Annotated in this window: 53 protein-coding genes (2 of these 53 only partly in view); 26 read left to right on the forward strand and 27 right to left on the reverse strand. The window is 60.5% G+C overall.

Annotated elements, in window-relative coordinates; all coding sequences use genetic code 11:
- Positions 1–487, reverse strand: partial view of a sensor histidine kinase gene (locus HCG46_RS05865; RefSeq protein ID WP_168685104.1) — the start only. The gene continues 911 nt to the left of window position 1, outside the view; the window shows 487 of its 1,398 coding nt (coding positions 1–487); the start codon lies at positions 485–487; its stop codon lies beyond the left edge, outside the window.
- Positions 480–1,151 carry a response regulator transcription factor gene (locus tag HCG46_RS05870; RefSeq protein WP_023003141.1) on the reverse strand — a complete coding sequence of 224 codons (672 nt, stop codon included), beginning with the start codon at positions 1,149–1,151 and terminating at the stop codon, positions 480–482. The genes HCG46_RS05865 and HCG46_RS05870 overlap by 8 nt, the downstream gene beginning before the upstream one ends.
- A gap of 192 nt (positions 1,152–1,343) precedes the next feature.
- Here HCG46_RS05870 and HCG46_RS05875 point away from each other — a divergent pair, with 192 nt between their 5' ends.
- The 3 genes from HCG46_RS05875 to HCG46_RS05885 all read left to right on the forward strand — a co-directional run bounded on the left by HCG46_RS05875 (position 1,344) and on the right by HCG46_RS05885 (position 4,590).
- Positions 1,344–2,333, forward strand: coding sequence for a tripartite tricarboxylate transporter substrate-binding protein (locus HCG46_RS05875; protein ID WP_023003140.1), 990 nt, complete (start codon positions 1,344–1,346; stop codon positions 2,331–2,333).
- Positions 2,334–2,604: 271 nt separating this feature from the next.
- Entirely contained in the window at positions 2,605–3,036 is a 432-nt protein-coding gene (locus HCG46_RS05880; protein ID WP_023003139.1) for a tripartite tricarboxylate transporter TctB family protein, read from the forward strand.
- A 12-nt stretch (positions 3,037–3,048) separates the two neighbouring features.
- Positions 3,049–4,590: a tripartite tricarboxylate transporter permease gene (locus tag HCG46_RS05885; RefSeq protein ID WP_168685106.1), complete on the forward strand. Its 1,542-nt coding sequence runs from the start codon at positions 3,049–3,051 to the stop codon at positions 4,588–4,590.
- Positions 4,591–4,764: 174 nt separating this feature from the next.
- Here the strand turns inward: HCG46_RS05885 and HCG46_RS05890 are convergent, their stop codons facing one another.
- Both HCG46_RS05890 and HCG46_RS05895 read right to left on the reverse strand, forming a co-directional pair.
- Positions 4,765–6,339: an ABC transporter substrate-binding protein gene (locus HCG46_RS05890; protein WP_077291908.1), complete on the reverse strand. Its 1,575-nt coding sequence runs from the start codon at positions 6,337–6,339 to the stop codon at positions 4,765–4,767.
- Positions 6,340–6,529: 190 nt separating this feature from the next.
- Positions 6,530–7,285, reverse strand: a complete 756-nt coding sequence (locus HCG46_RS05895) for a class II aldolase and adducin N-terminal domain-containing protein (RefSeq protein ID WP_168685108.1) — start codon at positions 7,283–7,285, stop codon at positions 6,530–6,532.
- A 130-nt stretch (positions 7,286–7,415) separates the two neighbouring features.
- On the opposite strand from HCG46_RS05895, the gene HCG46_RS05900 reads away from it, so the two are divergent.
- Entirely contained in the window at positions 7,416–8,294 is an 879-nt protein-coding gene (locus HCG46_RS05900; protein ID WP_152509700.1) for a LysR family transcriptional regulator, read from the forward strand.
- Between the two features lie 436 nt (positions 8,295–8,730).
- A complete protein-coding gene (locus tag HCG46_RS05905) occupies positions 8,731–9,693 on the forward strand; it encodes a hypothetical protein (RefSeq protein ID WP_055656214.1) in 963 nt (320 codons plus the stop codon).
- A 143-nt stretch (positions 9,694–9,836) separates the two neighbouring features.
- On the opposite strand, the gene HCG46_RS05910 is transcribed toward HCG46_RS05905, so the two are convergent.
- From HCG46_RS05910 to HCG46_RS05925, 4 genes are all read right to left on the reverse strand, one after another.
- Entirely contained in the window at positions 9,837–10,199 is a 363-nt protein-coding gene (locus tag HCG46_RS05910; RefSeq protein ID WP_168685110.1) for a Tsi3 family protein, read from the reverse strand.
- Between the two features lie 77 nt (positions 10,200–10,276).
- Positions 10,277–11,548: a hypothetical protein gene (locus HCG46_RS05915; protein WP_168685112.1), complete on the reverse strand. Its 1,272-nt coding sequence runs from the start codon at positions 11,546–11,548 to the stop codon at positions 10,277–10,279.
- A gap of 222 nt (positions 11,549–11,770) precedes the next feature.
- On the reverse strand, positions 11,771–12,472 hold the full coding sequence (locus tag HCG46_RS05920) for a UTRA domain-containing protein (protein ID WP_023003131.1): 702 nt from the start codon (positions 12,470–12,472) through the stop codon (positions 11,771–11,773).
- Between the two features lie 26 nt (positions 12,473–12,498).
- Positions 12,499–13,878 carry a formimidoylglutamate deiminase gene (locus HCG46_RS05925; protein WP_168685114.1) on the reverse strand — a complete coding sequence of 460 codons (1,380 nt, stop codon included), beginning with the start codon at positions 13,876–13,878 and terminating at the stop codon, positions 12,499–12,501.
- A 74-nt stretch (positions 13,879–13,952) separates the two neighbouring features.
- On the opposite strand from HCG46_RS05925, the gene hutI reads away from it, so the two are divergent.
- The 10 genes from hutI to HCG46_RS05975 all read left to right on the forward strand — a co-directional run bounded on the left by hutI (position 13,953) and on the right by HCG46_RS05975 (position 25,461).
- Positions 13,953–15,164, forward strand: coding sequence for an imidazolonepropionase (gene hutI / locus HCG46_RS05930; protein ID WP_168685621.1), 1,212 nt, complete (start codon positions 13,953–13,955; stop codon positions 15,162–15,164).
- Complete coding sequence (hutH, locus tag HCG46_RS05935; protein WP_168685116.1) at positions 15,161–16,717, forward strand: histidine ammonia-lyase; 1,557 nt, start codon at positions 15,161–15,163, stop codon at positions 16,715–16,717. The genes hutI and hutH overlap by 4 nt, the downstream gene beginning before the upstream one ends.
- Complete coding sequence (gene hutG / locus HCG46_RS05940; protein WP_055656223.1) at positions 16,704–17,531, forward strand: N-formylglutamate deformylase; 828 nt, start codon at positions 16,704–16,706, stop codon at positions 17,529–17,531. The genes hutH and hutG overlap by 14 nt, the downstream gene beginning before the upstream one ends.
- Positions 17,524–19,206, forward strand: a complete 1,683-nt coding sequence (hutU, locus tag HCG46_RS05945) for a urocanate hydratase (protein ID WP_055656225.1) — start codon at positions 17,524–17,526, stop codon at positions 19,204–19,206. Before hutG ends, hutU begins: the two co-directional genes overlap by 8 nt.
- Positions 19,207–19,348: 142 nt before the next feature.
- On the forward strand, positions 19,349–20,446 hold the full coding sequence (locus HCG46_RS05950) for a TRAP transporter substrate-binding protein (RefSeq protein ID WP_023003125.1): 1,098 nt from the start codon (positions 19,349–19,351) through the stop codon (positions 20,444–20,446).
- A 451-nt stretch (positions 20,447–20,897) separates the two neighbouring features.
- Positions 20,898–21,401 carry a TRAP transporter small permease subunit gene (locus tag HCG46_RS05955; RefSeq protein ID WP_062491410.1) on the forward strand — a complete coding sequence of 168 codons (504 nt, stop codon included), beginning with the start codon at positions 20,898–20,900 and terminating at the stop codon, positions 21,399–21,401.
- Positions 21,398–22,948 (forward strand): TRAP transporter large permease subunit, encoded by a 1,551-nt coding sequence (locus HCG46_RS05960; protein WP_168685118.1) that lies wholly within the window; start codon positions 21,398–21,400, stop codon positions 22,946–22,948. The genes HCG46_RS05955 and HCG46_RS05960 overlap by 4 nt, the downstream gene beginning before the upstream one ends.
- Positions 22,949–23,103: 155 nt before the next feature.
- On the forward strand, positions 23,104–23,811 hold the full coding sequence (locus HCG46_RS05965; RefSeq protein WP_055656232.1) for an ABC transporter permease: 708 nt from the start codon (positions 23,104–23,106) through the stop codon (positions 23,809–23,811).
- Entirely contained in the window at positions 23,804–24,628 is an 825-nt protein-coding gene (locus HCG46_RS05970) for an ATP-binding cassette domain-containing protein (protein WP_209009318.1), read from the forward strand. Before HCG46_RS05965 ends, HCG46_RS05970 begins: the two co-directional genes overlap by 8 nt.
- Complete coding sequence (locus HCG46_RS05975) at positions 24,625–25,461, forward strand: substrate-binding domain-containing protein (RefSeq protein ID WP_023003120.1); 837 nt, start codon at positions 24,625–24,627, stop codon at positions 25,459–25,461. Before HCG46_RS05970 ends, HCG46_RS05975 begins: the two co-directional genes overlap by 4 nt.
- 270 nt (positions 25,462–25,731) lie before the next feature.
- Here the strand turns inward: HCG46_RS05975 and HCG46_RS28535 are convergent, their stop codons facing one another.
- The 9 genes from HCG46_RS28535 to HCG46_RS06015 all read right to left on the reverse strand — a co-directional run bounded on the left by HCG46_RS28535 (position 25,732) and on the right by HCG46_RS06015 (position 34,375).
- Positions 25,732–25,860 (reverse strand): hypothetical protein, encoded by a 129-nt coding sequence (locus HCG46_RS28535; RefSeq protein ID WP_023003119.1) that lies wholly within the window; start codon positions 25,858–25,860, stop codon positions 25,732–25,734.
- Entirely contained in the window at positions 25,857–27,212 is a 1,356-nt protein-coding gene (locus HCG46_RS05980; protein ID WP_209009320.1) for a c-type cytochrome, read from the reverse strand. Before HCG46_RS05980 ends, HCG46_RS28535 begins: the two co-directional genes overlap by 4 nt.
- Positions 27,213–27,224: 12 nt before the next feature.
- The gene (locus HCG46_RS05985) at positions 27,225–28,451 is read right to left on the reverse strand and encodes a formate dehydrogenase subunit gamma (protein WP_055656237.1); all 1,227 of its coding nucleotides are present in this window, start codon (positions 28,449–28,451) and stop codon (positions 27,225–27,227) included.
- Positions 28,452–28,589: 138 nt separating this feature from the next.
- Positions 28,590–29,183, reverse strand: coding sequence for a formate dehydrogenase FDH3 subunit beta (gene fdh3B / locus HCG46_RS05990; protein WP_006937368.1), 594 nt, complete (start codon positions 29,181–29,183; stop codon positions 28,590–28,592).
- A 12-nt stretch (positions 29,184–29,195) separates the two neighbouring features.
- The gene (locus tag HCG46_RS05995) at positions 29,196–32,099 is read right to left on the reverse strand and encodes a formate dehydrogenase subunit alpha (protein ID WP_023003116.1); all 2,904 of its coding nucleotides are present in this window, start codon (positions 32,097–32,099) and stop codon (positions 29,196–29,198) included.
- Positions 32,100–32,203: 104 nt separating this feature from the next.
- The gene (locus tag HCG46_RS06000) at positions 32,204–32,404 is read right to left on the reverse strand and encodes a hypothetical protein (protein ID WP_023003115.1); all 201 of its coding nucleotides are present in this window, start codon (positions 32,402–32,404) and stop codon (positions 32,204–32,206) included.
- Positions 32,405–32,462: 58 nt separating this feature from the next.
- Positions 32,463–33,071 (reverse strand): molecular chaperone TorD family protein, encoded by a 609-nt coding sequence (locus HCG46_RS06005; protein WP_031270327.1) that lies wholly within the window; start codon positions 33,069–33,071, stop codon positions 32,463–32,465.
- A gap of 63 nt (positions 33,072–33,134) precedes the next feature.
- The gene (locus HCG46_RS06010; RefSeq protein WP_023003113.1) at positions 33,135–33,809 is read right to left on the reverse strand and encodes a DUF3306 domain-containing protein; all 675 of its coding nucleotides are present in this window, start codon (positions 33,807–33,809) and stop codon (positions 33,135–33,137) included.
- A complete protein-coding gene (locus tag HCG46_RS06015) occupies positions 33,806–34,375 on the reverse strand; it encodes a DUF3305 domain-containing protein (RefSeq protein ID WP_208984238.1) in 570 nt (189 codons plus the stop codon). The genes HCG46_RS06010 and HCG46_RS06015 overlap by 4 nt, the downstream gene beginning before the upstream one ends.
- Before the next feature lie 206 nt (positions 34,376–34,581).
- Between HCG46_RS06015 and HCG46_RS06020 the strand changes: the two genes are divergently transcribed.
- Positions 34,582–36,546, forward strand: coding sequence for a 4Fe-4S binding protein (locus HCG46_RS06020; RefSeq protein WP_168685120.1), 1,965 nt, complete (start codon positions 34,582–34,584; stop codon positions 36,544–36,546).
- A gap of 16 nt (positions 36,547–36,562) precedes the next feature.
- Here HCG46_RS06020 and HCG46_RS06025 read toward each other — a convergent pair whose 3' ends face one another.
- Complete coding sequence (locus tag HCG46_RS06025; protein ID WP_208984239.1) at positions 36,563–37,327, reverse strand: hypothetical protein; 765 nt, start codon at positions 37,325–37,327, stop codon at positions 36,563–36,565.
- Positions 37,328–37,419: 92 nt separating this feature from the next.
- On the opposite strand from HCG46_RS06025, the gene HCG46_RS06030 reads away from it, so the two are divergent.
- The 5 genes from HCG46_RS06030 to HCG46_RS06050 all read left to right on the forward strand — a co-directional run bounded on the left by HCG46_RS06030 (position 37,420) and on the right by HCG46_RS06050 (position 41,668).
- Positions 37,420–37,614, forward strand: coding sequence for a DUF6494 family protein (locus HCG46_RS06030; protein WP_023003109.1), 195 nt, complete (start codon positions 37,420–37,422; stop codon positions 37,612–37,614).
- A 1-nt stretch (position 37,615) separates the two neighbouring features.
- On the forward strand, positions 37,616–38,725 hold the full coding sequence (locus HCG46_RS06035; RefSeq protein ID WP_152505631.1) for an Mrp/NBP35 family ATP-binding protein: 1,110 nt from the start codon (positions 37,616–37,618) through the stop codon (positions 38,723–38,725).
- Entirely contained in the window at positions 38,722–39,423 is a 702-nt protein-coding gene (locus HCG46_RS06040) for a biotin/lipoate--protein ligase family protein (protein WP_055656245.1), read from the forward strand. The genes HCG46_RS06035 and HCG46_RS06040 overlap by 4 nt, the downstream gene beginning before the upstream one ends.
- 4 nt (positions 39,424–39,427) lie before the next feature.
- Positions 39,428–39,904 (forward strand): DUF6505 family protein, encoded by a 477-nt coding sequence (locus tag HCG46_RS06045; RefSeq protein WP_168685122.1) that lies wholly within the window; start codon positions 39,428–39,430, stop codon positions 39,902–39,904.
- Between the two features lie 186 nt (positions 39,905–40,090).
- Positions 40,091–41,668, forward strand: a complete 1,578-nt coding sequence (locus HCG46_RS06050; protein ID WP_168685124.1) for a serine hydrolase — start codon at positions 40,091–40,093, stop codon at positions 41,666–41,668.
- A gap of 22 nt (positions 41,669–41,690) precedes the next feature.
- On the opposite strand, the gene HCG46_RS06055 is transcribed toward HCG46_RS06050, so the two are convergent.
- Positions 41,691–42,569 (reverse strand): PhzF family phenazine biosynthesis isomerase, encoded by an 879-nt coding sequence (locus tag HCG46_RS06055; protein WP_168685126.1) that lies wholly within the window; start codon positions 42,567–42,569, stop codon positions 41,691–41,693.
- A 232-nt stretch (positions 42,570–42,801) separates the two neighbouring features.
- Between HCG46_RS06055 and HCG46_RS06060 the strand changes: the two genes are divergently transcribed.
- A complete protein-coding gene (locus HCG46_RS06060) occupies positions 42,802–43,320 on the forward strand; it encodes a hypothetical protein (protein WP_023003103.1) in 519 nt (172 codons plus the stop codon).
- Between the two features lie 94 nt (positions 43,321–43,414).
- On the opposite strand, the gene HCG46_RS06065 is transcribed toward HCG46_RS06060, so the two are convergent.
- The gene (locus HCG46_RS06065) at positions 43,415–44,488 is read right to left on the reverse strand and encodes a dienelactone hydrolase (protein ID WP_168685128.1); all 1,074 of its coding nucleotides are present in this window, start codon (positions 44,486–44,488) and stop codon (positions 43,415–43,417) included.
- A gap of 134 nt (positions 44,489–44,622) precedes the next feature.
- On the opposite strand from HCG46_RS06065, the gene HCG46_RS06070 reads away from it, so the two are divergent.
- Positions 44,623–45,660: an AraC family transcriptional regulator gene (locus HCG46_RS06070; protein ID WP_353621811.1), complete on the forward strand. Its 1,038-nt coding sequence runs from the start codon at positions 44,623–44,625 to the stop codon at positions 45,658–45,660.
- Positions 45,661–45,935: 275 nt separating this feature from the next.
- Here the strand turns inward: HCG46_RS06070 and HCG46_RS06075 are convergent, their stop codons facing one another.
- From HCG46_RS06075 to HCG46_RS06105, 7 genes are all read right to left on the reverse strand, one after another.
- A complete protein-coding gene (locus tag HCG46_RS06075) occupies positions 45,936–47,099 on the reverse strand; it encodes an iron-containing alcohol dehydrogenase (protein WP_152505626.1) in 1,164 nt (387 codons plus the stop codon).
- 311 nt (positions 47,100–47,410) lie between these two features.
- Positions 47,411–48,799, reverse strand: coding sequence for an aldehyde dehydrogenase family protein (locus tag HCG46_RS06080; RefSeq protein ID WP_075281939.1), 1,389 nt, complete (start codon positions 48,797–48,799; stop codon positions 47,411–47,413).
- Positions 48,800–49,024: 225 nt separating this feature from the next.
- On the reverse strand, positions 49,025–50,392 hold the full coding sequence (locus tag HCG46_RS06085) for a glutamine synthetase family protein (RefSeq protein WP_168685132.1): 1,368 nt from the start codon (positions 50,390–50,392) through the stop codon (positions 49,025–49,027).
- Positions 50,393–50,515: 123 nt separating this feature from the next.
- Complete coding sequence (locus HCG46_RS06090; protein WP_023003097.1) at positions 50,516–51,565, reverse strand: TRAP transporter substrate-binding protein; 1,050 nt, start codon at positions 51,563–51,565, stop codon at positions 50,516–50,518.
- Between the two features lie 118 nt (positions 51,566–51,683).
- The gene (locus tag HCG46_RS06095) at positions 51,684–53,024 is read right to left on the reverse strand and encodes a TRAP transporter large permease subunit (protein ID WP_023003096.1); all 1,341 of its coding nucleotides are present in this window, start codon (positions 53,022–53,024) and stop codon (positions 51,684–51,686) included.
- Positions 53,024–53,620 carry a TRAP transporter small permease subunit gene (locus tag HCG46_RS06100; RefSeq protein ID WP_023003095.1) on the reverse strand — a complete coding sequence of 199 codons (597 nt, stop codon included), beginning with the start codon at positions 53,618–53,620 and terminating at the stop codon, positions 53,024–53,026. The genes HCG46_RS06095 and HCG46_RS06100 overlap by 1 nt, the downstream gene beginning before the upstream one ends.
- Positions 53,613–54,410 carry an N-formylglutamate amidohydrolase gene (locus tag HCG46_RS06105; RefSeq protein ID WP_209009322.1) on the reverse strand — a complete coding sequence of 266 codons (798 nt, stop codon included), beginning with the start codon at positions 54,408–54,410 and terminating at the stop codon, positions 53,613–53,615. The genes HCG46_RS06100 and HCG46_RS06105 overlap by 8 nt, the downstream gene beginning before the upstream one ends.
- Before the next feature lie 148 nt (positions 54,411–54,558).
- On the opposite strand from HCG46_RS06105, the gene HCG46_RS06110 reads away from it, so the two are divergent.
- The 3 genes from HCG46_RS06110 to HCG46_RS06120 form a co-directional block, all read left to right on the forward strand.
- A complete protein-coding gene (locus HCG46_RS06110) occupies positions 54,559–55,428 on the forward strand; it encodes a MurR/RpiR family transcriptional regulator (RefSeq protein ID WP_023003093.1) in 870 nt (289 codons plus the stop codon).
- A gap of 208 nt (positions 55,429–55,636) precedes the next feature.
- Positions 55,637–56,095, forward strand: coding sequence for an NUDIX domain-containing protein (locus HCG46_RS06115; protein ID WP_075281942.1), 459 nt, complete (start codon positions 55,637–55,639; stop codon positions 56,093–56,095).
- Positions 56,088–57,162, forward strand: the 5' portion of a protein-coding gene (locus HCG46_RS06120) for a phosphotransferase (protein WP_168685134.1). Its footprint extends 560 nt past the window's final position; the window shows 1,075 of its 1,635 coding nt (coding positions 1–1,075); its start codon is at positions 56,088–56,090; the stop codon falls past the right edge of the window. Before HCG46_RS06115 ends, HCG46_RS06120 begins: the two co-directional genes overlap by 8 nt.

The raw sequence follows: 57,162 nt of genomic DNA on the forward strand, positions 1-57,162 counted from the left end.
TGTCGTTACGCGCCCGCAGGGTCTGGCCGACAACCACCTTGATCGTGCCGTTGAGCGTACGCTCGGCAAACCGGCGCGAGACCACCGCAAAACGGGCTGGCTCTCCAAAGAACGAACCGTCGAAAAACCCTTCCCGGAAATCGCGCCGACCTGTCGGCAGGGTGATTTCATCATAGCCGGTCAGCGTCGCACCCTCCGGGCCGATAATGCGATAGCCGATCCTGTCGTCGGGGGCGAGCGCCAGCAACTCGAACGCCGAAACCGGCAACTCGATGACGGGCCTGTCGTCCTGAACGGTGATCGACGAAGCAATGCCTGTCGCCGCGCCCAGGAGCAACCGGTCGTAGGCGCTTCTGGCCGCTTCCCGGCCATAGGCGAATGCCGCGATGGAAACGATCACCCCGCCGAAGATCAGCAGAAAGGCAATCCCGAAGGCAACACGTGCGGTGAGCGAGGTCGACGCCAGCCTGCGGATGAGATCAGTCATCGACTTCCAGCTTGTAACCAAGCCCTCTCTGGGTCTCGATCCTGACAGATCCGCCCGAGAGTTTCTTGCGCAGCCGCGCAACATAAAGCTCCAGCGCGTTCATGCTGACGTCGGTGTCCTGGAAACTGAATACCCCTTCGAACAGACGTTCCTTGCTGACGGTCTTGCCGCGATTGCGGACCAGGATCTCCAGCAGCGAGAATTCGCGCCGGGTCAGATTGATCGGGCTGTCGCCCTGACGCACGACCCGCGCGGAAGCATTGAACGTAAGGCTGCCAAGCGTCAGTTCCTCGGCTTTGTCGCCTTGTTCGCGGCGATAGAGTGCGCGGATGCGGGCTTCAAGTTCGCGGTGGTCGAACGGCTTGACCAGGTAATCATCCGCCCCGGAATTGAGCGAGGATACTCTGTCGTCGACGGAAAATTCCGCCGTCAGCATCAGCACCGGCGTGCGCTCGCCCCGAGACCTGATCTCTTTCAGCAGCTCGGTGCCCAGGCCATCCGGCAAATTGATATCAAGAACAATCACGTCGTAATGCTGAACGTTGACGCAGGCCCTCGCCTCTTCCAGCGACTTTGCCAGATCGCAGGCAATGCCAGACCGGTCCAGCCGGATCATGATCGCCTCCGCCATATCAAACGTGTCTTCAACGAGCAAAAGACGCAAAGATTCGTTCCTCCCGCCTCCAGTCTTGCCCCGCAATTTCGCTGCTTGCAAGCAATGTGCCCCCTGGTGACAGGTTGATGACAGGGTTTGGCGCTAGGCTCTCCTCACGTCCGTTGGGAGGACCCGCCTTAACGCGGCACAACGGATACCAGGGGCTCACCAAAAGCCTTGCACATGTGGAGGAAACACAACATGGCATTCAAAACGACCCGCCTTCTGCTGGCGGCCGCATTCCTTGGCGCATCCGCTTTCGGCGCAACAGCTGCCGATTTCACGCCGGAAAACCCGGAGTGCATCGCACCGGCCAACCCGGGTGGTGGCTGGGACTTCACCTGCCGCCAGGTCGGCAAGACCCTTCAGGACCTGAAGCTTCTCGACAAGACCATGCAGGTTGTGAACCTGGCTGGTGGCGGCGGCGGCGTGGCCTATGCTGAAGTCGTCAACAAGCGCGGCGACGACAACGACCTGATCGTTGCAGCTTCCTCGGCAACCGCAACCCGCCTTGCCCAGGGTGCCTTCCCGGGCAACACCATGGACCAGGTTCGCTGGGTGGCTTCCGTTGGCGCTGACTACGGCGTGATCGCCGTTGCGGCCGACAGCCCGATCAACACCCTGCCGGAACTTCTCGACCAGATGAAATCCGACCCGACGTCCGTATCCGTTGCCGGCGGTTCCGCTGTTGGTGGCTGGGATCACCTGAAGGTTCTGATCGCTGCAAACGCTTACGGCATCGAAGACGTCCGCACCGTGAAATACATCGCTTTCGACGGTGGTGGTGAAGCCGTGACCCAGCTTCTGGCCGGTTCCGTCCAGGCTTTCACCGGTGACATTTCCGAAGCCAAGGGCTTTGTCGACAGTGGCGACATCAAGGTGATCGCTGTTCTGGCACCTGAGCGTCTGTCCGGCGAATTCGCCGACTTCCCGACGGCAAAAGAACAGGGTGTCGACGCGATCGGCGCAAACTGGCGCGGTTTCTACGCACCGGGCAACATGTCCGACGACGCCTATAACGCATGGGTGTCCAAGATCTCCGATCTGTACGCAAGTGAAGAATGGAAAGGCATCATGGCTGCAAACGGTCTGGCTCCGCTCGACCTGCAGGGTGCCGAGTTCCAGGAATTCGTTGCCAACTCGGTTCAGCAGATCCAGAACATCTCCAAAGAAATCGGCATCATCAAATAAGAATGCCGTCAGTCCGACTGGAGGGGGCGCAGTCCATGTGCCCCCTTCTTTTTCAGGACGCGTCCGAACGCGGGCAATATCCGGTTTTCCGCACGCAGCTTTGAGACTGACAGCGTAACGCCGGAAGTATGTCTGCCTGATCATTGTCCGCCCGATTGGGCAAAGTGGATTGTCGGCGGACACAGTGGCACACTTCGGGTGCCAACAAACAACAGAACACATAAGGGGCGGCCGCCGGACTTGGGGAGGAGCCGCTATTAGGAAGGTATCCATGAGCGACCGCATCTTTGGCGCGGTCGGGCTACTTCTCGCGCTGGGATATGCCTGGGCCGCTCTTGTCATCGAAGAAAGCTTTCTGTCCGACGCCGTCGGCCCGAAGGCGTTCCCCCTGATCATCGCATCCGTGTTGGGTCTGTCGTCGCTGGCGATTTTCCTGAAACCCGACGTCGCCCCGGAATGGCCGTCGCTGCCGCGTCTTCTTGAAGTCGCCATGGCAGTGCTGGCGATGATCCTCTACGCGATACTCCTGCCGGAAGCCGGCTTCATCATCGCGACAGCCATTGCCGCTGCCTATCTGACCTGGCGCCTCGGCTCTTCACCGATCGGCTCGCTTATCACCGGCTGCCTGACTTCGCTCGGCATCTATGCGGTCTTCCACCTCGTTCTTGGCCTGTCCCTGGCCAAGGGCCCGTTCGGCTTTTAACGGAGCATCGCCATGGAAACTCTCTCTTCACTGGCCGACGGCTTCATCATCGCGCTGACCTGGCAGAACCTGCTGCTGGCCCTGCTCGGCTGTTTTCTCGGCACCATCATGGGCGCCCTGCCGGGCCTCGGCCCGTCCAATGGCGTCGCTATCCTCATCCCGCTTGCCTTCACGCTCGGTCTTGGCGCTACGCCGTCATTGATCCTGCTGACGTCGGTCTATTACGGCGCCATGTACGGCGGGCGTATCTCGTCGATCCTCTTGAACATTCCCGGTGACGAACCGGCGATGATGACCTGTCTCGACGGTTACCCGATGGCCCAGCAGGGCCGCGCAGGCGAGGCCCTCTCGCTGTCGGGCGTTGCCTCCTTCGTTGGTGCCTTCCTGGCCACCTGGGGCCTGATCCTGCTGGCACCGCAGCTGGTCAAGATCGCGCTTCTGTTCGGTCCGGCGGAATATTTCGCCCTGTTCACCCTGGCCTTCGCCACGCTGGGCGGCGTTGCCTCGACCAACCAGGCCAAGACCGCCTTCGCAGCCGCGCTCGGCATTGGCCTTGCCACCGTCGGTGTCGACACCCAGACAGGCGTGCCGCGCTTCACCTTCGGCGAAGTGCACCTCTACGACGGAATCGACTTCCTGGTTGCCATCGTCGGCCTGTTTGCACTGTCCGAGGTCTTCCTGTTCCTGGAACACCGTCACGGCAATGCCGACGCCAACTCCAGCAAGATTTCCGTCGGCCGGCTGATGCCCAGCTTCTCGCTGCTGAAGTCCTGCACCCCGACCATGCTGCGCACCAGTCTGCTCGGCTTCATTGCCGGCGTTCTGCCTGGTGCCGGCGCGTCGCTCGGCTCGTTCATCTCCTATACGTTCGAGAAGAAACTGGTCGACAAGGAAGGCACCTTCGGCAAGGGCGACCCGCGCGGTGTCGCCGCGCCTGAAGCCGGCAACAACGCCGCCGCGGGTGGTGCGCTGGTGCCGATGCTCGCCCTCGGCGTTCCCGGTTCCGGGACCACGGCCGTGCTGCTGGCGGTTCTGCTGGCGCTCAACATCACCCCGGGCCCGCTGCTGTTCACTCAGCAGCCGGATGTGGTCTGGGGTCTGATCGCGGCCCTGTTCATTGCCAACTTCATGCTGCTGGCCATGAACATCCCGATGATCGGTCTCTTCACCCGCGTCCTGTTGATCCCGCCGCGAATCCTCATGCCCATCGTCGCCATGGTCAGCTTCGTCGGCATCTACGGCATCTCCGGCTCCTCCTTCGATCTTCTGGTCATGGTCGGCTTCGGTGTGCTGGGCTGGGTGCTGCGCAAGCTGGACGTGCCGCTGGTCCCGATCATCCTTGGCACGCTGCTCGGCAACGCCATGGAAAACAACCTGCGCCGCGCAATCACCATCAGCAACGGCGACTGGTTCACCCTGATCGACAGCCCGCTTTCGCTGACCCTGTGGAGCATGGCCATCATCGGCTTCGTCCTGCCGATCATCTTCGGCAAGGTCCTGAAGGCCCGCATGCGTCACATGAAGAAGGACGAAGAGGGCTCGGTCATCGACTGATCGCTGCCAACACCGCAAGAAACGAAAACGCCCTCTCCTTCCGGATGAGGGCGTTTTTTGTTTGCGGACGTCTCACCGCCGCCATTCCCGATTATCCGAAGCGAAGCTGCCACCCAGCGGGGAACCAACATGCAAGGCGCCAGTCAAAAATGCTTCAGACTTGAGAAGACGAACTCAGCTAAACCACCAGCGCTCCGTAGCGCGCAGACCGTCGAGCGGCCAGTTTGCGGCGACTTTTTCCGGATGACTGACCTTGTCGCTGAGTGCCATCACGTAGCTTGCGAACATGGGGATGATGGTGCCGCCATCGGTCCTGACGATGTTCTGCATCTCGCGATACATATCCGCGCGCTTTGCTTCGTCGAGTTCGGACCGCGCTTCGCTCAGAAGCCGGTTGAAGCGCTCGTTGTCCCAATAGGTATCGTTCCACGGCGCCCCGGCAGCGTAGGCGAGCGTGAAGGTCGCGTCCTCGGTCGGGCGTCCGGTCCAGTAGACCGCGCAGAACGGCTTCTTCATCCAGACATCGGACCAGTAACCGTCATTGGGCTCGCGCACCGGCTGAATGTTGATACCGGCCGCCTCTGCTTTGCTTGAATAGAGCACTGCTGCATCGACAGCGCCGCCAAAAGCAGCGTCGGAGGCGGAGAGTTGCAGATCCAGTGAGCTGAGGCCCGCCTGTTTCAGATAATATTTCGCCTTGTCCGGATCATAACTGGTCTGCTCAAGATCAGCTGCGTAAAAGCGGTTGGCCGGGCTGATCGGGTGGTCGTTGCCAACCGAGCCATAGCCAAAGAGGATCTTGTCGACGAGTTCCTGCCGGTCGATGGCGTATTTCAAGGCCATGCGGACATTGTTGTCGTTGAAGGGCGCTGCCCGTGTGTCCATGGCGAACGTATAGTGCTGACCACCGGTCGCCGAGACGATCTGGACACCCGGAGCGCGCTGGAACAGATGCACCGTTTTCAGATCCACCTGGTCCACGACGTCGACATTTCCGGTCATCAGTGCAGCCTGCCGCGCTGCCGGATCAACAATGGCCATCAGGACAACCGCATCGAAATGGGCACGGTCCGATTTCCAGTAATTCGGATTGCGCGTGAGCTCGGCGATGTAGCCGGGTTTGAAGTTGGTGACTTTGTACGGACCGCACCCGTCACCGCTGGTGGGATCGATCTTGCCATCCGAAGACTTCAGGATCGGCATATGGTAGTCGCTCACCACATAAGGGAAATCGGCGTTGCCTGCATCCAGTGTGAAAACGACGGTATCGCCGTCGCTGGCAATGTCGGTAACCGGTGCAAGGAAGGGCTTGGCAGCCGAACTGCTGTCCGCGCCGCGGTGATAGTTGATCGAGGCGACGACATCATCAGGTGTCACGGTACCGCCGCTGTGGAACTCGACACCGCTGCGGATCTTGAACGTCCAGACCTTTGCATCGGGAGATGACGTCCAGCTTTCCGCCACTTCCCCGACGAGGGATCCGTCCGAGGCGATCTCCACCAGGTAGCCGTTGCGGGCAAAGGCGAAGACCTGCGAATAGGTGTTGTCCCAAACTGCCGGATCGTACGTGTCGTTGGTATTGCCCGAGGCAATCCCGAAGCGGATCGTTCCGCCTTTTTTGGGCTGGGCAACGGCCGGCCCGATACCAAGAGACGATACGAGAGCCGTGGCGCCAAGCGCAGCAGTTCCCCCGAGAACGCTTCGCCGCGAGACTGCCAGTCGGTTTTGCGGCGTAAAGGCCTCTCCCATTCCATGGTTCTCCTTGATGAGCGTGATAGGTTTCAGTTCAACTTGTTGGCCGGTGCGGACGGCCAGTCGCGATAACCGGAATTTCGGCAAATTCCGCCCGCCCGGCCCGGCGGTGTCACCATCGGGCCTTGCATGATCTTGTTTCGAGTGTCCGCTGCCTTGCGTCCGCAGCCTCGGGCCGTGCCGGTGCCTAGCTGGCGTAGTTCGAGCCTTCGTCGTCCAGAATGGCTTTCAATTCGGCGAAGTGGTCGTGCCCAAGGCCCGGATAATTTTCAATTTCCTGCGCGGTCTTCTCGGCAATCTCAGGGCTGAGAACGCGCAGTGGTTTTCCGGTCTGCAGTGCCCGGATGTAGGTCTCCGCAGCACGTTCGAAATGATAAAGGCGGTCAAAGGCTTCCGCGACAGTGCTGGCGACGACCAGAACGCCGTGGTTGCCCATGATCAGCACCTTGAACTTCGGGTCGCGAAGCAACATCGCGCAGCGTTCGCCTTCTTCCTCGAAAGCAAGTCCGCCATAGTTCTCGTCAATTGCAAAGCGGCCATAAAAAGTCGCGGTGTTCTGGTCGATCGGCGGCAGAGTGCTGTCGGCAAGGCAGGCCAGAACCGTGGCATGGACCGAATGCACATGCATGACGCAGCGCGCATGTGGGCATTGCCGGTGGATGGCGCCATGCAATCCCCAGGCAGTCGGGTCCGGAGCGTTTGGATGTTCCAGCGTTTGCGGGTCATTTGCATCCAGCAAAATCAGGTCGGATGCCCTGATCCGGCTGAAATGCCGCTGGCGGGGGTTCACCAGAAAAGCCGTGCCTTCGTCATTGACGGCAAGGCTGAAATGATTGGCGACAGCTTCGTGCATTCCAAGACGCTCGGTCCAGCGGAATGCTGCCGCCAGGTCGATCCGCTCCGCCCAGTGGGTGATGTTCGAATGTTCTGCAACACGCAGCATGCACTGTCTCCCTCGCTTTCTCTTTGACGCTAGGGAGCGCTTTCAACATTGACAAACAATATATTCGATGGCGTTGCATTAATAAAATTAATACGCATTATGTCAGTTGATGAATGAGTGAGGTGCACGCATGAAGACGGTTGGATTGCCTCCGCTGGCCTGGTTGCGGGCATTCGAGGCAACTGCGCGCCATCTCAGCTTCACCCGAGCCTCGCAGGAATTGAACCTGACCCAGTCCGCGGTCAGCCAGCATGTACGCAGCCTCGAGACCTTGCTCGGTTGCAATCTGTTTGTGCGCAAGACGCGTGCCCTGGAACTGACGCTCGAAGGGGAAACCTATCTGCCGAGCCTGCGTGAAGCCTTCGACCTGATCACCAGGAGCACGCAGCTTGTCACCGGCAGTGACCTGGGGCGCAATCTGACGCTTCAGTGCAATCTGGCCTTTTCCGTCTATTGGCTGGCCCCGCGCCTTCGCCGGCTTTACGAAGAATTTCCCTGGCTGACGCTCAACATAGTGACATCGATCTGGGACACCGAAAAGCGCGCGGCCGATGCCTCCCTGGAAATCCGCTTCGCCCGTCCGGAGGACATGCCGACCGCCGCCATTCGGCTTGCAGAGGAAAAATGCTATCCGGTCTGCTCACCCGACCTGCCTCAAGAAGAGCGCTCACTGGAGAGCGGCAGGCTGTTCGACTGCGCGGGCATCACCGGCTCCTGGTCCGGTTGGATGAACTCGCAAGGCAGGTCCTTTGCAAGGGAAGCCGAAGTCAATCTGGCGTCGACCTATGTAATCGCGATTTCGGCAGCCTTGAACGGTGCGGGCCTCGTCCTCGCACACGACACGCTCGTCGGTGACCTCCTCCGAAGCGGTGACCTTGTTCGTCCCTTTGAACATCAGGCGCCCCTGAGTGAAGCCTACTTCGTCCGGACCCCGCCACCTTACGCGGAAACGCCTGCCTCCAAGGTGTTTTTGGACTGGATCCAGAAAGAGCGGGCTTCTGCGCGCTGATCTGCAATCCAGCCTGCCAGCAAAGCAAAGGCGCTTTCACAAGAGCGCAATAGTCTGAGTTTTTGAAAACGGCCACGCGCCCAAGGCAAGTGGATATCTGGGTTCCGGATCTTACCGCATAGCCACGCCGCGGGCCGCCAGGAATACCGGTGGAGGGGGCATCATACCCTCCCCCTGAGCCCTCAAAAACGGCCAAAACCTCTCCCCCAAGCCCAAAACCGCCGCCTTCAAGTCAAGTGACATGCAGCACAAGTGCGACCCGCAGGACGCGTGATATCCAGCCTCTCAACGAGAACTCAAGTGATACCGAAAAAGAGGTGTAAATCTGATGCACGTTCAAATCAGAAAACCGAAGAACCCCATCCCCAGGAACTACTTTCCCCACAACCGTGTGGAACAAAAGCGCGACGGCGTCTGGGTGAGGTGCGGGGTCGTTATGCCTGTCGGCGCCGGCGACAGCTGGGAGACGATCGGCAAGTTCTGCGACGGCATCCCTGCCGAAGAAGTGGCCTATGCCAACTTCGAGACCTACGACCCCGCCGAGATCAACTGGTACCTGAGAGAATATGTCGGCTGCCACAAGCCTGGCCCTCGTGGGTTCAACTTCATGTTCGATGGCGCCAAGCCTGGTCTTATCCTTGCTCCGTTCCGGGATGCGCTGATCGGCGATGTGGTGGAACGCGCGCACAGGCAGGAGGAGCGCCGTCAGCGCCGCACCATCCTCGATCGACGATGGGACAACCGCAATATCGACATTCCGGAGGGTGAAAAACTCGTCGTCCAGGCACGCGAAATGATTTACCGGCGCGTCCAGAACCACGTCCCGAACTCGCAGGATTTCGATCTGCAAAAGGAATTGACGGGATTTCTCGTGGGCGAGGCGATTGACGGTGGCGGTGGCCTCCTGACGCCGCACAAGGCGCTCTTGAAGACCTTGCTCAAGCCCCTCAAGGAACTCCATCCGGAAAACGAGCGGGTTCGAAAGCTGCGCAAGAAGTATTATGAAGGGTTCGCAAACGGCGTGGCGGCGGCGCTCTTTCCAGGGCACGACTACGCGCTTCACGACAAGGTCCCGGGAGAGAGGTTCTTCTACAATGCCGGTCTCGAGCATGGTCGCCAGATGAGCGGTCTGCAACGTTACCAGTTCGTGATGGGTCTGATGGAACGCGCACGCCGTTATGGTCTGCGGGGAGGCAACCCTATCTATCAGCAGAAAGCCAACTTCTCGAAGGGTTTTGGCGGACGCGCCGTTGCGTTCTATCTCGCACGGGAATTGTCTTCCAGCCGTTTGCTGGAACGCAATATCCACGAGACACCGCTCAAGGAAGACATTGTGGATGCAGTAAAGGACACCCTCACGGACAAAGCCAAGGAAGCTGTCGGTATCCCGTCCTTCTAAGACGGGCTACTGCTGGCCTTAGGCGACTGCTCAGGACGTGCAGAAGGCGGCGCCGATCAAAAAGCGAGCACAGAAATATTCATCTTGTGCGTGTTGAGGGGTGCGCAGCGCCCCTCCCTCACTTCCTACGGAGACCCTGTCGGTTACTTCTCGGCCGCCAGGCTTTCCCAAACCTGCCACGCCTCGTCGAACGCCGGAGTTCCGCCTTCCGACTGGATATAGGCGCGGACATAGGCCTGACGGTCTGCAAATTGTTTGGGAATGGTGAGGGTATATTCCGGGCCGCCCATGCCGCCTTCGACTGTCGTCAAGATGTGCGGGGCGGGATCGGTCCCTTCGGTGTCGACCCCGCCGGCGACCGGCTGCGGCGCGGTAGTCCAAATGGTGATTTCATCGACTTCGCGCAGAGCCTGTTCCGGCAAAAGCAGAATGTGATCGGCACCTGTTTCGACCTTGCGTCCTTCGGGTACGCCAAACTGCAGGCCGTCGACAACTTCAGTCTTCATCTCAATCACTCTTTGCTGCTCGTCATTGCAGGACGCCAGAATAAACGGAACCAGAAAGGGAAATATTTTCAGCCACTTCACCATGATATCTTGGCGCCTGACATGTCGAAATGAGCTTCACCGACAAAGCTTCCCCAACCGGTCACCCTGTCGTCCCACGGCCGTGAGGTGTATTCGGACCCAAGCGCCGCAACGTTGTCCGCAGGCCAGTTCCTGGCATGCTGCGCATAGGCGGCAAAATTGATGCCGGGAAACGCAGCGGCGGTTCTTGGCAAGTCCGTTTTTGTCTTTTTGCCGACGAGATTGGCAACATACCTGATGTATTTCGCAACAGCGAAGATATTGAACTCGTCGCACGTCAGAAGCGTCGCGATCTGCGCGCCGTCGAGACCTTGCCTCCGTTTGTGTTCCAGCAGCCCGGAGAACAGATCCGTACGCGCGACAGTGTCGTCACGCACCTGACCAAGGCCTACAGAGGTTGTGCGCCTTGAGACCGAATGCGTCGCCGCGGTGTAGTCGAGCATGTCCTCGTTTTGAGATTGATCACGCTGTTCCGCCAAGACGATCGCTCCTATGACTTCCGGCGTCAGATTATAGGTTTTTGCAGCAGCGTTCATCACGGCTCCCCGGGACGGGCGACCGTTCAGGTAAATCGGCTCAAACAATGTGGAGATCGGCAAACTCGTAATGCGCGCGGCCTGCCGAAGACGTTCACTGGCGGAACTGGGAACAGTCAGACCATTCCAGAGCGGATTGGAGTAGCTGCGCGACACGGGACCGGATGCGCCAGGATCACCTTGCGGATTTGTCTTCTGCTCATAAAGGATGCGTGCCTGGTCAAACGCAGAAACGCGGTGATTGAAGATGTCGCGTCCCGTTGCACCGCTGCCTGAGAAAGACGCGGATGCACTTGAGGGAATAGTCGCACTGGTGATGGGTTTCTTGGTGCTGATCGAAAGCAAGCCGTACTTGCGCATGCTGTCGGCAAGATCGTTTGCAAGCCCGAACACCTTTGCCGGATTGCCAAATTGCGCGTTGAGGATTGCTGCATCCCGGTCGAAAAAGAAGAAACCAGCCAGGTTGTTTTCGATACTGGAAACTGAGACAGGCCCGGCTTTCGCTGCCATCAGCATTACCGCGTCGTAAAGCGAAGGAGCACTTTGCTGATTGAAGTACCTTGTAAAAAAATCTCTCAGAACTTTCCCGGTCTGAAATTGCGTGATTGTTGCGTCGAACCTCGTGTCACGTTCAAGAAGTTCCAGAGCTTTTGCCCGCTCCCCGTCGGTAACCCATCGGAAGACATCTCCCAGTTCCAGGAGTTTGATGACCTCATCGCCTACAACGGTCATGATTTTCTTCAACCCCTCTATTGCTCGGGCTGGTCAGGACAGAAATTGTTTTCCAATCCGAAAATTAAAATAAATCAACTAGTTAACAAACTTTCAGAATTCAACCCTAATTGATTGCCGACGCAGTTACAACTCTAAGGGGCGCAATCGCAATGAGCGGGGCCATGCCCGGCCGGTATTTGAACAACCTTGCTGGAGAGGTCGGAAAACGCCCCTCCCCGTTCAGATCTCCGTCCGCATCCGGTAGCCCGGGGCGAAGATCAGGCGGACGTGGGTGATCGGCAGGGGGCCGGTCCAGGTGATGCGTTCCATGGCGAAGAGGGCTGCGCCCGTGGAAGCATCCAGTTTGCGCGAGAGGGTCTTGTCGGCATTGACGGCGAAGAAGGAAATATCGCCGTGGCTGTAGGGCGCGTTGTGCACCAGCCACTCGTTGGCGCTGACGTCCTCGAACGTCATGTCACGCGCCGCCGGAGCCGCTTCCAGGTTGATGTAGCGTTCCTCGAAGGCATAGGGCCGGTCGTCGGCAAAGTGCAGCGTCTTTAAAAACAGGACATCCGCGCCGAGCGTCACCTGGAACGCGCCGTGCAACATGGGTGGCAGGGGCCGGAGATCCTTTTCCAGAAGGCTGTGCCGGTAGGTGCGGCCAAGCGCTTCGACTTCCTCGCGCAGGATCGGAATGGTGAGCGTCGCGCGCTGAGGCGGGTTGAGCGCAACACGCGTTCCCGCCCGGCGCTTGCGCACCACAAGCCCGCTTTCGGCAAGGTCCCGGAGAGCACGGTTGACGGTGGTGCGGGCGCAGCCGAACTCTTCCGCAAGATCGGCCTCATGGGGGATCTGCTCCCCCGGCTGCCAGATCCGGTCATGGATCCGCCGAAGGAGTTCTTCGCGAATGCCCGTCCAGGAATTTGTGTCCGCAAGCGCCAAGTCGTCTTACCCGTTCAAGTCGTTCTTCACAGTCTGGCGCGCAACGAGGCCATGGTGGCCCGGTATTTCGCGCGGATCGCGTTGCCTTTTACATGGTTTCCGCCGGAAACAACATGCCGGCCGGCGGACCAGACCTCAGCGACCATCCGGTCGTCACCGGCAAAGATCCAGGCATCGAGAATTTCGTCGCCTTCCCGGCCTTCCAGGTCGATGGCGATGCCATCCAGTGCGACGAGATCGGCAAGCGACCCTTCCGATATCCTGCCCGCTGCACGCCCCGCCGCCTGAGCACCACCGGCCACGACGCCGTCGAAGAGGACCCGACCGGTGGACTTTTCCTTCGTTGCAACAGAAGCCCGGCAGGTATCGCGCAGGCGCTGGGAATATTCCAGCGTGCGCAGCTCTTCGGAGAGCGCGATGCGGATGTTGGAATCCGAGCCGACGCCGAAGCGGCCGCCCGCGGCCAGGTAATCGACGCCGTCGAAGATCCCGTCGCCGAGGCTGGATTCGGTGATCGGACAAAGCCCCGCGACGGCCCCGGTCGCAGCAAGACCGGCGGTCTCCTGCGAGGTCATCTGCGTGCAGTGGATCAGGCACCAGTTTTCTGAAACCGCGTGGTTGGCAAGCAGCCATTCCACCGGGCGCTGCCCCGTGGCCGCCAGAACCTCGTCCACTTCCGGGATCTGCTCGGCAAGATGCATGTGCAGCGGGTTGCCGCCGGCAAGGGCAACGGCCTTCTTCAGACTGTCGGCATCAACCGCCCTCAGTGAATGCGGGGCAACGCCGATAACCGCATCATCCGGCAGGGACTTGAGCGCCTGGGACGCAAGCTCGTGCAGTTTCTGGAAACGGTCGAAGTCGTTGCCAAAGCGAATCTGTCCGGCAGCCAATGGGCGCCCGTCACAGCCGCCGAATTGGTAATGAACCGGCAGATGCGTGAGGCCGATGCCTGTATCGGAAGCAGCCGCCATGATGCGGTCCGACATTTCCGCCAGGTTGGCGTAGGGCGCACCGCCCGGCTGGTGATGCAGATAGTGGAACTCGCCAACGGCGGCATAACCCGCCTCCAGCATTTCCATCTGCACGAAGGCGGCAATCGCCTCCACGTCTTCCGGCGTCAGGGCGTCCAGAAAGCGGAACATGATCTGGCGCCAGGTCCAGAAACTGTCGCGGCTTTCGCTACCGCGCCGCTCGCTCATGCCCGCCATGGCCCGCTGGAAGGCGTGGCTGTGCAGGTTGACCGGGGCCGGCAGAAGAATGCCGACGCGTTCGCCGATTGGCTGCGCATCTCTTTCAACCGAGGCGATCCGGCCGTCCGGACCGATCGAGACAGCGACATTTTCCGCCCAGCCGTCGGCCAGAAGCGCCTTTTCCGCAAAAACCGTCGCGCCAGAAACTGTCGACATGCCGTCTTTTCCTCCGTTGACACGTTAATATGTGCATGCATATTATCTTATATCGCAATCTAATCAAGCCGGAGATGGACGTGCTGAAACGCCTCCTCACAAACGCCAAGCTGGCAACGCTCACCGCCAACGGAGAGCCGTACGGCCTGATTGAGGACGGTGCGCTGGTGATCGAAGGTGGCCGGATCGCCTGGATCGGCAAGGCCGCAGACCTGCCGTCTCATTATGCGTCGCTCAGCGCGGATGATATCGGCGGACGGCTGGTGACCCCGGGCCTGATCGACTGTCATACCCATGTTGTTTTCGGCGGCGACCGGGCGCGTGAATTCGAAATGCGCCTTCAAGGTGCAACGTACGAGGAAGTTGCCCGTGCCGGTGGCGGCATCGTTTCCACGGTCAAGGCAACGCGCGCAGCCAGCGAAAAGCAGCTGCTGGAAGCAGCCCTGCCGCGTGTCGATGCCCTGATCGCCGAGGGCGTCACCGCCATCGAGATCAAGTCCGGCTATGGCCTCGACCGGGAAACGGAGCTGCGCATGCTGCGCACCGCCCGCAAGATCGGCAAGCTGCGACCGATCACCGTCAAGACCAGCTTCCTGGGCGCCCATGCCATTCCGGCCGAATACAAGGACAAGGCCGACCTCTATCTGGAAAAGGTCTGCCTGCCGACGCTGGAAGCGGCTCATGCCGAGGGACTGGTGGATGCCGTGGACGGTTTTTGCGAAGGCATCGCCTTTTCGCCGGAACAGATCGGCAAGGTGTTTGACAAGGCCAAGCAAATTGGTCTGCCGGTGAAGCTGCATGCAGAGCAACTGTCCAACCTGAACGGCGCGGCCCTGGCCGCATCCTATGGAGCTCTTTCCGCCGACCATCTGGAATACCTGGATGAAGCCGGCGTCAAGGCGATGGCCGAAAGCGGGTCTGTTGCCGTGCTTTTGCCGGGCGCTTTCTACACCTTGCGCGAAACGCAGTTCCCGCCGCTTGATCTTTTGCGCAAGCACAATGTGCCCGTCGCGCTGGCAACGGACTGCAATCCGGGTTCATCCCCCCTCGCCTCGTTGCTCCTGACCATGAACATGGGCTGCACCTTGTTCCGCATGACACCGGAAGAAGCGCTGGCCGGCGTCACCCGCGAAGCGGCGAAGGCGCTTGGTCTGGACGATCAGGGCACGCTGGCGCCCGGCAAACGGGCGGATCTGGCTGTCTGGAACGTCAGCCACCCGGCGGAGCTTTCCTACCGGATCGGCTTCAATTCCCTCTTCAAACGCATTTTCGGAGGCTCTGAATGAGCGCCCTTACCCTGACACCGGGCTCCGTGACCCTGGCGGATCTGGAACGCATCTACCGGGAAGAGCTGCCAGTGCGCATCGACCGCGCAGCGGAAGCCGCGATCAACCTTGCGTCCGAACGAGTTGCCAAGGCGGCCCGGGGCAGCGAGGCCGTTTACGGCGTCAACACCGGCTTCGGCAAGCTGGCCAGCGTCAAGATCGCCCCCGAGGACACTGCAACCCTGCAGCGGAACCTGATCCTTTCCCATTGTTGCGGCGTCGGCGAACCGCTCGACAAGACCACCACCCGCCTGATGATGGTGCTGAAGCTGCTCTCGCTTGGCCGTGGCGCCTCTGGTGTCCGCTTCGAAGTGATGAAGCTGATCGAGGATTGCCTGGAAAGAAACGTCACGCCGATGGTTCCCTCGCAAGGGTCTGTCGGTGCATCCGGCGATCTTGCGCCGCTGGCCCATATGACGGCCGTTCTGATCGGCGAAGGTGAAGCTGATTTCGGCGGCACGCGCATGCCCGGTGGTGAAGCCCTTGCCAAGGCGGGCCTGACCCCGGTCGTGCTTGGCCCCAAGGAAGGCCTTGGGCTGATTAATGGCACGCAGTTTTCGACCGCCTGTGCGCTCACCGGCCTGTTCGACGCCTGGCGTCTGGCCGAAGCGACCCTGATGACTGCCAGCCTTTCCACCGACGCCATCATGGGCTCGACCGCACCGCTCCTGCCGGAAATCCACGAGCTGCGCGGCCATCGCGGCCAGATCGAAGTGGCAAGGGCCATGCGCGCAATCATGGACGGCTCGGAAATCCGCGAAAGCCACCGCGAGGGCGACACCCGCGTGCAGGACCCTTACTGCATCCGCTGCCAGCCGCAGGTTGCCGGTGCCTGTGTCGATCTGCTCCGCATGGCGGCCCGCACGCTCGAAATCGAAGCCAATGCGGCAACCGACAATCCGCTGGTACTGATCGATGCCGACCGGATCGTTTCCGGTGGCAATTTCCATGCCGAACCGGTTGCCTTTGCTGCCGACCAGATTGCACTGGCCATTGCCGAACTCGGTGCGATTTCCCAGCGCCGTGTCGCGCTCATGGTCGACCCGACGCTTTCCTTCGACCTGCCGCCGTTCCTCGCCAAGGATCCGGGCCTGAACTCGGGCATGATGATCGCGGAAGTGACGACCGCCGCCCTGATGAGCGAGAACAAGCATCTCGCCAATCCGTGCTCGACCGATTCCACGCCGACCAGTGCCAACCAGGAAGACCATGTTTCCATGGCCGCCCACGGTGCTCGTCGTCTTGCCCGCATGAACGCCAACCTCAGCCAGATCCTGGGTGTGGAACTTCTGTGTGCCGCCGAAGGCATCGAGCACCGCGCCCCGCTGAACACCAGCGCTTCGCTGCAGACGGTCATGGGCGCTCTTCGCGGTGTCGTCCCCTCCCTGGAAAAGGACCGCTACATGGCACCGGACCTGGAAACGGCAGCCGGCCTGATCCGCAGCCGCAAGCTGGTTTCGGCGATTTCCGCCGGCCACATGATCACGCTGGGAGATGCCCATGCAGCCGGTTGACGTCTTCCGCGGTGATGGCCCGGTCGTTCTTGGCGTGCCTCATGCAGGCACATTCGTTCCGGACGACATCAAGGCAAGGTTCAACGACACCGGCCTGAAACTGGCCGACACCGACTGGCATGTGGACCGGCTTTATTCCGATCTCCTGCCCGGTGCGACCATGGTGAAGGCGAACTTCCATCGTTATGTGATCGACGCCAATCGCGATCCGGAAGGCGTCAGCCTTTATCCGGGCCAGAACACCACAACGCTCTGCCCGACCACCGATTTCGATGGACGCCCCATCTACCAATCCGGCATGGAACCGCAGACCGGTGAAATCGAGGCCCGGCGTCTTGCCTGGCATGCTCCCTATCACGCTGCCCTTCAGGCGGAAATGGAACGGGTCCGCGCCAAACACGGCGTTGCCATTCTCTACGATTGCCACTCGATCCGCTCCGTAGTGCCGTTCCTGTTCGAAGGCACGCTGCCCGATTTCAACACGGGCACCAACAACGGCACGACCTGCGCCAGCGCCATCGAGGCTGCCGTCGTCGCCTGCACCCAGGCAGCGGAAGGTTACACGTCGATCCTAAACGGCCGCTTCAAGGGTGGTTGGACGACACGGCATTACGGCCGACCGGCCGAAGGCTTTCACGCCATTCAGATGGAGCTCGCCCAGAAGACCCATCTTGCCACCGAAGACACGCCCTTTGCCTATGACGAGGCCAAGGCCGACCGGCTTCGGACCCATCTGAAAGACATCCTGAGCGCGCTGGAAAACCTCGCGCCCTCCTTATTCCAGAACAACACCCAGGGAGCGAACAATGACTGATCGCCGCCACAACGCCCGCGACGTATTCCCGCCCACCGGCACCGAGCTCAACACCAAGTCCTGGCTGACCGAAGCCCCGCTGCGCATGCTGATGAACAACCTTCATCCGGATGTGGCGGAAAACCCGCATGAGCTGGTCGTCTATGGCGGCATCGGCCGCGCGGCACGCACCTGGGACGATTTCGACCGCATCGTCGCAAGCCTCAAGACCCTTGAGGAAGACGAGACGCTGCTGGTGCAGTCCGGCAAGCCGGTCGGTGTTTTCAAGACCCACAAGGATGCCCCACGCGTTCTGATCGCCAACTCCAACCTGGTGCCGAACTGGGCCAACTGGGACCATTTCCACGAGCTGGATAAGAAGGGCCTGGCCATGTATGGCCAGATGACCGCCGGTTCCTGGATCTACATCGGCACACAGGGCATCGTGCAGGGCACCTATGAGACCTTCATGGAAGCCGGACGCCAGCACTACGAAGGCAACCTGAAGGGCCGCTGGATCCTGACCGGTGGTCTCGGCGGCATGGGCGGTGCCCAGCCGCTTGCAGCCGTCATGGCCGGGGCCTGCTGCCTTGCGGTGGAGTGTGACGAGAAGAGCGCCGACTTCCGCCTGCGCACCCGCTACGTCGACGAAAAGACCCACTCCCTCGACGAGGCGCTGGCACTGATCGACCGCTGGACCAAGGCAGGCGAAGCCAAGTCCGTGGCGCTGATCGGCAACGCCGCCGATGTCTTCTCCGAACTGGTGAAGCGCGGCGTGAAGCCGGACATCGTCACCGACCAGACCTCCGCCCATGACCCGGTCAACGGTTACCTGCCCCAGGGCTGGACCGTCGCCGAATGGCGCGCCAAGGCCGAGACCGATCCGAAGGCGGTGGAAAAAGCCGCTCGTGCGTCCATGAAGGTGCATGTCGCCGCCATGGTCGACTTCTGGAACATGGGTGTGCCGACACTCGATTACGGCAACAACATCCGCCAGGTTGCCATGGAAGAAGGCCTGGAAAACGCCTTTGCCTTCCCGGGTTTCGTGCCCGCCTATATTCGTCCGCTGTTCTGCCGCGGCATCGGCCCGTTCCGCTGGTGCGCGCTTTCCGGCGATCCGGAAGACATCTACAAGACCGACGCCAAGGTGAAGGAACTGATCCCGGACGACCAGCACCTGCACAACTGGCTGGACATGGCGCGCGAGCGCATTTCCTTCCAGGGCCTGCCGGCCCGCATCTGCTGGGTGGGCCTTGGGCAACGCCACCGCCTCGGCCTTGCCTTCAACGAAATGGTCCGCAACGGCGAACTGAAAGCGCCGATCGTGATCGGCCGCGACCACCTCGACAGTGGTTCGGTTGCATCGCCCAACCGCGAGACCGAAGCCATGAAGGACGGCTCCGATGCCGTGTCCGACTGGCCGCTTCTGAATGCCCTGCTCAACACCGCTTCCGGCGCGACCTGGGTGTCGCTCCACCATGGCGGCGGCGTCGGCATGGGCTTTTCCCAGCACTCGGGTATGGTCATCTGCTGCGACGGCACGGAAGATGCCGATCGGCGAATCGGTCGGGTGCTCTGGAACGATCCGGCAACGGGCGTGATGCGTCACGCGGATGCCGGCTACGAGATCGCGCTGGACTGCGCGAAAGAACAGGGGCTTAACCTGCCGGCTATTCTGGGTCGTCCCGCGTCCTGATGGACGCAGAAAGATGACCCAGCAACTATAATGCAATCAACTTTCTGCTTTCATGGTCCAACATGAAAGCAGGTTGATCTTGGGGAAACAATCAAGCACGGCGGGACACTCCGATCCATTCCTTTGACTGAGGGGTAATACCATGAAAAGACGTGATTTTCTAAAAGCCGGCGCCACCGGCACAGCCGCAGTTGCGGCCTCCACCCTGGCTGCACCTGCCATTGCGCAGGATGTGCACCAGTGGCGCATGGTCACCGCATGGCCGAAAAACCTGCCGGGACCGGGCGTCGCTGCCCAGATGCTGGCGGACCGCATCACCGCATTGTCCGGTGGTCGCATCGAGGTGAAGCTCTTTGCCGCCGGCGAAATCGTTCCGGGCAACGGTGTGTTCGATGCCGTCGGCCAGGGCACTGCCGAGCTGTACCATGCTGTACCCGCCTATTGGGGTTCCAAGTCCAAGGGCATCCTGCTGTTCGGGTCGCAGCCTTTCGGTCTGACAGCTCCCGAACAAGCCGGCTGGATGATCCACGGTGGCGGCCAGGCTCTCTATGACGAAATCTATGCCCGCTTCAACCTGAAGCCGTTCCTGTGCGGCAACTCCGGACCGCAGTGGGCTGGCTGGTTCCGCAACGAGATCAACAGCGCCGACGACCTGAAAGGCCTGAAGTTCCGGTCCACCGGTCTTGCCTCCGAAATGTGTTCCAAGCTCGGCATGGCGGTTCAGGCCATGAGCGGCCCGGCCATGTTCCAGGCGCTTCAGTCCGGCGCGCTTGATGCGGGCGAGTTCATCGGTCCGTGGACAGACAGCGCGCTCGGCTACTACCAGATCGCCAAGAACTACTACTGGCCGGGTGTCGGCGAGCCGTCTTCCGCTGAAGAATGTGCCGTCAACCTGGAAGCCTACAACGCTCTGCCGGACGACCTGAAGGAAGCCGTGCAGCGTGCCTGCGCCAGCCTCTACAACGACGTTCTGACGGAATACAACACCAAGCACGCCCAGGCACTGACCCAGCTGGTCAACGATCACGGTGTGATGGTGAAGAAGCTTCCGGACGACGTCATCGTCGCAATGGGCAATGCCGCCGGTGAGGTGATCGCCGAACTGCGTGCGGACGAAGACGAGCTGGTGAAACGCATCACCGAAAGCTTCCTCGCCTACCGCAAGCTGATGCGCGAGTACATGCCCTATGCCGACAACGGCCAGATGAACGCGCGTATGCTCGACTACAACTACGACTGATCGGGTTGACGTCTCACATCGGGGAAATCTGTTTTCCCCGATGTGATGGCGTTTTATCACTCTGTCTGTCGTTGTCCCATGGCGAGCCCTGGGATCCATTTCGGTTCCTCTTCGCGTCAGAATTCGCTTCGGGGAAACGGCATGCCCTGCAGGGTCAAGTCCTATAAGGATATTGAGGTTTGGGCATCTGTTTTAAGCCGCTTGGCAAGATGGACGGCAGGGGACAAGTGGCGCCTCTATAGAAATGGAACGGCAATGCCCTCCACTTGTCATCCCCGCGTAGGCGGGGATCCAGTAGTCACCGGCGCCCATGCTTTTTACAGGGGCTGCGGCGCACTGGATCCCGGATCTGCGCTCCGCTCCGTCCGGGATGACAAGCGTCGGGATGCCCGATCTCAAGTTCAGGCAGGCAGAAAGCCTTAAGGGGCAAAAGAACCGGAAAGCTACTTTGATGGAAAAACTGGCGGGCGCGCTGGAGCGTGTCAATTCGGTAATAGGCAACACGCTGTGCTGGGCGGCGCTTCTGATGTTGCTGCTGCAATTCACGATCGTGTTGCTTCGCTATGTCTTTGGCTACAGCTTCATCTTTCTCGATGAGGGCGTGCTGTATTTCCACGCGGCGATCTTCATGCTTGGCGCCGGGTACACTTTCCTCGTCAATGCCCATGTCCGTGTCGACATCTTCTATGCCAGGAACAGCGAGCGCGCGCAGGCGTGGATCGATATCTTCGGCCATCTGTTCCTGCTGACACCGGCCCTCGTCGTGCTGATCTGGTTCTCCTGGCCGTCCGTGCGCGGCAGCTGGGCCATTCTGGAAGGGCCGATTTCCGTTGGCGGTATCCCTGCCTCCTTCCTCCTGAAATCCCTCATTCCCGCCTATTGCGTGCTGCTGCTGATCCAGGGTGTGGCCGCCTTCATCCGCGATGTTCAGAAGCTGAAAGGCGTCAGTGCATGAGCTTGCCTCTCGATCTCATCATGTTCGGCGCGCTGATCGCCTTCATTCTGCTCGGCTATCCCGTTGCCTTCACCATTGCGGGCGTTGCCACGGGCTTTGCCCTGCTCGGCTGGATGATGGGCGACTTCAACATTCAGCTCATGGGCGCCATGGGCCAGCGTTTCTTCGGTGTGCTCACCAACCCGGTCCTGACCGCGATCCCGCTGTTCGTCCTGATGGGCGTCATTCTGGAAAAGAGCCGCATCGCAGAGGATCTGCTGGAAACAATGGGCCGGCTCTTCGGCCGCATGAGAGGTGGTCTCGGTGTTTCGGTGATGCTGGTCGGCGCCCTGCTCGCCGCGTCCACAGGCATTGTCGGTGCAACGGTGGTTGCCATGGGCCTGATCGCCCTGCCCACAATGCTGCGCAATGGCTATGACCCCAAACTTGCCTCCGGCATGGTCTGTACTGCCGGAACGCTCGGCCAGATCATCCCACCGTCGACTCTGCTGATCATCCTGGCCGACGTCATGTCCAATGCCTTCCAGCAGGCGCAATACGCGCAGGGCAAGTTCACCATCGAGACGATCTCGGTCGGCCAGACTTTTGCAGCCGCCATGATCCCCGGTCTGCTGCTCGTCGCCGTCTACTGCGCCTACATTGTCGGCCGGGCTTACCTGTTCCCGAACGACGCGCCAGCGATGTCGGAACATGTCGACCAGCCGTCAGGCCGGGAGATTGCTGCCGCCATCGTGCCGCCAATCCTGTTGATCGTTGCAGTGCTCGGTTCCATCCTCGGCGGCATCGCCTCGCCCAACGAGGCAGCTTCCGTCGGTGCCGTGGGCGCGATCCTGCTGGCAGGCCGCCGTCTCGGAGTGTCCTCAAAGCTCATCGTGCTGGCGACAGCTGCGCTCCTGACGCTTGCAATCGCCGCATCGATCCTACCGATACGCCTGCAACGCTCCGATGTCACGGCCGGTGGCTACGTTATCGCCGCTGTCTATGCGGGGATGGCGCTGTTTTCCCTGGGCGTCGTTCTGCACATCCTGAGGAAGGCTTTCGCGGACGGGCTCCTGAAAGCTTCCATGCTGTCCACGCTGACGGTCACCTCGATGATCTTCGCAACCATCCTGATGGCCAGCTTCTTCTCGCTGGTTTTCGTCGGTCTTGGGGGGGAAGACCGGGTCCACGACATCCTTCAGGAAATGCCGGGCGGTCCGACAGGCGCACTGATCTTCGCGATGCTGTTCGTCTTCGTGCTGGGCTTCTTCCTCGATTTCGTCGAGATCTCGGTGATCCTGCTGCCGGTTCTGATCCCGCCCCTGATCCTGATGGGCATCGACCCAATCTGGCTGACTGTCCTGATCGCGATCAACCTGCAGACCTCGTTCCTGACCCCTCCCTTCGGCTTCTCGCTGTTCTATCTGAGAGGCGCGGCACCGAAGGAAATCACAACGGGCCAGATCTACCGCGGCGTCGTTCCCTTTATCATCCTGCAGATCGTCGCCGTCGCCATCCTCTGGACCTTCCCGATGTTCGCCACCTGGCTGCCCCGCTGGCTGTATTGAGGAGTTTCTCGGCAAGCCGATAAAATTCACTATCTACCTAAAAAAGCCACAGCACCTTCCGCTGTGGCTTTTTTGTGCGTGTCCATGTCGTACATGAGTTTCATTCTTTGGCATTTTACGTTATTTTTTCCCATAGAGAGGGAGAAATGACAGGAATGGACAGTTTCTGGGGGGCGTTTGCTGGAGCCCTTGGCCTGGTCATCGCGCTGGATCCGGATTTGATGGAAATCATCGGCCTGTCCATGCGGGTCACGCTTACGGCTGTCGTTCTCGCCTGCGTTATCGGCCTGCCCCTCGGCGCGGCGGTCGGCACTTTCAATTTCCCCGGAAGAACGCTCGTCGCCGTCATCTTGAACGCGCTGATGGGCCTGCCCCCTGTCGTGGTCGGCCTGCTTGTCTATCTCGTCCTGTCGGCATCCGGACCGCTCGGGCCGCTGCGCCTGCTCTACACGCCGACTGCCATGATTATCGCGCAGATGGTACTGGTAACGCCCATTGTCGCCGCGCTGACACGCCAGGTAATCGAAGACCTCAACAGGGAATATTCCGAGCAATTCGCATCGCTCGGCGTCGGCCGATTTGATCGTCTGACAGCCATGCTCTGGGATGCCCGCTACAGCCTGCTGACAGTCGCATTGGCCGGTTTCGGCCGTGCGGTTGCCGAAGTCGGAGCGGTTATCATTGTCGGTGGCAACATCAACCATGTTACCCGTGTGATGACCACGACCATCGCTTTGGAAACATCCAAGGGCAACCTCCAGCTTGCCTTGGCGCTCGGCGTGATCCTGCTGATGATCGCCTTTGCCGTGAATGCCGGTGTCATGGCCCTTCGTGCCTCAGCTGCGAGGGCCGCCTATGCGTGACGCAGCTTTCGACACACCAGGCACTGCCTCCACGATGTCGCGCCGTAGCCCGGCAATGCACGACCCGTTGCTGGATGTCAGAAGTCTCGGCTTTTCGGCGGGCGGCGAAAAACTTCTGCACGACGTCGATGTTGCCATCCGGCGCGGTTCACGCACGCTCATCATGGGCCCGAACGGAGCCGGCAAGAGCCTCTTGCTGCGATTGATGCACGGTCTGCTTCAGCCGCAGGAAGGCGCTATCCTGTGGGAAGGCGGCCGGATGGACGCCACCGCCCGACGCGCGCAGGCTATGGTCTTCCAGCGTCCCGTGTTGCTGCGCCGCTCGGTTATCGCCAATCTCAAGTTCGCACTGAGCGTTCGCGGCCTGCGGGGCAGCGAACGCGCCGACAAGGTCAAGGCCGCGCTGGAAACGGCGGGCCTCAGTCATCTGGCCAGGCGCCCGGCCCGCGTCTTGTCCGGCGGCGAGCAGCAGCGCCTGTCCCTGGTGCGCGCTCTTGCCTGCGATCCCGAACTCCTGTTTCTCGACGAACCTACTGCCAATCTCGACCCGGCTTCCACTGCCGCGATCGAGTCCCTGGTACTGGAAGCCAACGCCCGCGGTGTCACCGTTGTTCTGGTGACCCATGATGCAGGCCAGGCAAAACGCCTCGGTGAAGACCTCGTTTTTCTGCAGAACGGCACCGTGGTCGAGACAGGCCCTGTCGAAAAAGTGCTGGCCAACCCCAGAAGCGAACCCGTTCGCGCCTGGCGGGACGGCAGGCTTTACCTTGGACCCAACACCCAATCCCTGAATGATTACCCCGGGAGGAAAAATTGATCAGAAGAGCATTTCTGGCGCTTGCCGCCGCCGTCCTGACGACCGTATTTGCCGGTCAGCCGAGTTTTGCGGAAGACAAGTTCATTGTCGTCCAGTCGACCACCTCAACCCAGAATTCGGGCCTGTTCGACTATCTCCTGCCCATCTTCCAGGAAAAGACCGGCATTGAGGTCCGCGTGGTTGCCGTTGGCACAGGCCAGGCCATCAAGAACGCCGCCAATGGCGATGGCGATGTCCTGTTCGTTCACTCCAAACCGTCCGAAGAAAAATTCGTTGCAGACGGTCTCGGCGTTTCCCGTTCCGACGTCATGTACAACGATTTTGTCATCGTCGGCCCGGCAAACGACCCTGCAGGCGTCGCCGGCTCGAAAGATGTCGTTGAGTCCCTGAAGAAAATCGCCGATGCGAAGGCCCCATTTGCCTCTCGCGGCGATGACAGCGGCACCCACAAGGCGGAGCTTCGCCTGTGGAAGGCCGCCGGCATCGACCCGAGCGAAGGCTCGGGCGACTGGTACCGTGAAACCGGCTCCGGCATGGGCGCTACCCTCAACACCGGCACCGGCATGGGCGCTTACGTCATGACCGATCGTGCCACATGGATCTCCTTCGGCAACAAGGGCGACTACAAGGTTGCCGTTGAAGGCGACCCGATCCTGTTCAACCAGTACGGCATCATTCTGGTGAACCCGGAAGTTCATGCCCATGTGAAGGCCGATCTTGGCCAGCAGTTCGTTGACTGGGTGCTGTCCAAGGAAGGCCAGCAGGCTATCGCCGACTACAAGGTCGACGGCCAGCAGCTGTTCTTCCCGAATTCGGACAAGGGCTCAAGCTGAGCCCGTCTGACCGTCTTCTCGCTTTCCGAGTGAGTGGAGCCAGATAGCAATCTGTGTCGCATGCTCCGCTCAAACCTTCCCCCTTCTCACGCGAGGAGGGGGATTTTTTTTGACCTGCTCAAAGGCAACTGGACTTGCGTGGAGTTTCAAGCCCCCCGGGGCGGACGGCAAGTACGCCGCACACAGGCACCGCTCATGAGCTATCAAAAGCCCATGTGGAAAAGAATTACCGGCAGGTGCTGCCTGTTTCCGTCGAATTGCGGGTAATCGTTATTCCCCCAAGCGCACGGACGGGCTGGACGTGAAGTCGGCGCTGGAAAACCGCAGGTGCTCCAGAACCTGGTTGGCGCCGATGGCAATCACGATAATGGCGGCAAACGCGATGAGCATTGTTTTCATTGTGTATCTCCTTCGGATGGCGCCGTCGCCGATTTCAGATAGTCGATCAGGTCGTCACGGTCTTGCTGTTCCACAATCCGCTGCATCGGCATCTTCGACCCGGGAATATAGTGATCCGGGCCGTCCAGGAACAGTTGATCGATCGTCGTTTCCGACCAGACAATATCAGATCCTGACAGGGTCGCCGAATAGGGGTAGTCCGGAATAGTGCCCGCACGCCGGCCGAAGATGTTGTGAAGCGTCGGCCCGGCCTTGCGCGCGGTATCGCCGGTCAGGGCGTGGCAGATCGAGCATTTGCGCGCGAACTGCCGTTCGCCGTTGGACATTTCTTCCGGTTTCTTGAGGAATTGCGGTGTCTCGGTTGCCATCGGATCGAATGTTGCAAGATCCGCAAGGGGCCATGAATAGACGATGTTCTCGATGCCGCCCGCATGCAACACATCGCCGTCCTTCGAAAAGGCAAGCGCCCAGATCGGACCTTTCAGTGCAGCCCGGAAGTCCGTTTCAAGCGCCCAGGACGTCGTGTCGAACACGGTGATATATCCATGACCGTCACCGGTCGCCAGACGTGAGCCATCCGGACTGACCGCCATGGCCAGTATGGGCCGGCGCTCGAAAGTGAAGTCATGCAGCCGTTCGCCGGTTTCGATATCGACGATCCGCGTCACTCCGTCCTGGGAGCCGTAGGCAATCCAGCTCTCCCGGTCACCCTCACCGCCAATGGCAATGACATTGATGCCGAAACCGTTGCGATCAACGACCCGCTTTTCACTTTGCGTTGCCAGATCCCAGAGCTTTATCGACCCGTCGACCGACGCTGAATAAAGCTGGCGTCCGTCCCTTGAAAACGCGACCGCATTCACCCCGGCTGCATGTCCGGCAAGATAAGCCGGCTCGCCGCCGGCAACCGGCCACAGCCCCACACGTGCATCCCAGCTTGCGCTGGCAATCGTCGTCTTGTCGGGGGAAACCGCAAGCCCCATGATCTTGGCCGTGTGCCCTTCCAGAACCCGGTTCGAGTTATCGCGGGTGTTCCAGAGAATAAGCTCGTTGTCGTCTCCGCCGGACACCAGATGGCTGCCGTCCAGAAACTGAACCACCTTGACCGCCGCCGCATGGCCCTCAAGCCATTGCGGCACCCGGTCTTTCCAGATGCCGACCGAATTGTCGAAGCTGGCAGTTGCCACCTGACCGGTCTCAAGGGAAACGTCGATATCCATGACCGGACCGCCGTGGCCCTTCAGGGTCTGGAAATCGGCGCTACCGGCTGCGGAGACCAGCGTCAGAAGGAAGCCGGCAGCGGGCCCGAAGACCCGTGCAAGCAACCATACGGGATCCGGCTGAAACGGCATGTCACGCCGGGCCTATTCGGCGGGAACCGCGCTGTCGCCGCCTGAATGTTTGGCGGCTTCGCGCTTTTCAGCTTCTTCGACTTCCTTCACCCAGAGGCCGTGGTGCTCCTTCGCCCACTGCAGTTCAACCTCGCCGGAGCCCATGGCGTCATAGGCGCCTTCCATGCCGATGGAACCGATGTAGATATGCGCCAGGATCAGCGCCATCATCACGAACGCCACAATGGCGTGCCACAGCTGCGCAAATTGCATTTCCTCATGCGGTGCAAGCGCGGTAGGCAATGTACCGAGACCCACCAGCTGCGGCAGGCCGAGTGCGTTGAGCTTTTCGAAGGTGACCGCAAACATTGGCATTTCGAACGGGAACAGCAGCGACAGCCCGGAAACGGAAATCGACGCGCCCAGCACGATCACCCCCCAGAACACCAGCTTCTGACCGAAGTTGAATTTCTTGGCCGGCGGGTGCACGCCCTTCTTGAAAAGCCCGCCACCCACGGCGATCCATTTTACATCCGTCTTGTTCGGGATGTTGTGTGCCACCCACATCACGAACACCATGATCAGGCCAAGCATGAAGGCCCAGGCGACGTTGTTGTGGATCCACTTTGAGAAATGCGCGACGGGCGCGAAGGCGTCCTTGCCGATCATGGGGATGATCACAAAGCGCCCGAAAAGCGTCAACAGGCCGGTTATGCCAAGCAGGACGAAGGATCCCGCAAGCAGCCAGTGCCCGAAGCGCTCGATCGCCTTGAAGCGGGTGATGGTGCGGCCGGTCTTCTCGCCATCAATGCGAATACGGCCGCGAATGAGATAGAAAAGGGCCAGCAGCACGATGGTCCCGCCGAGCAGCCAGGCGCCGTAAGTGGCAAGTGGTCCCTTGCGCCATTCAAGCCAGCGCATGCCGCCATCCTGCATCAGAACGGTTGCTGCAAATCCACCGGAAGAGACTGTCACGTCCGCGGAGCCGTACCGCAGTGCCCGCCAGAGTTCCGGATCGGAGACACCGCCAAGTGTCCCGAGCTGTGAGGAAATCGACGCCGCGTCGTCAGGATCACCGGTGTTGTTGCGGCGGAAGTCGTAGTCGACCTTCTCGCCACGCTGGCGTTTCATGATGTCTTCAAGCGTCTGCGCACCACCGGTCGCCGACCGGTCGGCGGACGTATCCTGTGCAAACCCTGTCCCCAGACCCGCACCAAGAAAGGCCAGAAGAACAAGCAAAGCCATAGTCACGCGTTTCATGACCGCAAACCTCATTGTCGATTACAACCGGAGACGAGCGGGGCGGCTGTAAAGCCGCCCCGCCTACGTTTCTTTCAGGCATCTACCCAAGCGTGACGGGCAGTCCGGCGTGCCGGTCTGCCCTCACCCCGCAAGGGATCAGCCGCCTTTCTGGCCGTAAGCGGTACCCCAGCCCCAGGCACCCGAGCCAAAGCCGCGGGCAACCACACGTTCGCGGTAGATGGCCGACACGACGTCGCCATCGCCCGCGAGCAGGGCCTTGGTGGAGCACATTTCCGCGCAGAGCGGCAACTTGCCTTCCGCGATACGGTTGCGGCCGTATTTCGCGAACTCTGCAGTGGAGTTGTTTTCTTCCGGACCACCTGCACAGAAGGTGCATTTGTCCATCTTGCCGCGCGATCCGAAATTGCCCGCTTGCGGGAATTGCGGTGCGCCGAACGGACAGGCGTAGAAGCAGTAGCCGCAGCCAATGCACAGGTCCTTCGAGTGAAGCACCACGCCTTCTTCGGTCTGGTAGAAACAGTCCACCGGGCACACCGCCATGCAGGGTGCGTCCGAGCAGTGCATGCAGGCCACGGAGATCGACCGTTCGCCCGGTTTGCCATCATTGATGGTCACAACACGTCGGCGGTTGATGCCCCACGGCACCTCGTGCTCGTTCTTGCAGGCCGTGACGCAGGCATTGCACTCAATGCAGCGTTCGGCGTCGCAAAGGAACTTTGATCTTGCCATTTGTCGTCCTCCTTACGCTGCCGAGATCTTGCAGAGAGTAGCCTTGGTCTCTTGCATCTGGGTCACCGAGTCATACCCGTAGGTCTGAGCGGTGTTACAGCTTTCCCCAAGCACATAGGGGTCTGCACCCTTCGGATACTTCGACCTCAGGTCCTCGCCCTGGTAATGACCACCGAAGTGGAACGGCATGAAGGCAACGCCTTCGCCGACACGTTCGGTAACCATCGCCATGACCTTGACCTTGCCGCCCTCCGGGCCTTCGACCCAGACCTGTGCGCCGTCACGCACCCCGAGATTGTTGGCATCCCGCGGATTGATTTCGACGAACATGTTCTGCTGGAGTTCAGCCAGCCAGGGGTTCGACCGGGTTTCGTCCCCGCCGCCCTCGTATTCGACCAGACGGCCGGATGTGAGGATGATCGGGAAGTCCTTGGAGAAGTCGTTCTTCTGGATCGACGCATAGAGTGTCGGAACACGCCAGAACGACTTGTCGGCATAGGTCGGATAGTCCGCGACCAGATCCCGCCGGTTGGTGTAGAGCGGCTCGCGATGCAGCGGCACCGGATCCGGGAAGGTCCACACAACGGCACGCGCCTTGGCGTTGCCGAACGGGGCACAGCCATGGGCGATCGCCACGCGCTGGATACCGCCCGAAAGGTCGGTTTTCCAGTTCACGGTGCCGATCTTGTCCGCAGCGCCGGCAACAGTCTCGATCGACTGACGCTCTTCGGCCGTCAGGTCACCATCCCAGCCGAGGTCGATCAGCATCTGCATGGTGAACTCGGGATAGCCGTCCTGAATGTCCGCACCGGGGTTGGAGACGCCTTCCGCCAGAAGGTTCTGGCCATCACGCTCCACGCCGTAACGGGCACGGAAGCACAGGCCGCCTTCAGCGACCGGCATGGACATGTCGTAGAGATTTGCCGTTCCCGGGTGTTTCATCTCTGCGGTGCCCCAGCACGGCCACGGCATGCCGTAGAACTCGCCGTCGTTGGGACCACCGACTGCACGCAGCGTGGTGCGGTCGAAGGTGTGCTGGTTCTCCATGTGCGACTTGATACGCTCAGGCGACTGGCCGGTGTAGCCCACCGTCCACATGCCGCGGTTGAACTCGCGTGTCAGGTCCTCGATGTTCGGCTCGTCCCCGTCCATGCCGATGTTGCGGAAGAGACGGTCGTCGAAACCGAACTTCTTGGCGAACATGGCGATGATCGTGTGGTCGGGCTTGGATTCAAACAGCGGTGCAATCACCTGTTCGCGCCACTGCAGCGACCGGTTGGAAGCGGTCACCGAACCACGGGTCTCGAACTGGGTCGAGGCCGGCAGCAGATAACAGCCGTCGGTGCGGTCGTGCAGGATTGCCGAAACGGTCGGATAGGGATCAACCACGACCAGAAGGTCGAGCTTTTCCATAGCCTGTTTCATTTCCGGCAGACGGGTCTGGGAGTTCGGGGCATGGCCCCACAGCACCATCGCACGGGTGTTGTCCGGCTGTTCCAGGTTTTCCTTGGCTTCAAGGACACCATCGATCCAGCGGCTGACCGGGATACCGGTCAGGTTCATCATGGCCTTGTCCTTGCCGTCCGCACCCTTGATGGTGCCGAAGCGGCCTTTCAGCCAATCCAGATCTTCTTCCCACACACGAGCCCAGTGAGCCCAGGAGCCGGCGGTCAGGCCGTAATAGCCCGGCAGCGTGTCGGCGAGAACGCCGAGGTCGGTCGCTCCCTGCACGTTGTCGTGGCCACGGAAGATGTTGGTGCCGCCACCGGCGGTGCCCATGTTGCCGAGCGCCAGCTGCAGGATGCAGTAGGCACGGGTGTTGTTGTTGCCGTTGGTGTGCTGGGTGCCGCCCATGCACCAGATCACGGTGCCCGGACGGTTGTTGGCAAGCGTCCGCGCCACGCGCTTCAGCTGGCTTTCCGGCGTACCGGTGACACGCTCGACTTCATCGGGCGTCCATTTGGCAACTTCTTCGCGGATCTGGTCCATACCCCACACACGGGTGCGGATGAACTCCTTGTCTTCCCAGCCGTTTTCGAAGATGTGCCACAGAATGCCCCAGATGAGGGCAACGTCCGAACCCGGACGGAAGCGCACATATTCGTCGGCATGGGCCGCGGTGCGGGTGAACCGCGGATCGCAGACGATCAGCGGAGCGTTGTTCTGTTCCTTGGCGCGCAGCACGTGCAGCAGGGAGACGGGGTGTGCCTCCGCCGGATTGCCGCCGATGATGAAGATCGCCTTGGAATTGTGGATGTCGTTGTAGCTGTTGGTCATGGCGCCGTAGCCCCATGTGTTCGCTACGCCGGCAACCGTCGTGGAGTGGCAGATGCGGGCCTGGTGGTCGACGTTGTTCGTTCCCCAGTAGCCTGCAAACTTGCGGAAGAGATAAGCCTGCTCGTTACTGTGCTTGGCCGAGCCGAGCCAGTAGACGCTGTCCGGACCGCTTTCTTCGCGGATCTGCAGCATCTTGTCGCCGATCTCGTTGATCGCCTCGTCCCAGCTGATCCGCTTCCACTCTCCGCCTTCCTTTTTCATCGGATATTTCAGGCGGCGCTCGCCATGAGCGTGTTCGCGGACGGAAGCTCCCTTGGCGCAGTGGGCACCCAGGTTGAACGGGCTGTCCCAACCGGGCTCCTGCCCGATCCAGACTCCGCTGGAAACTTCGGCGATAACGGTACAGCCAACGGAACAGTGCGTGCAGATCGACTTGACGGTCTTCACGGCATCGCCGGTGGATTGTGCCTTGGCTTTGGTGACCGTTCCTCCGGTCACGGTAATGGCGGCCAGGCCGCCTGCGGCAAGACCGGATCCCTTAAGGAACGTACGGCGGTCTACCGACTTGTGTGCAGCGTCTTTCAGGATACTTGCACCTTGGGGGCGTCGCGCAACCCCATTGGTCTTTTTCCTAAGCATATTGCCCTACCTTGCTTGTATCAGAACCTGATACGGCTGGGTTATTTGTGAACCGGCGTCCGGGCGTCACGCAACCATGGCCGGGGAAGTCTCACAGGGTCCAGTTAGAACCGGGCGCTGTCGTAGTAGGCACGGGTATGAACCGTGTCCTGCATCTTGTCGGAAGCCAGATCGGGCTCAGCCGCTTCAGCGGTGGTTCCGGCGGTTACCGTGGTCACGGCAACCGGGGCAGAAATCGCCGCCAGCTTCAGGAAGTCCCGGCGGCCTGTACCCTCTTCGGGGCTTGCCGTTTCGGGTCGTTTCATTGTCGCATTCCTCCTCTCGCAGATGGATGGCCAAGCCACCCCATTTCAGATGCAACCGTCAGTTCGAGATCATGTCGAAGCCCTGTGCCTCGATTTCCATGAACTGGCGCCCCAACGATCCGACAGCACCGTAGAACACCGATGTTCCGGCCGCTTCCAGATCAGTGAAGAAATGTATCGCCCAGGGTTCCACGTGGGCGTTGAAGAAACTCTTCTGTTCGCTGAGAGATGTCACCTTGCCGAAACGCCCGAGGATCATCCCCGCCATCATCTCCATCAGCGATGCGATATTGTCTTCCGGTTCGTGCTTGTCTTCAGCGCGCTCGATCCCGCGCTCCGCCATGTCCTGGCGCAGCTTTGCGAGAGGCTTTTCGTTGAGGAACCCTGTCAGATAATAGCTGGCGTATGGCAGCAGCTCACCGCGCCCGAGACCGACGAAAAGGGCATTGAATTCACGCTCGGCCGTCGCCGGCGTCGTCACTGCCGCAATTCTGGCAAGCACATTGAGAGCATTGCCCAGGGGCGTGTCACCACCCTGCAGGCCTGCAATCTGCTCGAGCAATTCGGCTCCGGCCGGGCGCGCAAGCACCAGTGCCAGAAAGTCGTACAATTCGGACCGGGCCTGATCTTCCGGTTCGATAATGAATTCCCTCGCCACAACGGCCATTCGAGCCTTTTCCTCCCACACACACGGTGCTTTTCTGGCGCAAAAACTTCTTAGACTTTAGTATTAATCAAAGTCGAAACGCATTCGGCGCCGTTTCGGCAGGCGCTCTTCTTCGGTTTCGACCAGTGCTGTTTCATCAGACACAATAGTTCCAATTTCACTAATTTGCACCTTCTCGTCTCTTTGCGTCAATCGAATAGATGTTTTTCCATTTTCGACATAAGTATGCTGCGCTGCAGCAAGTTGTTCCGATTGCGGCGCAGCAGAATCACTTTGCCCGGAAAGTACTTCACCTTCTCCGGCCAGCGTAGCGTCCGAGTTTTCGTCCGGCTCCGTTTCAGAGATTTTTTTCAAGAATCCACGACCAACTTCATAGGCGGTCTTCACCACCTGACCGGCGGTCGATGCATCGGTAAAATCATCGTCATAATCGTTCAGGCCATCGAGGTTGGCGAGAACGGGATTGGACAGCCACAAACGGCGCAATGCCCTCCGGCGCAGGCGCTCCGGCACGGTCTTGGCCAGGAACTTCGTGAAATCGTCGTCCTTCTGCAGGCTGTCGGGATCAGGCAGTCCAAGTTCTTCCAGGATTTCCGCATCGGTCTTTTCTTCCAGCTCGACCCGTTTCGCGGTTTCAAGCTCAGCGTCCCGGCGCTCGACCTCCGCGGCTTCGGCCTCACGAACCGCAGCCTTGCGCCTTGACCAGAAATCCATTGGCTTGTCGTCGCCGGAGTTCACTGCAGTGTGTCCTTCTTGCGGGTGCCGGGCGCCCGGTAAACGTCGGCAAGCTGCCGGATGCGTGGATCACCGATGCCTTCTTCCTCCAGGTCGATCCGGTGCTTGTCACGCTGGCGCTTGTAGAAGATTTCCTCTTCGTGGTGCATGTCAATGAATTCCCGGACCCAGGCAATCAGCCCTGGCGGCATTGGCACCTTCTCGACAAAGACCTCGGCGGAATCCGCGTAATCCAGGCCTTCATGGGCAGATGCTGTCATGTGCAGCACCTCAATGGGGATCGCCGGAGCCAGCTCCGGGGCAGCCCGCATCACAACGTAGACGGAGGGAACCTTGTCGGACAGGGCAATCAGATAGGCTTCGGTCTGGGTGTGATGCAGCTCCAGGCTCAAGGTCGTCGCATGGTATTCGATCGCATCGCCTTCGGCCCGCAGCATTTTCCAGTCCGCAGGCGCGGCTCCCGGCAGCAGGGACACCGGCAACCAGGTCCACTTCTGCCAGCGCGTTACGCCAGGCAGCCTGCGCACCACAACCCCGACCGGCATGACGCGCGTTCTTTCCCTAGTCACGAACCACCTACCTCCCCGTCCGCCGGTTCAATCCGACTCTGTTTTGATGTTACGTAAAATGCTGTAGCAAGCGACATAAATTTCAAGCCCCGCAGAAGTCGAACTTGACGCGCGCCTTTCAGCGCCCTTGTTATGGGGTTCGGTATTGTCTGACAAATCACAAGAGAATCGGTTTCGGACGATCCGGGGGAGAGGACGCGCACACAATGACGCAACCAAGGCTTCTGCTTTGCGATTGCCTGAATACACAGGCTATTGACGCCGGGCTTATCGAACAGGCAACGGGACTGACCTGTTCGAAAATCCACACGCAACTTTGCCGCGGCGAAGCAGCACAGGCTGCCGAAGCGCTTCAGGCGGGCAATGTCATCATTGCATGTCAGCAGGAACGCCAGGCATTCGAGGATCTGGCCGCAGACCTTGAAGCGGACGAACCTCTTTTTGTCGATCTGCGCGACCGCGCCGGTTGGACCGCCGACACCCGCAGCACGTCTCCCAAGATGGCCGCGCTGCTCGCCGAATCGATCTTGCCGACACCCGGTGCAAAGGTCGTGGACGTAACCTCGGAGGGCACCTGCCTCATCCTTGGCGACAGCGAAGCTGCGCTTATCGCGGCAGACCATCTTTGCGAGCTCCTGAGCGTTACAGTCATTCTCGACCCTGCCGACGAATTGCCTCTTGCCGACGACCGGCGGTTCGACATCGTGCGCGGCCGGGTAACAACAGCAACCGGTGCGCTTGGCCACTTCAAGGTCGGTTTCGATGCCCTGCAGGAGCGCATTCCCGGCGGGCGGGGCGCGTTCAACTGGACAGATCCCAAGAGCGGCGGGCGCACGGAATGCGACATCGTTCTGGACCTCCGCCGGGGGCAGCCGCTCTTTCCCGCACCGGAAAAACGGGAAGGCTACCTGCGGGCGGACCCGGGCAATACGGGCGCGTTCACCAAGGTGCTCCTGGATGCCTCTCAACTTGTCGGCACCTTCGAAAAGCCACTCTACGTTCGTCTGGACGAGCAGCTCTGCGCTCACTCCAGGGCCCGCAAAACAGGCTGCACGCGCTGTCTGGATCTTTGCCCAACCGGTGCCATCAGCCCTGGCGGCGACAGTGTTGCGGTCGATACGATGGTCTGCGCCGGCTGTGGAAGCTGTTCGGCGGTCTGTCCGTCCGGTGCCATCAGCTACGACGCTCCTCCCGTCAGTCAAACCTTCCAGCGCCTGCAAACGCTGGCGGCAACCTGGCGAAAGCTCAGCTCCGACGCACCGCGCCTGCTCGTTCACGACAGCAGCCACGGAGCAGAGCTGATCCGCCTGGGCGCGCGCTACGGCAAGGGCTTGCCGGCAGATGTCATTCCGCTGGAGATGGAAGCCATCGCCAGCTTCGGCCATACGGAAAGCCTGGCAGCACTTGCCTGCGGCTTCGCCGACGTGACCGTGTTGCTATCACCAGCCACGGAAAAGGAAGGCATGCCCTTCCAGGCAGAACTCTCCAATGCGATCGCCGGCGAAGACCGCGTCTGCCTCATCACCCCGTCAGATCCGGACGAGCTGGAAGAAATCCTCTACCGCGAACAGTCTCCGGTGACCGCGAAGCAGCCGATCCTTCCTATCGGCTCCCGCCGGCAAATCACGCGCCTTGCCGCCAAAATGCTCAACGAGCCAGGCAAGGTCATCCCGCTTCCGGAAGGAGCCCCCTATGGCTCGGTTGTCCTCGACCAGGACGCCTGCACGCTGTGCCTGTCCTGCGTGTCGCTTTGCCCGTCCGGCGCCCTGAAGGAAAATCCCGATGCACCGCAGCTGCGCTTTCAGGAGGATGCCTGCCTTCAGTGCGGCATCTGCACGACAATCTGCCCGGAAAAGGCCCTGACACTGGATCCGAGGCTTGATCTTTCGGACGACGCATTGCGCGCCAGGGTGCTGAAGGAAGAAGAGCCGTTCAACTGTGTTGAATGCGGCAAGCCATTCGGTGTCCGGTCAACAGTGATGAGACTGACGGAAAAGCTCGCCGGCAAACACGCCATGTTCCAGGACAACAAGGCCATACAGCTCATACAGATGTGCGACGACTGCCGGGTGAACGCCGTCTACCATTCGGAAAACAACCCGTTCGCCTCCGCCGAGCGCCCACGTGTTCGCACGACGGACGACTACATCAGCAAGCGGCGCGATCATTGAACCGCATGAGACAAGATCACTGGTACTGTATGGGGGCTCCGAGGTCGGCCGGCGGAATGCGGGAAACGAACGCAAGGATCGCTTCGAGTTCTTCAAGCGTCATCTGCACCGGCACGATTGGCGATGGCCGGCTAATGTCGAAGGGTTCGGTAACGCCGTCGATCACCGTGAAAGCGGGATGCGGATTGAGGGCAAAAAACGCCTCAAACCGCATTTGCCAGTCGGAGAAACTGCGCATCACCGCGAAGGAAGGCGATGAACCGATGGTCGTAAGGCGCGTCGCCTCGTTGACCATATGGCACCGTCCGCAATGGAGAACGGCCAGTTCCTCACCCCGGATCGCATCGCCGGACAGGACGACCGGACCGTCGTCCTCCACCTGTTCGAGCGCTGCGGTGAACACCTGCTTGCCGTCCTCCTCGAAAGCATCAACCGTGCGCCTGCCGATATCCCCGGTCAGCCAGTCCCGAAAGCGGATCGCGTGTTCGTTTGTTTCCTCATGGGTCATGAGGAACCAGGTCTTGCCAAGTCCGGAGAACACGGCAACCCCGGAAGCGCCTTCCGAAAGACTGAGTTCGGAGGATTCCGTGTCACCCACGATTTCGATGCGGATCCCGGTCTTGAGCGAAAAACGTGGCAGCAGATACTGGAGGAAGCCGGTTTCCGCAATCGCGTTCGGCACGCCCATCCGGAAAGACCGCGATTGCGCGATCCCCGGTTTATGGAACAGGATGCCGGCCGACAGGGCAACGGCAAGAAATATCAAGGCACGGCAGCCCACGCGCTCCTCCCTCACGTTGCTGGCCAGATCCGCTAGGGTAGGTTTCAATCGGGCGAGCCGTCAATGTGCGCCGCATTCAACAGGAGAATAAGATGAGCGAAGATTTCAACATGTCCATGCGCAAGTTCCTGAAGCAGGTCGGTGTGACCTCGCAGCAGGCCATCGAAAATGCGGTGCGCGAAGCAGGCCCGAATGCGGGAAAATCCTTCAAGGTGAAAGCTGTCGTAACGATCGAGGAACTCGGTCTCGAGCACGTGGTCACCGGCGAAATCGAGGGGCAGGACTAACGTGTCACTGACGCGCGAAACCGCCCTGTCGGTTCTGAAGACGATCAAGGATCCGGCCTCCGGCGAGGACATTGCCGCCTCGGGCATGATGCGGGCACTGCAAGTCAATGGCGGTACGGTCCGCTTCGTTCTGGAGATCGACCCGCGGCGCATGGCCGAGATGGAAGTTCTGAAAAGCGAAGCGGAAACGAAGCTCGAAGCGCTGGAAGGCTGCGAAAGCGTTCAGGTGATCCTGACGTCCCATGCGGACCAGCCGACCGCACAGGCCGCCAAACCCGCAGCGCCCAAACCGTCCGAACCGCAGCCGATCCGGGCGAAACCGGCAGCACCGGGCGCAACCGGGCCGCAGAAGGTGCCTGGCATCGACCGGGTGATCGCGGTTGCCTCGGGCAAGGGCGGCGTCGGCAAGTCGACCGTGGCTGCCAATCTTGCTTGTGCGCTGGCCGCCGAAGGTCGCAAGGTGGGTCTGCTGGATGCCGACGTCTATGGTCCGTCGCAGCCCAAGATGCTTGGCATCTCCGGCCGGCCGACCTCGCCAGATGGCCAGATGATCCTGCCGCTGCGCAACCACGGCGTCACCATGATGTCCATCGGCCTGATGACATCTGGCGACGAGGCAGTTGCCTGGCGCGGGCCGATGCTGATGGGTGCTCTGCAGCAGATGATGACCCAGGTGCAATGGGGCGCGCTCGATGCGCTGATCGTCGATCTGCCGCCCGGCACCGGCGATGTCCAGATGACACTTTGCCAGAAGTTCGCCGTCGACGGCGCCATCATCGTTTCGACACCGCAGGACGTTGCCCTGATCGATGCCCGCAAGGGCATCAGCATGTTCGAGCAGATGCAGGTTCCGCTTATCGGCATGATCGAGAACATGTCGACCCACATCTGCTCCAACTGCGGTCATGAGGAACACGTCTTTGGCCATGGCGGCGTTGCTGCGGAAGCGGAAAAGCTCGGTGTTCCCCTGTTGGCCGAAGTGCCGCTGCATCTCAACATCCGCCTTGCCGGCGATGGCGGCACGCCGATTTCGATCAAGACACCTGAAGCGCCGGAAGCTTCCGTGTTCCGTCAGCTCGCCCGAACTTTGATCGCGGAGGGCAATGCATGAGCGAAGTGCAGTTTCCGCCGCTTTTTCAGGGCGAGGCGCTGACCGGACAGGCAGACCCCTTCGAACGTGCATTGGCGCTTGCCATCACCGGCACGGATCCTGGAACAGTCATCTATAACCTTGGCGGGGAACGTCTGCGGGCGGCTCTGATCTTTGCGCCGGAAGTCCCGCTGGAGGAGGCCATGGCCATCCTGCCCGTGTGCGGTCTCGGTTTTCAGGCAGCGCTCGGCACGCTCGCCCCGCCGGAGGTGGCAGTCCACCTGGAATGGGATGGCCGGATCCGCGTCAACGGCGCGGTCTGCGGGCGCATGCGCGTCAAGGCGTCTACGCAGGATCCCGAGGCAACCCCGGACTGGCTGATCCTCGGCCTGGAACTCAGCATGACAAGCCGGAAATCAAACCCCGGCAAGGATCCTGACCGAACCTGGTTGTCCGAAGAAGGCTGCGGCGAGATTACCCCCGACCAGCTTCTGGAGTGCTGGGTGCGCCATAGCCTTTACTGGCTCAATCGCTGGCTGGACGACGGCCCGCGCCCCGTCCATTCCGACTGGCGCGGTCTTGTTCCGACGCTGGGTGAAACGGTGGAGGTTGACGGAACCTCCGGCACTTTCGTCGGTGTCGATGAAAATTTTGGTATGTTGCTGAGAACGGGTGAGGACACGACCTTGATCCCGCTTTCCAGCCGTCTTGAGGGATAACCGGATGAAACTCGCTCGTGCCATTCACCTGGATGACAGCGACCGCAACGTCTTCTTTTCCCCGGCTCGTACCGGCGAATGGTGCCTGTCCGGCGGCTTCGAGTTTTCCGACTGGACCGAAGCCGACCTGACCGGCAAGGCACGTCAGGCCTTTGCCAACGGCTGGCTGGGGCTGGAAACCTTCGGCAGAGCAACCTTCGTTGCCGTCACCCCAATCGAAGAGACCGAGCTTGCCACCCTCGCAGAGCGGCTTGCTCAGCATTTTGTCGACATTTACGGCGCACCTTCCGTGGAGGCGGCGCTTGGTGTTGCCCATCAGGAGCTGGCCTATATGGCAGAGCTTTGCGAGGAGCATCCGGAAAACACGCTGATCGCCGTTCAGCGCGACCTGACCGAAGACGGTGTGCGGGAAGCCTTCAGAACCATTGCCGCTCCGGAAGCGAAACTGGATATGGTCGCAGTCCACGGCGACATCGAATAGCATCCGACCTGCCGGCCGGATGCCGTTCTGGTGCCGGCCACTTGCTTGTCTGCTCAAGACACGGTTGCTTAACCAAGAAGTTTCAACAAACCCGCATTACACGTCGTTAAGTTGATCTCTCAGGTGCGTTTCGCGCATCATGCATATGCTTGTTTTGATTTCAGTATCTCCCCAAGGAATTTGCATATGCCCCGGCACACACTCTCCCGCCGTCTGTTTCTCGGCACTGCGACCGCTGCACTGACTACACTGCCGCTGCGTGGGTTTGCGCAGGAGCTTTCTCCTGCCCAGACACCAGGTGTTGAAGCCTCGCCCGAGCAGATTGCAAAGGCAGTTGCCGAGCTTGACGCAATCGTGGCCGACGTGATGACGCGCAGCAAAATCCCGGGACTGGCCGTTGCCGCCGTTCATCGGGGCGAAACCGTCTATTCCAAGGGCTTCGGCGTGCGCCGACTTGGCGGACCGGAAACCATCACACCGGACACCGTGTTTCAGCTTGCGTCCCTCTCCAAACCGGTGGGCGCGACCGTCGTTGCGAGCCAGGTCAGCAAGGGCGTCGTCGGCTGGGACAGCCGGATGCGCGAACTGTTGCCCTGGTTCGAATTGTCCGATCCCGACCGCACCGAAAAGCTGACCATAGGTGACCTCTACAGCCATCGTTCCGGTCTGCCGGACCACGCAGGCGACGATCTGGAAGATCTGGGTTACGACCGCAAGGAAATCCTGCAGAGATTGAAGCTTCTGCCGCTGGCACCTTTCCGGATTTCCTATGCCTATACCAACTTCGGCCTGACTGCCGCCGCGGAGGCCGTTGCCGAGGCTGCCGGCACCGACTGGAGCAGCCTTTCGGAAGACGCGCTTTACAGGCCACTCGGCATGACGTCGACCAGCTCACGCTTTGCCGACTACATGGCAGCAAGCAACCGCGCCATACCACACAGCCGAGACGGCGACGGCTTTGCTCCGCTTTACCAGCGCAAGCCCGATGCCCAGTCGCCGGCAGGTGGCGTCAGTTCGACCGTCAACGATCTGGCCATCTGGCTGAAGATGCTGCTTGCAGACGGCGCCCACGCGGGAACTCCGCTTATCGCACCCGAGGCGCTTCTGCCGGCCATCAGCCCGCAAAGTTTTTCGGATCGCCCCCACAGCCCCGACGCCAGGTCCGGCTTTTACGGTTACGGTTTCAATGTCGGCACTGATCCGTCCGGCCGTGTCCGGATCGGCCATTCCGGCGCGTTCCTGCTGGGCGCGGGCACTTGCTTTGCGATGATCCCCTCGCTCGGCCTGGGCATAGTCGTCCTCACCAATGCAGCCCCTGTCGGGGCAGCTGAAGCCATCACGGCCTCTTTCACCGACCTGGCACAGCTCGGCCACATCACCCGGGACTGGTACGGCGGATATTCGAGCAGGTTCGAAGGCTTCTACACCAAACGTGGCAGCACTGTCGGTCAGGACCGCCCGGCAGATGCCGGCCCGACGCCTCCGCAAAACCTTCTCACCGGCACCTATTCCAACCCGTATTTAGGCAAGGTCGAGATCAAGGCAGACGGCGACAAGCTGGTGCTGATGGCAGGACCGAAACAGATCCCCTTCCCGCTGAAGCCCTGGAACGGGCCGGTAATGGTGTTCGATTTCGTCACCGAGAACGCGCCCGACGGATCCCGTTCGACGCTGGTCTTTGGCGATGTATCATCCGGTCCGGCCAAGTCGCTCGAGATCGAACTCTTCAGCGAGACGGGACCAGCGCTGTTCGAACGGGTCTGACGTCACACCGGCGCAGCGGGTTTCACAGGTGAAACTCGCCCGTCAACCTCAAGGCCGCATACCCACCGACAGAAACACCGGTGACTTCGCCGCCAGCCGTGTTCAGCACGGTTCTGACGATGCTTGAACGGCCCATCTCGAAGCCCTGCTCTGCGACCAGGACCGCCTGTCCGCCATTGCCAGGCAGAAGTTTTTGCGCCCGGAACAAGTGGCAGGCCAGCGCACCGTTGGTGGTACCGCTCGCCGCCTCTTCCGGATCGCCGACACCGTGGCAGAGATCCCGCAGGCGAACCTTAGCCTTGCCCAGACCACGCCCTGTCCGGCACCAGATGCCCATCGTGTCGATCGAGCGTTCCTGGCTGAAACGGCGCAGCCCGTCATCATCCGGACGAAGGGTTGCCAGAGCATCGGTATCTGCCACTTCGATGAAAACATGCCGAAGGGCTGTCGAGGACGCCGCAACGCTGAGAACACCAGCCGGTTCCATGCCGAGCAGCGGAGCTATCTCGTCCGCGGTTGCCTCGTTCAATCCGAACTTCGGCAAAGGCTGGTGCATGGTGATGGCAGCGTCCGAGGCGACATCAACACCGATTTCCCCCGCGGGTGTTTCCTGAACATAGCTTCCAGGCCCAATCCGCCCGTCGGCCAGCAACGCTGCAAAAATCGCAACGGTAACATGGCCGCACATATCCATTTCCGCCCGGGTCGAGTGAAAGCGGACCTCGATCCTCTTGTCGGACTTCTGGCGGACAAAACCCGTCGTCGGGGCACCGATATCCGCAGCGATCCGCTGACGCGCGTCCGGCCACAGCGGCGTATCCTCAAAAACAACGCCGCCGATGTTGCCGCCTCGCTCATCGGCAGCAAAAGCGGCATAGAGGCGGACGGGCAACTTATCCATTTCGGCATTCTCACATTGTCGGCATTGCGAAGAGGGCGCATCCGATCATGCAAGAGGAAGTGTAGCAACAGCGCCGTCGCGTTATCGAAAGATTGGAAACAGCCGCTGCGAGGCGTCAATTTTTCATCACGAATTCGTCACGCAGGACCCTCGCCATTTTATTTCCATGTGATCGCATTCAGAGCCAAGTATCTGCCAGCAGAAGAGACAATCTCAGGAAAGTGATCCCGTCATGAATACGACTTCCAGCCAGGCCCAGACTGCCGGCACCCTGCCCGCCCTGAGTTTTCATACGCTCGGTCTGATGTTCATCTCGGGCTTCTTTGCAACCAACGCGTTCGACCTCTGGGGCCAGATCATCAGTCCGGCTTTGGGTTTCGCGACCCTTTCACCGCACGGCCTCGCAAAAAGCCTGCTTGGCAGCCTGGGTCTTCCGAACGGTGACTTCGGCGGATATTTCGTCCATTTCTACGCCGTCGGACTGATCGGCTACCCTGTCGGCTGGATGTTCATCTTCGCGCCGTTGTGGCAGCGCGTGGTCGGCAACACCCACTGGCTCCTGCCGTCGGCAATTTACGGTTTCGGTCTCTGGGTCTTCGCCATCGGCGGCATCACATCGGTCGCCGGCCTGCCCTTCTTCCTGAACTTCAGTGGCATCGTCTGGGTCGCCCTCGTTGGCCATGTTCTCTACGGCATCGTGCTTGTGGCAGTGCTGAAGCTGATCGAACGCAGCCAGGGCGCTTCCTCCTGACACCTTGAGACGACTGGCAGTCTCCCACGCCCGAAAGCGCGGGAGGCTGCAGTCCTCATGTGAAGAAACCTCGATCGCGTCCCCGGCCAGGCCGTCAGTTCACCGCCTTCAAATCTGCCCGGAAAGCGTCAACAATCATCTTGGCCATCTGGTCGTGCAGCTCGGCACGAGACCTGCCGCCACCATCGGTGCACAGGCTGTCCGTCTCGCCGATGGATTTCATGAACGCAATCGCGTCTTCCTTGCACACGGGCAGGAAGCTGAAATGAACGGCATCCTCGATGTGATCCAGATCGGCGTCTGGCGCAGCAGCGGCCAGATGCGCAGAACGCACACCGACATCGATCTGCCCTGCCACCCCAAGATTGAGGAAATGCAGCGGCACACCGATGCCCGCGAAGCTTTGCTCCTGAAAAGCAGCCGACAGCGCCGGATCGACAGCGATAACAGACTTGACCCGGGCATCATGGCTCTTTTGTTCGAAAAGAGCCTTGTCGACCGTCCGCAGATCAAGCGGCTCGACCTTGATTTCCTCCCTGTCGACAAACGCCCTGCCGCCCATGAACCATTGGCAGTCCGGCATCTGCGGATTGGTGTCGCAATAGTCGACATAAGCCTCCAGGCTTGCCGTTGCACCCACGCTTTCCAGAACGGCAGCGCCGCCAAGGGAAAAACCGAGCGCCCCGATATTTCCTCGATCGATTGACGCCGACCAGTCCGGATCGGCAAGCAACTCATCGATCACCATGGAAAGGTCGTTCGTTCTTTGCCAGAGCTTCGGCGTATCTTCCGGCGTGGAATCGCCGCTGGTGGTGCCGGGGTGATTTGCACCGGCGACAATAAAGCCTTCGCTGGCAAGTTCGCTCGCGATCCAGGCCATCTTTTCGACTGACGCTCCCGACCCGTGCGAGAGCACGACCAGCGGATACATCCCTTCCGCCCTTGCGGCATCGGCCAATGCTGGCGTGCCTTCGAAGATCCTGTCATCGCCGATCAGCACCGGCTCCCCGCCCGGCCTGGCCGGGTACCAGACCAGAACAGTGAGATCCTCGCCTCTGGCTTTCGAATTTACCGAGATCTCGCGAACACCCACCGGTTCCTGGGCCTTGGCTGGTGTGGTTACGGCCAGCGTAAGAACCAGCGGCAAGAAAAGAGATTGAATTTTCATGAGGGGTCTTTCAGTCAGTGGAGCAATGACCGAATTCTTGCTAAGGCCGTGATGGAAAGCGTCCTCTTTCACGATTCAGTCATGCCGGATCGCGATAAAGGTCCCCGCCATCGCCCCATCGAGGTGCCTTGCCCGTGCTGTTTGTTCCCCTGCCCTTCGTCAACGCGTTGCTTCTGGCGCTTGTCTTTGTGTTCCTGAAGAAAAGCAACGGAGCAACAGCCACACGCGCCTTCCTGATGCTGATTGCCCTGTGCTGCCTGCAATCCATCGTCCTGGGCCTGCGCTGGGGATATAACGTCGACGCTTTGCGCTTCGTGCAGCCGCTGCTGGCCGCTCTGCTGCCCCCTCTTGCCTATGAGAGCTTTCGCGGTCTCGTCGACCAGGCCGCGCCCGGACGGTTTCGCATGGCAGCGGCGCCACTGGCCGCACTCGTCATTCTGGGTCTGATGCTTGCGGCGCCTATCTTGCTGGATAGTGCCCTGGTGCTGCTGTTCCTGGCCTATGCCGTGGCCCTGGCACGGATCGCCTGGCGCGGACCGGACGGCCTCGGACTTGCCCGTCTGGACGAAGCTGCCGCTGCCCACCGGGCCCTGTGGCTGGCCGCCTTCTGCCTGTGCCTGTCCGCCCTGTTCGATCTGGTGATCCTTTTCGATTTCGAACGCTCGGGCGGCAGCCATGCAGCCATTCTGGTCAGTAACGCAAATATAGTCAGCCTGCTGCTGATCGGTCTTGCCGCCCGCACGGCAGGCCATGCCCAGACGGAGACAAACACCGAGCCGGAACCCGCGGCCCAGACCGCCACCTCCGAAGACGCGGAAATCGTCGCGCGAGTAGACGCCCTGATGATGGCACAGCACCTTCATCGCGACGACACGCTCAACCTCTCAAGGCTGGCTCGCCGTGCCGGTCTGCCCGCCCGTCAGCTCTCGCAGGCCATCAACCGGGTGCGCGACATGAATGTCTCACGCTATGTGAATGATTTCAGGATCAAGGATGTCTGCACGCTGCTGCGCCAGGACGGCATCACGGTGACCGAGGCCATGTACCGGGCAGGGTTTTCGACCAAGTCGAATTTCAACCGCGAATTCCTGCGGGTGACTGGCATGACGCCAGATCAGTGGCGGAAGGCGGAGAGCAGCGATCTCGAACAGAAAGACCGAATGGCGCGCTGAGCGCCAGCAATGCACGCACCACCAACCTCATCCTGGGAACGATCAGAGCGACCTGAAGTGCAAAGGCTCTGAGTGCGTGATCCGCGACGCAGCGAAGCAAAGACCCGGGATCGGAGAGCGTCAAAGCTGTCCGCGAACAGTTCTGGTCCATCTGCAGGCCCCGCGGCACACCGGCCCGGCTTGGCTACGCTTGGCCGTGATTGCGAAAGATGGCCTGAAAAACAAAAAAAGGCGCACCGGTATCCGGTGCGCCTTCGAGGTCAAGGGGTCTTGCTTCAGACGGTACCCTGCTGAGCCTTGTCGAAGATGTCCAATGCGCCTTCCTTGGTCAGCGGAACCGGGTTGCCGCCTGCGGTCGGGTCGACAATCGCCATTTCGGCAATCAGGTCGCGCTTGCTGTCATCGACATTGAGACCGGCCAGCGTGTGCGGTACGCCGAGGTCTTCACGCAGTTTCAGGATCGCATCGAGCACACCCTGATAACCGCCGGCGATGCCAAGGAAACCGGCAAGCCGCTCGAATTTCTGTTCGATGGCGGGTTTGTTGAACTGCAGCACGTACGGCATGAAGACCGCGTTGGTCATGCCGTGGTGAGTGTCATAAAGCGCACCGACCGGATGAGACAGCGAGTGGATCGCTCCGAGGCCCTTCTGGAAGGCAACAGCACCCATGGCGGCGGCGCTCATCAGGTGACCACGTGCTTCAAGATCGGACGCATCCGCAGCAACTTTCGGCAGGTTTTCAAACACCAGCCGCATGCCTTCAAGCGCGATGCCTTCGGACATCGGGTGATACATCGGTGCGGAATAGGCTTCCAGGCAATGTGCCAGAGCGTCCATACCGGTGCCGACGGTGATGAAGCGCGGCATGCCGACGGTCAGTTCCGGATCGCAGATCACGATGGCCGGCAGCATTTTCGGATGAAAGATAACCTTCTTGGTGTGCGTCGCTTCGTTGGTGACAACACCCGCGCGGCCAACTTCCGAGCCGGTTCCGGCAGTGGTCGGCACCGCGACGATCGGCGCAATACCGGCCGGATCTGCACGGGTCCACCAGTCGCCGATATCTTCAAAGTCCCAAATTGGCCGGGTCTGGCCGGACATGAAGGCGATCAGCTTGCCTGCATCGAGGCCCGAACCGCCTCCAAAAGCGATGACACCATCATGTCCACCGGCCTTGTAGGCGGCGACACCGGCAGCAATGTTGCTGTCGACCGGGTTCGGCTTGACGTCGGAAAAGACCGCAGCCTTAAGGCCGGCAGCTTCCAGGCTTGCAATCGCCTCTGCGACCATCGGCAGGCCGGCAAGGCCCGGGTCGGTGACCAGCAGCGGATTGGCCATGCCGGTGGCCTTGACCGCATCGGGAAGTTCCTTGATGCGGCCGGCACCGAAGCGAACGGAGGTCGGATAGGACCAATTGACGGAAGGAAGTGAGCTCATGGGTGTCTCGTTGTCTTGAAACTCAGGGTTCTGGTCGCTGCCACACCGACAAGGGAGGCAGTTACAAGTCTCGGCATTGCCTCTTGCACCCCTCTCCCCCTTGCGGGGGAGATGTCAGCGAAGCTGACAGAGGGGGGTGACTGGGCTCTGCGTGTATTCCGGTGCCTAGTTTGCCGAGGGGGTGGCACCCCCCCTCTGTCTCCTTGCGGAGACATCCCCCCCCTCAAGGGGGGAGAGGGGAGCAAGCTCAATCACCCTGCCCGATTTGGGACTAGGAAACTGGGCTTGCTCGGTCGTTTGTCAGACCGGCCTCAATGTTCCAGACGGAAGTGGAACGACTTCGGCCGGGTCAGGTTGTGGAAGCCGATTTCGGAAAGAGCCGCGCCCTTGCCGGTGTCCTTGACGCCGGTCCAGACCAGGGCCGGGTCGAGATAGTCGCAGCGGTTCATGAACACGGTGCCGGTCTCGATCTTGTCGCCGATCTCGGCAGCGGCCTGAACGTCTTCGGTCCAGATCGATGCGGTGAGGCCATAGGGGCTGTCGTTCATGAACTGCAGCGCTTCCTCGTCGTCCTTCACCTTCATGATGCCGACGACCGGGCCGAAGCTTTCTTCGCGCATCACGGACATCTGGTGATTGACGTCCGTCAGCACCTGCGGCGCCAGGTAGGGCGTGCCTTCCTTGTCGGCTTCGAACTTGGAGGTATCGATGTGCGCCTTCGCGCCCTTGCGCAGAGCTTCTTGCGTCTGCTCGCGGATCCAGGCGGCAAAACGCGCCTGGGCCATCGGGCCGAGAGTGGTCGCTTCATCCAGCGGATTGCCCAGCTTGTACTGGCTGGTCAGATCGACAAAGCCTTCGACGAAGCGGTCGTAGAGGCTTTCATGCACATAGACGCGCTCGATGCCGCAGCAGCACTGGCCAGCGTTGTAGAATGCACCATCGACCAGGTTCTCAACCGCATAGTTCAGGTCTGCATCAGCCCGCACATATGCCGGGTCCTTGCCGCCCAGTTCCAGGCCAAGCGTCGCGAAGGTACCGGCCAGCGCCTTTTCGATGGCACGTCCGCCGCCGACGGAACCTGTGAAGTTGACATGGTCGATCAGACCGGAACCGAGCAGTTTTTCCGTACCCTGGTGGGTCAGGACGATGTTCTGGAAAACGCCCTTCGGCAGACCGGCAATCTCGAAGGCCTTGGCAAGGCGCTCACCGACCAGAAGGGTCTGCGCGGCATGCTTCAGCACGACCACGTTGCCTGCCATCAGTGCCGGCATGATGGTATTGATCGCCGTCATGAACGGATAGTTCCACGGCGCGATCACCATGACGATGCCGAGCGGCACGCGGCGCAGGTAGCGCTTGAAGCCCGCCTTGTCGGTGCGCTCCACATCGGCCAGCGCTTCAGCAGCGATCTTCGCGCAATATTCGGTGCGCTCGATGGTGCCGCCGAGTTCGCCACCGAAACGGATCGGCCGGCCCATCTGCCAGGCCAGTTCGGGCACGACTTCTTCGTTCATCGCCTTCAGCGCTTCCAGCGCCTTGAGGCAATAGGCAACGCGTTCGGCAACCGGCACGGCAGCCCAGCTTGCCTGTGCGGTTCGTGCGGTGGAAACCACCCGGTCGACCGCGGCGTCGTCCAGCGCCGTGCGTTCGGCATAGACCGAACCGTCGATGGGGGAAATCAGCTTGATGACATCTGACATTTTGAACCTCTCAGAACCGCCTCTACGGACGGTTTGTTGAAAGTGGTTGGCTCCGATTTCTTGTTTTTCAGCACCCGCCTCCCTCATCCTGAGGAAGCGCGCGAGCGCTGTCTCGAAGGATGGGCCGCTTGTCCGGTGTGCCGCCCATCCTTCGAGACGGACCTAGCAGTCCTCCTCAGGATGAGGGGTAACCAAGCAGCTTGCCTTCTAGTGCTTCATCGCCTCTTACGCCCGCTCGAAGCCGCGGGCAATCTCGTAATCGGTGACCACGCGGTCGAACTCCTCCAGCTCCCATTCGGCGGCGCGGGAATAGTGGTCGATCACCTGGTCGGAGAACGCTTCACGCAAGAACTTCGACTTGCGCAGGGTCTCGCGGGCCTCGCGCAGAGTGTGCGGAATTTCCCTCGCCTTCCTGGCGTCGTAGACGTCGCCGGTGGTCGGTGCGTCGAGTTCCAGCTTCTCTTCCATGCCCTTGATGCCGGCAGCGATCTGAACCGCCAGTGCCAGATAGGGATTGAGGTCGGAACCGCCGATGCGGCACTCGACGCGAAGGCCCTTGGTCCCTTCACCGCAGAGCCGGAAGCCGGCGGTGCGGTTGTCGACCGACCACACAGTCTTGGTCGGCGCGAAGGTGCCCTTCTGGAAGCGCTTGTAGCTGTTGATGTAGGGCGCCAGGAAATAGGTATAGTCCGGCGCATACTTGATGAGCCCGGCCATGTAGTGGCGCATGGTCTCGGACATGCCGTATTCGCCCTTGGCATCCACGAAGACGTTGTTGCCGTCCTTGTCAAACAGCGACTGGTGCACATGGGACGAAGACCCGACGCGGGAATGATGCCACTTGGCAAGGAACGACGCGGAACGCCCTTTTGCCCAGGCAATTTCCTTCACCGCATGCTTGGCGATGGTGTGATATTCGGCCGTGTCGAGTGCCGGTGCATACTTGATGTTGAGCTCTTCCTGCCCGGCTTCGGCCTCACCCTTGGTGTTCTCGACCGGGATGCCGGCGGCATAGAGGTGATTGCGCACCGGGCGCATCACATCCTCTTCCTTGGTGGTCTGCAGGATGTGGTAATCTTCGTTGTAACCGGAAATCGGCTCCAGATCGCGGTAGCCGCCCTTGCGCATATCCTCAAAGCTTTTCTCGAACAGGAAGAATTCCAGTTCGGTCGCCATGATCGGAGTCAGTCCGAGTTCCTCCAGACGCGCGACTTGCGATTTTAGCATGGCGCGCGGGGAATGCGGCACTTCCTTGTGGGTGTGGTGATCGAGGATATCGCACATCACCATGGCCGTGCCTTCCAGCCACGGCACCCGCCGCAGGGAGGAAAGATCCGGTTTCATGACATAGTCGCCGTACCCGCCGGACCAGCTCGTCGCCGCATAGCCTTCGACCGTGTACATCTCCAGGTCGGTTGCCAGCAGATAGTTGCAGCAATGGGTCTCGTGATAGGCACTGTCGACGAAATGCTGGGCGTGGAAACGCTTGCCCATCAGCCGTCCCTGCATGTCGACGATACAGGTCAGCACCGTGTCGATCTCGCCGGATGAGACGAGAGACTTCAGTGCATCAAAGGTCAGGTTGCCAGGCATTTTACGGTTGTTCCAGGTTGAGCGGTCGAGAATTGAATTCCGGAAAATCCCGGTCCGGAGGGGTCGCTCCGGACCGGCAGATCTGACCGTGCCTGCCGATGGCCGGCACGGTCCGGGTTTCTATCAGGAATAGCGGTAAGGCCGGCCGGCCTTCTTCATGTCCTGATTGTACTTCTTGAATATCTCCACGACCTTTGCCTTGGTCGGGGATTCAGCTGCGATCTCGTCCCAGAAGGCCATCGCGGCTTCTTCAACCGTTGCCCATTCGGCGTCCGGAATGGAGGTCAGCTCCATCTTGGTGCCGTTGACGCGCAGGTTGGCTTCACCGCCCCAGTACCACCACTGGCGATAGTAGTGCGACGCATCCATGGCAAGCTGCAGCATGGTCTTCAGGTGATCGGGAAGCTCGTTCCAGCGTTCCTGGTTGGCGAAGAACGAACCAGCCCACGCACCCGAGATGTTGTTGGTGAGGAAGTAGTTGGTCACATCCGCCCAGCCGACGGTGTAATCCTCGGTGATGCCCGACCAGGCAATGCCGTCGAGTTCGCCGGTCTGAACGGCAACCTCGATGTCTTCCCACGGCAGGGTGACCGGCACGACGCCAAACTGGCTCATGAAACGGCCGGCTGTCGGGAAGGTGAAGACGCGCTTGCCTTCAAGATCCTTCAGAGAACGGATCGGGTCCTTGGTGGCAAAGTGGCACGGATCCCAGGAACCTGCGGAAATGTGCTTCACGCCAACCTTGGCATATTCCTCTTCCCAGATTTCCTTCAGGCCGTACTGGTTGAACAGCACCGGCACGTCGAGGGAATAACGGGAAGCGAACGGGAAGTAGCCGCCGAAGACGGTGACTTCGGTCGGGGACGCCATGCTGTCGTCGTCCGACTGAACGGCATCGATCGTGCCCTGCTGCATGGCGCGAAACAGTTCGCCCGTCGGCACCAGCTGGTCGGCGGTGTAGAGCTCGATCACCATCTCGCCGTTGGCGGCCTTGTTGAAGGCATCGATATGCGGCTTGATCACGTGTTCGGCGAGCGCCGGACCGGCATAGGTCTGGAGGCGCCATTTGATCTGCGACTGGCCATGCACGGCCGGAGCCGCAAGGGTGGTCGCTCCGGCGGCGGCGGCAGTGCCGATACCGGCTTTTTTCAGAAACTCACGTCTGTTGGTCATCTCAAGTTCCCCTAAGTTTCACATTCAGCTAAAGCGGTGCGGCCGTTTTCCGGCTCTCGTAAGTCCGCGGTCCAACTCCGTTTTTCCTCCGGACGTTGTCTTCTTGTCCCGTTCCTCGCTACCTGCCGTAAACCAGATCCGGCAACCACAGGGCAATTTGCGGGAAAACCATGACGAGGACGAGCGCCAGGACCATCACCGCGACAAACGGCGTAATCGAACCGTAGATGTCGCGCATGCTGATTTCCTTGGGCGCCATCGCCCGCATCAAGAATAGATTGTAGCCAAAGGGCGGTGTCATGTAGGCGATCTGCGTGGTGATCGTGTAGAGCACCCCGTACCAGATCAGAACTTCGCCCGCCGGCATTCCCAGATCAAGGCTTGCGACCAGAGGCACGTAAAGCGGTGCCACGATGACCAGCATCGCCGTATCGTCCAGGAAGGTGCCCATCACCAGGAAGGACAGCTGCATCAGGATCAGGATCATCCACGGCGACAGGCCGAGCTGTTCGGTGAAGAGGCTCTCGATGGCCTTGACCGCGCCCAGACCGTCAAACACCGCGCCAAACCCGAGGGCGGCAAGGATGATCCACATGAACATGCACGAAATCCCGAGCGTGTTCTTCAGGCAAAGCTTCAGGATATCCCAGGTCATCCGGCGACGGATGATGGCAGCCACCAGGGCGGCCAGAGCACCAATGGCCGAGCTTTCCACCAGGCTGGTGTAGCCCTTGACGAACGGTACCATCATCACCGCAAAGATGATGATCGGTAGGATGCCTGCCAGAAGCAGATGATATTTCTCGTCCTTGGAGGCGTCGCGCTCTTCTTTCGTCAACGCAGGGCCGAGTTCAGGTTGGATCTTGCAGCGGATCGCGATGTAGACGACGAACATGGCTGCCATCATCAGACCAGGAACGACCCCCGCCAGCCAGAGCTGGCCGACAGGAGCGCGCGCGATCATCGCATAAAGCACCAGCACCACGGACGGTGGCACCAGAATGCCAAGCGACGACCCGGCCTGGATTACCCCCGTGACCATCCGTTTGTCGTATTTTCGTTTCAGGAGTTCCGGCAACGCGATGGTCGCACCGATGGCCATGCCGGCAACCGACAGACCGTTCATGGCGGAAATCAGGACCATCAGCAGGATCGTGCCAATAGCCAGACCGCCATTGAGCGGGCCCATCCACACGTGGAACATCTTGTAGAGGTCGTCGGCGATCTTGGTTTCCGACAGCACATAGCCCATGAAGATGAACATCGGCAGCGTCAGCAGCGGATACCACTTCATCAGCTTCATGGCCGCGGAGAACGGAATGTCGCCACCGCCAGTGCCCCAAAGGGCCAGAGCGGCGATTGCGGCAATGCCACCGATGGCGCCGAAAACGCGCTGCCCCGTCAGGAGCATCAGCATCATCGACGAGAACATCAGGAGAGCGATCATCTCGTATGACATCAGAGCGTCTCTCCCTTGATCAGGGCGATATCCTTGATGAATTCCGAGACGGCCTGCAGCAGCATCAAAACAAATCCAATGATCATTATGAGTTTGACCGGCCAGAGATAGGGCCGCCAGGCCGTCGGGCTACGCTCGATATAGCCGAGCTTTTCAGCCGCCGCGTCAGGACCACCGGTGATGAAGGAAACGAACAGGTCCCACCAGAAGCTGAGCGAGTCCTTGCCGAAATAGCCAAGCGAGTACGCCGTGGAATTCAACGCGCCATAGAGCAGCACACCGAGATAGAACATCAGCAGCAGCACCGTGAAGGCATCGAACCAGGCCTTCTTCTTGGCGCTCCACTCGGCATAGAACAGATCCATGCGCACATTGGAGCCGAGCTGTATGGAATAGGGCCCGCCCAGAATGTAATAGGCAACCATCGCGAACTGGGCGACTTCCAGTGTCCAGAGCGATGGATTGAAGAAGGTCTTGGAGATCGACGACCACAGAAGGATCGCCGCCATGACGAAGACCCCCCACATGATTATCTTGCCGAGACCCCGATTGAAGCCGTCGACGATGCAGATATAGACGCGGGCAGCCTTAAGCATGGGCTTCTCCCTGCGTCTGCCCGCCAACGGCTTGCGCGGCGTGCTCCAGCAGGGGCGCCAGAAGATCGCTCCACTGCGCTTCTTCTGCCGAGGTCTTCACTTCGTCGTTGCGGATTTCAATCATCAGGCAAGGCAGCTTGCGATCCTCGCCGTGCCGGCGGATTGTATAATAGACACCATCGGACGGAGCGTACGGCTCGTTGTCTCCAACGGTCAGACCACCCTTGGCCTTCAGGCCCTCCAGGACCGGATCGGCAAGACGCCGGTCCTTGTCGTAGATGAGGCCGATTTCCCAGGGACGGGACTGGCCCTTGTAAACCGGTGTGAACGAATGGATGGAGACCACCGCTGTCGGCAGCCCGCGCTCGAGACGCTGGCTGATCACATTGTCGATGGCGTCGTGAAACGGCCGGTGCGCAAGGTCCAGACGGAAGGTCTTCTCATCGGCCGACAGGTCCTGGTTGCCCGCAATCTTGGTGGTTTCGCTGAGGCACGGGATCAGGTCAGGCCGGTTTTCCTCGCGATTGCAGTCGATGATCAGGCGCGACACAGTGGTATGGACCAGCGGCGCATCAAGGCTCTTGGCCAACCCCCTGGCAACGCCGAGCGCTCCCGGGTCCCACGCGATATGCGCAATCTTGTCCGCATCGGTAATACCGAGCGATGTATCGTAGGGGGGTGGAAAGAAGTTGGAAGCGTGATCGCAGACAAAAACGAAAGGCCCCGCTCCCTCCGCATTTTCAACGGCGACAGCCCGAGTCATTCCTCCGGTCTGGGGATTCGAACCCATTCCCTACTCCCTGAAAGATCGGCCCTGCATTTTGTAATGTTTATTACAGGATTGCCGACTTAACTAACTTCTGTAATATTTGATACGCAGATTGCAGCGGCTGTCAAATGAAATTCAGTGCCGCGGACCGTCATAAAGGCCGACGACCATGGAACGTCCTCTTCTGGAAGATATTCGCGACCGTCTGGACGAATTCACCGCCACGGAAAAGAAGGCGGCGCATGCGTTGTTGGCCAATTACCCGATGCAGGGACTGGGCACCGTCGCCCAGTTTGCAGAGGCCGCGGGGGTCAGTTCCCCCACCATCCTGCGCTTCGTCGGCCGCCTGGGCTTTCCCGGCTTCGCCGAGTTTCAGCGCAAACTCCGCGGCGAACTGGAAAGCCAGCTGAATTCGCCACTCGCCCGCAGTGCCAACATGGAAGACGACCCGGTCGGCGACCCCCATGTCAGCCAGCTTCTGGAAAACGTGCGCGAGACCTTTGCCCATCTGCCGAAAGGCGAACTCACCGGCCTCGTCAAGCTGCTGTCGGACGAACGCAAGCATGTGCACCTGATCGGGGGCCGCTTTACCGATGGCCTTGCCCGTTACATGGCGGCGCATTTGCGGATCGTGCGAGCCAACGTCAATCACGTCGCCGGCCAGCAGGGCAACTGGCTGGACCAGCTCATCGGCATCGGTCCGAAGGACGTGGTCGTCGTTTTCGATATCCGGCGCTACCAGGCTGAAATCATCCAGTTTGCCGAAGCCGCCGCCCGACAGGGTGCGACCGTGGCCCTTGTCACCGATAGCTGGATGTCACCGGTCGGCCGCATCGCAACCTTCGTTCTGCCTGCCCGCGTCGCGGTCCCTTCCCCATGGGACTCCTCGCTGGCGCTCATGGCGATTGCCGAAGTGCTCATCACCGGCGTCACCCGTGAGAACCAGAAGCGGGCCCAGGAGCGCATGCGCGCACTGGAGAAATTGCGCAACGACATCGACCCCTCGACAGAAGGTCGCGCCATGGGGCCGGATATCTGAGCGGCCTGGAACCACTTGAAACCGTGAACAGTCGAAGATCGGTTCGCTCGCGGTGAGCGACTCACCTATACTCGCCCCATCACGGCCCTGCTGAAAGCCGAAGCGGGCCCCTGACAGAAGCTGCGCCAGCCGGTCTGGCAGGTCCCGAACCGGCAGGCCTGAACAGGGAGCGAGATCCATCGCAAGTGACGCGCCCCTAAAAGGTGCCGTGTTTCGGCCCGTCATCCGCTCAACACCAAGAGCCTTTATCCGCCGGGGTGACCGGCTGCTGGTGCAAGACAAGCGACACCCCGTCAAAGGCCGGTACTTCACTCTGCCCGGCGGCAAGCAGGACCCGGGCGAAACGCTTGAAGCCTGCCTGAAGCGCGAATGCGTGGAAGAAATCGGTGCCGCAATCACCGTGTCGCACCTGATGCATGTGGCGGAAGTTCATCGGCGCAAACAGGCCGCAAGAGAATATCAGCACCAGCTCGATTTCATTTTCGCCTGCAGCGTTGCCGAAGACTACCAACCGGTATTGGGACCACGCCCGGACCCGCATCAGGTCGGGACACGCTGGATAGGTTTCGACGAAGCTCAACAGCTACGTCCGCTTTATGTCACAAAACTGTTTTCACTTGGCTGTACGCGGGAGCCCGAAGTCTATCTCGGACCCCATAATGATTAATGCCCCAAAGACCATTCGGGAAAATCTCCGTTTTCTGTGCGCGGAAATCGATGGTCAGCTCATACAGCTTGAAGCCTTCTTCAAGGAACCGACGGCAGCGACGGCACGCCGGATCATGGACCGTGCCGGATACGCCCATAACCTGAAGAGCCGGATTCTTGCGGCCTGTGTCCAGCAGATGGCCGGAGCCAGAAAGAACGATCGCAAACATCTTACCCTGCGCAGCCTTGAGTTTGTCGCCACCGATCTTCAGCGCATCGCCAACCTGGTGCGCCAATCCTTGCGCCATGCAGAGCGCATCGAAACCTTTGTAACGCTCGAACCTGAACGTTATCCCGCGATCGTCAGTCGTGTCCGGCAAGGCGTTGCCCGCATCGAGGACGCCCTTCTCAGCAGGGACAGTGAAAAGGCCATAGAGATCGGCCAGCTCCAGAACAAGATCGAGGCTGACTACCGCAAGCTCTTCAAGGCCTACACACGCGACATGCGCAACCCGGACCGGCTGCCGGCCGACATCGCCAACAGCCTGCTGGTCGCCAGCGAATTCCAGCGCATGGGCGAATCCCTGCGGGCCATAAGCGAAGCGCTGATTTCCGCCAACATCGGACAGGCAGTCAATTTCGAACGCTATTTCGCCCTGCAAGGCCTGATGTCGGACCTGGACACGGCCAGCGACGATGTCACCATCGAAACGATTGCCGAAACCAGGTCGGGAAGCTCCATCTCCGCCATCAAGGACAAGAAGACCGAAACGGTTACGGCCGTTTTCAAGGATGGCGACAAGAGCAAGGTCAAGGAAGAGCGCCAGGGCGTGAAAAGCTGGCATTCCATCTATCCAGGCCTTGCCCCGAAAATCCTTTCCTACCGCAAACGCGACCAGTCGGCAGCGCTCCTGATCGAACATTTGCCTGGCCTGACCTTCGAGCACATCGTCCTGAACGAAGGCGACGCCCTGCGCAACCAGGCACTTGCCAGTCTTTCCCGCACGCTGAAAGACGTCTGGAAGCAGACGCGGACTGCAGAACCGGCGGATCTCGGCAGCATGCAGCAACTTGGCAAACGCCTTG

This window comes from Labrenzia sp. PO1 (assembly GCF_012273635.1).
GTDB lineage: Bacteria > Pseudomonadota > Alphaproteobacteria > Rhizobiales > Stappiaceae > Roseibium > Roseibium algicola.

What these genes read in the sequence shown, in the direction of transcription:
- HCG46_RS05905 (WP_055656214.1), top strand. Translation starts at nt 8,731, where the DNA reads ATGCCTGTCGGCGCCGGCGACAGCTGGGAGACGATCGGCAAGTTCTGC.
- HCG46_RS06050 (WP_168685124.1), top strand. Translation starts at nt 40,091, where the DNA reads ATGCCCCGGCACACACTCTCCCGCCGTCTGTTTCTCGGCACTGCGACC.
- HCG46_RS06090 (WP_023003097.1), bottom strand. Translation starts at nt 51,565, where the DNA reads ATGACCAACAGACGTGAGTTTCTGAAAAAAGCCGGTATCGGCACTGCC.
- HCG46_RS05985 (WP_055656237.1), bottom strand. Translation starts at nt 28,451, where the DNA reads ATGAAACGCGTGACTATGGCTTTGCTTGTTCTTCTGGCCTTTCTTGGT.
- HCG46_RS05890 (WP_077291908.1), bottom strand. Translation starts at nt 6,339, where the DNA reads ATGGGAGAGGCCTTTACGCCGCAAAACCGACTGGCAGTCTCGCGGCGA.
- HCG46_RS06080 (WP_075281939.1), bottom strand. Translation starts at nt 48,799, where the DNA reads ATGTCAGATGTCATCAAGCTGATTTCCCCCATCGACGGTTCGGTCTAT.
- HCG46_RS05915 (WP_168685112.1), bottom strand. Translation starts at nt 11,548, where the DNA reads ATGACCGTTGTAGGCGATGAGGTCATCAAACTCCTGGAACTGGGAGAT.
- HCG46_RS06110 (WP_023003093.1), top strand. Translation starts at nt 54,559, where the DNA reads ATGGAACGTCCTCTTCTGGAAGATATTCGCGACCGTCTGGACGAATTC.
- HCG46_RS06045 (WP_168685122.1), top strand. Translation starts at nt 39,428, where the DNA reads ATGAAACTCGCTCGTGCCATTCACCTGGATGACAGCGACCGCAACGTC.
- HCG46_RS05910 (WP_168685110.1), bottom strand. Translation starts at nt 10,199, where the DNA reads ATGAAGACTGAAGTTGTCGACGGCCTGCAGTTTGGCGTACCCGAAGGA.
- HCG46_RS05980 (WP_209009320.1), bottom strand. Translation starts at nt 27,212, where the DNA reads ATGCCGTTTCAGCCGGATCCCGTATGGTTGCTTGCACGGGTCTTCGGG.
- HCG46_RS05895 (WP_168685108.1), bottom strand. Translation starts at nt 7,285, where the DNA reads ATGCTGCGTGTTGCAGAACATTCGAACATCACCCACTGGGCGGAGCGG.
- HCG46_RS05955 (WP_062491410.1), top strand. Translation starts at nt 20,898, where the DNA reads ATGGAAAAACTGGCGGGCGCGCTGGAGCGTGTCAATTCGGTAATAGGC.
- HCG46_RS05970 (WP_209009318.1), top strand. Translation starts at nt 23,804, where the DNA reads ATGCGTGACGCAGCTTTCGACACACCAGGCACTGCCTCCACGATGTCG.
- HCG46_RS06000 (WP_023003115.1), bottom strand. Translation starts at nt 32,404, where the DNA reads ATGAAACGACCCGAAACGGCAAGCCCCGAAGAGGGTACAGGCCGCCGG.
- HCG46_RS06085 (WP_168685132.1), bottom strand. Translation starts at nt 50,392, where the DNA reads ATGCCTGGCAACCTGACCTTTGATGCACTGAAGTCTCTCGTCTCATCC.
- HCG46_RS06055 (WP_168685126.1), bottom strand. Translation starts at nt 42,569, where the DNA reads ATGGATAAGTTGCCCGTCCGCCTCTATGCCGCTTTTGCTGCCGATGAG.
- HCG46_RS28535 (WP_023003119.1), bottom strand. Translation starts at nt 25,860, where the DNA reads ATGAAAACAATGCTCATCGCGTTTGCCGCCATTATCGTGATTGCCATC.
- HCG46_RS05900 (WP_152509700.1), top strand. Translation starts at nt 7,416, where the DNA reads ATGAAGACGGTTGGATTGCCTCCGCTGGCCTGGTTGCGGGCATTCGAG.
- HCG46_RS06020 (WP_168685120.1), top strand. Translation starts at nt 34,582, where the DNA reads ATGACGCAACCAAGGCTTCTGCTTTGCGATTGCCTGAATACACAGGCT.
- HCG46_RS05885 (WP_168685106.1), top strand. Translation starts at nt 3,049, where the DNA reads ATGGAAACTCTCTCTTCACTGGCCGACGGCTTCATCATCGCGCTGACC.
- HCG46_RS06005 (WP_031270327.1), bottom strand. Translation starts at nt 33,071, where the DNA reads ATGGCCGTTGTGGCGAGGGAATTCATTATCGAACCGGAAGATCAGGCC.
- hutH (WP_168685116.1), top strand. Translation starts at nt 15,161, where the DNA reads ATGAGCGCCCTTACCCTGACACCGGGCTCCGTGACCCTGGCGGATCTG.
- HCG46_RS06065 (WP_168685128.1), bottom strand. Translation starts at nt 44,488, where the DNA reads ATGAAAATTCAATCTCTTTTCTTGCCGCTGGTTCTTACGCTGGCCGTA.
- HCG46_RS06060 (WP_023003103.1), top strand. Translation starts at nt 42,802, where the DNA reads ATGAATACGACTTCCAGCCAGGCCCAGACTGCCGGCACCCTGCCCGCC.
- HCG46_RS06095 (WP_023003096.1), bottom strand. Translation starts at nt 53,024, where the DNA reads ATGTCATACGAGATGATCGCTCTCCTGATGTTCTCGTCGATGATGCTG.
- hutI (WP_168685621.1), top strand. Translation starts at nt 13,953, where the DNA reads ATGGACGTGCTGAAACGCCTCCTCACAAACGCCAAGCTGGCAACGCTC.
- HCG46_RS05950 (WP_023003125.1), top strand. Translation starts at nt 19,349, where the DNA reads ATGAAAAGACGTGATTTTCTAAAAGCCGGCGCCACCGGCACAGCCGCA.
- HCG46_RS05960 (WP_168685118.1), top strand. Translation starts at nt 21,398, where the DNA reads ATGAGCTTGCCTCTCGATCTCATCATGTTCGGCGCGCTGATCGCCTTC.
- hutG (WP_055656223.1), top strand. Translation starts at nt 16,704, where the DNA reads ATGCAGCCGGTTGACGTCTTCCGCGGTGATGGCCCGGTCGTTCTTGGC.
- HCG46_RS06030 (WP_023003109.1), top strand. Translation starts at nt 37,420, where the DNA reads ATGAGCGAAGATTTCAACATGTCCATGCGCAAGTTCCTGAAGCAGGTC.
- HCG46_RS05880 (WP_023003139.1), top strand. Translation starts at nt 2,605, where the DNA reads ATGAGCGACCGCATCTTTGGCGCGGTCGGGCTACTTCTCGCGCTGGGA.
- HCG46_RS05925 (WP_168685114.1), bottom strand. Translation starts at nt 13,878, where the DNA reads ATGTCGACAGTTTCTGGCGCGACGGTTTTTGCGGAAAAGGCGCTTCTG.
- HCG46_RS06105 (WP_209009322.1), bottom strand. Translation starts at nt 54,410, where the DNA reads ATGGGTTCGAATCCCCAGACCGGAGGAATGACTCGGGCTGTCGCCGTT.
- HCG46_RS06040 (WP_055656245.1), top strand. Translation starts at nt 38,722, where the DNA reads ATGAGCGAAGTGCAGTTTCCGCCGCTTTTTCAGGGCGAGGCGCTGACC.
- HCG46_RS06075 (WP_152505626.1), bottom strand. Translation starts at nt 47,099, where the DNA reads ATGAGCTCACTTCCTTCCGTCAATTGGTCCTATCCGACCTCCGTTCGC.
- HCG46_RS05875 (WP_023003140.1), top strand. Translation starts at nt 1,344, where the DNA reads ATGGCATTCAAAACGACCCGCCTTCTGCTGGCGGCCGCATTCCTTGGC.
- HCG46_RS05965 (WP_055656232.1), top strand. Translation starts at nt 23,104, where the DNA reads ATGGACAGTTTCTGGGGGGCGTTTGCTGGAGCCCTTGGCCTGGTCATC.
- HCG46_RS05995 (WP_023003116.1), bottom strand. Translation starts at nt 32,099, where the DNA reads ATGCTTAGGAAAAAGACCAATGGGGTTGCGCGACGCCCCCAAGGTGCA.
- hutU (WP_055656225.1), top strand. Translation starts at nt 17,524, where the DNA reads ATGACTGATCGCCGCCACAACGCCCGCGACGTATTCCCGCCCACCGGC.
- fdh3B (WP_006937368.1), bottom strand. Translation starts at nt 29,183, where the DNA reads ATGGCAAGATCAAAGTTCCTTTGCGACGCCGAACGCTGCATTGAGTGC.
- HCG46_RS06100 (WP_023003095.1), bottom strand. Translation starts at nt 53,620, where the DNA reads ATGCTTAAGGCTGCCCGCGTCTATATCTGCATCGTCGACGGCTTCAAT.